The organism is Streptobacillus notomytis (assembly GCF_001902585.1).
GTDB lineage: Bacteria > Fusobacteriota > Fusobacteriia > Fusobacteriales > Leptotrichiaceae > Streptobacillus > Streptobacillus notomytis.
Window position 1 is genome coordinate 1 of record NZ_LKKV01000091.1, and the last position, 49,475, is coordinate 49,475.

General features: G+C 24.2%; 44 protein-coding genes and 2 other RNA genes. 10 read left to right on the top strand and 36 right to left on the bottom strand.

The window, feature by feature from the left end:
• Window positions 1–40 precede the first annotated feature (40 nt).
• From BUE91_RS04745 to smpB, 4 genes are read left to right on the top strand one after another with little or no spacing between them, the layout of a single operon-like run.
• Window positions 41–499: a hypothetical protein gene (locus BUE91_RS04745; RefSeq protein ID WP_073508118.1), complete on the top strand. Its 459-nt coding sequence runs from the start codon at window positions 41–43 to the stop codon at window positions 497–499.
• A gap of 9 nt (window positions 500–508) precedes the next feature.
• Window positions 509–1,078 carry a bis(5'-nucleosyl)-tetraphosphatase (symmetrical) YqeK gene (gene yqeK / locus BUE91_RS04750; protein WP_073508119.1) on the top strand — a complete coding sequence of 190 codons (570 nt, stop codon included), beginning with the start codon at window positions 509–511 and terminating at the stop codon, window positions 1,076–1,078.
• Window positions 1,079–2,938, top strand: a complete 1,860-nt coding sequence (locus tag BUE91_RS04755; RefSeq protein ID WP_073508120.1) for a ribonuclease R family protein — start codon at window positions 1,079–1,081, stop codon at window positions 2,936–2,938.
• Window positions 2,938–3,372, top strand: a complete 435-nt coding sequence (gene smpB, locus BUE91_RS04760; RefSeq protein WP_066900887.1) for an SsrA-binding protein SmpB — start codon at window positions 2,938–2,940, stop codon at window positions 3,370–3,372. The genes BUE91_RS04755 and smpB overlap by 1 nt, the downstream gene beginning before the upstream one ends.
• Window positions 3,373–3,410: 38 nt before the next feature.
• On the opposite strand, the gene BUE91_RS04765 is transcribed toward smpB, so the two are convergent.
• The 27 genes from BUE91_RS04765 to BUE91_RS04895 form a co-directional block, all read right to left on the bottom strand.
• Window positions 3,411–4,355 carry an FAD-dependent oxidoreductase gene (locus BUE91_RS04765; protein ID WP_066900889.1) on the bottom strand — a complete coding sequence of 315 codons (945 nt, stop codon included), beginning with the start codon at window positions 4,353–4,355 and terminating at the stop codon, window positions 3,411–3,413.
• Between the two features lie 10 nt (window positions 4,356–4,365).
• On the bottom strand, window positions 4,366–5,574 hold the full coding sequence (gene tyrS / locus BUE91_RS04770; RefSeq protein ID WP_066900891.1) for a tyrosine--tRNA ligase: 1,209 nt from the start codon (window positions 5,572–5,574) through the stop codon (window positions 4,366–4,368).
• 8 nt (window positions 5,575–5,582) lie between these two features.
• The gene (ppc, locus tag BUE91_RS04775; RefSeq protein ID WP_073508121.1) at window positions 5,583–8,210 is read right to left on the bottom strand and encodes a phosphoenolpyruvate carboxylase; all 2,628 of its coding nucleotides are present in this window, start codon (window positions 8,208–8,210) and stop codon (window positions 5,583–5,585) included.
• Window positions 8,211–8,222: 12 nt separating this feature from the next.
• A complete protein-coding gene (locus BUE91_RS04780; protein ID WP_073508122.1) occupies window positions 8,223–9,854 on the bottom strand; it encodes a DEAD/DEAH box helicase in 1,632 nt (543 codons plus the stop codon).
• Window positions 9,844–10,740, bottom strand: coding sequence for a ribosome biogenesis GTPase YlqF (gene ylqF / locus BUE91_RS04785; RefSeq protein ID WP_073508123.1), 897 nt, complete (start codon window positions 10,738–10,740; stop codon window positions 9,844–9,846). Before ylqF ends, BUE91_RS04780 begins: the two co-directional genes overlap by 11 nt.
• Complete coding sequence (gene rsmI / locus BUE91_RS04790) at window positions 10,724–11,404, bottom strand: 16S rRNA (cytidine(1402)-2'-O)-methyltransferase (protein WP_066900898.1); 681 nt, start codon at window positions 11,402–11,404, stop codon at window positions 10,724–10,726. Before rsmI ends, ylqF begins: the two co-directional genes overlap by 17 nt.
• Before the next feature lie 7 nt (window positions 11,405–11,411).
• On the bottom strand, window positions 11,412–12,791 hold the full coding sequence (locus BUE91_RS04795; protein ID WP_073508124.1) for a S41 family peptidase: 1,380 nt from the start codon (window positions 12,789–12,791) through the stop codon (window positions 11,412–11,414).
• Complete coding sequence (locus tag BUE91_RS04800) at window positions 12,788–13,519, bottom strand: TlyA family RNA methyltransferase (RefSeq protein ID WP_073508125.1); 732 nt, start codon at window positions 13,517–13,519, stop codon at window positions 12,788–12,790. The genes BUE91_RS04795 and BUE91_RS04800 overlap by 4 nt, the downstream gene beginning before the upstream one ends.
• A gap of 2 nt (window positions 13,520–13,521) precedes the next feature.
• Window positions 13,522–13,977: a divergent PAP2 family protein gene (locus BUE91_RS04805; RefSeq protein ID WP_066900963.1), complete on the bottom strand. Its 456-nt coding sequence runs from the start codon at window positions 13,975–13,977 to the stop codon at window positions 13,522–13,524.
• Window positions 13,970–14,308 carry a YhbY family RNA-binding protein gene (locus BUE91_RS04810; protein ID WP_073508126.1) on the bottom strand — a complete coding sequence of 113 codons (339 nt, stop codon included), beginning with the start codon at window positions 14,306–14,308 and terminating at the stop codon, window positions 13,970–13,972. The genes BUE91_RS04805 and BUE91_RS04810 overlap by 8 nt, the downstream gene beginning before the upstream one ends.
• Window positions 14,309–14,432: 124 nt before the next feature.
• Window positions 14,433–16,604 (bottom strand): peptidase U32 family protein, encoded by a 2,172-nt coding sequence (locus BUE91_RS04815; RefSeq protein ID WP_066900904.1) that lies wholly within the window; start codon window positions 16,602–16,604, stop codon window positions 14,433–14,435.
• Window positions 16,605–16,606: 2 nt separating this feature from the next.
• Window positions 16,607–17,827: a GNAT family N-acetyltransferase gene (locus tag BUE91_RS04820; protein ID WP_066900906.1), complete on the bottom strand. Its 1,221-nt coding sequence runs from the start codon at window positions 17,825–17,827 to the stop codon at window positions 16,607–16,609.
• A gap of 45 nt (window positions 17,828–17,872) precedes the next feature.
• An RNA gene (gene ffs, locus BUE91_RS04825) (signal recognition particle sRNA large type) lies at window positions 17,873–18,138 on the bottom strand.
• A gap of 118 nt (window positions 18,139–18,256) precedes the next feature.
• Window positions 18,257–19,459: an ABC transporter permease gene (locus tag BUE91_RS04830; RefSeq protein ID WP_066900908.1), complete on the bottom strand. Its 1,203-nt coding sequence runs from the start codon at window positions 19,457–19,459 to the stop codon at window positions 18,257–18,259.
• Window position 19,460: 1 nt separating this feature from the next.
• On the bottom strand, window positions 19,461–20,150 hold the full coding sequence (locus tag BUE91_RS04835) for an ABC transporter ATP-binding protein (RefSeq protein WP_066900910.1): 690 nt from the start codon (window positions 20,148–20,150) through the stop codon (window positions 19,461–19,463).
• Entirely contained in the window at window positions 20,147–21,208 is a 1,062-nt protein-coding gene (locus BUE91_RS04840; protein WP_073508127.1) for an efflux RND transporter periplasmic adaptor subunit, read from the bottom strand. Before BUE91_RS04840 ends, BUE91_RS04835 begins: the two co-directional genes overlap by 4 nt.
• Window positions 21,208–22,419: a TolC family protein gene (locus BUE91_RS04845; protein ID WP_074436727.1), complete on the bottom strand. Its 1,212-nt coding sequence runs from the start codon at window positions 22,417–22,419 to the stop codon at window positions 21,208–21,210. Before BUE91_RS04845 ends, BUE91_RS04840 begins: the two co-directional genes overlap by 1 nt.
• 13 nt (window positions 22,420–22,432) lie before the next feature.
• Window positions 22,433–22,771 carry an SdpI family protein gene (locus BUE91_RS04850; RefSeq protein ID WP_073508129.1) on the bottom strand — a complete coding sequence of 113 codons (339 nt, stop codon included), beginning with the start codon at window positions 22,769–22,771 and terminating at the stop codon, window positions 22,433–22,435.
• 4 nt (window positions 22,772–22,775) lie between these two features.
• Window positions 22,776–24,587, bottom strand: a complete 1,812-nt coding sequence (gene typA / locus BUE91_RS04855; RefSeq protein WP_073508130.1) for a translational GTPase TypA — start codon at window positions 24,585–24,587, stop codon at window positions 22,776–22,778.
• A gap of 160 nt (window positions 24,588–24,747) precedes the next feature.
• On the bottom strand, window positions 24,748–25,803 hold the full coding sequence (locus BUE91_RS04860) for a DUF481 domain-containing protein (RefSeq protein ID WP_066900919.1): 1,056 nt from the start codon (window positions 25,801–25,803) through the stop codon (window positions 24,748–24,750).
• 11 nt (window positions 25,804–25,814) lie between these two features.
• Window positions 25,815–29,045 carry a PAAR-like protein gene (locus BUE91_RS04865; protein ID WP_073508131.1) on the bottom strand — a complete coding sequence of 1,077 codons (3,231 nt, stop codon included), beginning with the start codon at window positions 29,043–29,045 and terminating at the stop codon, window positions 25,815–25,817.
• 17 nt (window positions 29,046–29,062) lie between these two features.
• Window positions 29,063–29,833 carry a hypothetical protein gene (locus tag BUE91_RS04870; RefSeq protein WP_143605906.1) on the bottom strand — a complete coding sequence of 257 codons (771 nt, stop codon included), beginning with the start codon at window positions 29,831–29,833 and terminating at the stop codon, window positions 29,063–29,065.
• Window positions 29,834–29,864: 31 nt separating this feature from the next.
• Window positions 29,865–30,431: a hypothetical protein gene (locus BUE91_RS04875; RefSeq protein WP_073508133.1), complete on the bottom strand. Its 567-nt coding sequence runs from the start codon at window positions 30,429–30,431 to the stop codon at window positions 29,865–29,867.
• A gap of 1 nt (window position 30,432) precedes the next feature.
• Window positions 30,433–30,654: a hypothetical protein gene (locus tag BUE91_RS04880; protein ID WP_066900929.1), complete on the bottom strand. Its 222-nt coding sequence runs from the start codon at window positions 30,652–30,654 to the stop codon at window positions 30,433–30,435.
• A 213-nt stretch (window positions 30,655–30,867) separates the two neighbouring features.
• Window positions 30,868–31,533 (bottom strand): hypothetical protein, encoded by a 666-nt coding sequence (locus BUE91_RS04885; RefSeq protein WP_066900931.1) that lies wholly within the window; start codon window positions 31,531–31,533, stop codon window positions 30,868–30,870.
• Entirely contained in the window at window positions 31,515–32,642 is a 1,128-nt protein-coding gene (locus BUE91_RS04890) for a hypothetical protein (RefSeq protein ID WP_073508134.1), read from the bottom strand. The genes BUE91_RS04885 and BUE91_RS04890 overlap by 19 nt, the downstream gene beginning before the upstream one ends.
• Window positions 32,643–32,781: 139 nt before the next feature.
• A complete protein-coding gene (locus tag BUE91_RS04895; RefSeq protein WP_073508135.1) occupies window positions 32,782–33,246 on the bottom strand; it encodes a COG2426 family protein in 465 nt (154 codons plus the stop codon).
• Between the two features lie 107 nt (window positions 33,247–33,353).
• On the opposite strand from BUE91_RS04895, the gene BUE91_RS04900 reads away from it, so the two are divergent.
• From BUE91_RS04900 to glmS, 6 genes are all read left to right on the top strand, one after another.
• Window positions 33,354–34,010 carry a hypothetical protein gene (locus tag BUE91_RS04900; protein ID WP_073508136.1) on the top strand — a complete coding sequence of 219 codons (657 nt, stop codon included), beginning with the start codon at window positions 33,354–33,356 and terminating at the stop codon, window positions 34,008–34,010.
• Window positions 33,979–34,212 (top strand): hypothetical protein, encoded by a 234-nt coding sequence (locus BUE91_RS04905; protein WP_073508137.1) that lies wholly within the window; start codon window positions 33,979–33,981, stop codon window positions 34,210–34,212. Before BUE91_RS04900 ends, BUE91_RS04905 begins: the two co-directional genes overlap by 32 nt.
• 42 nt (window positions 34,213–34,254) lie before the next feature.
• Window positions 34,255–34,595: a transfer-messenger RNA gene (ssrA, locus tag BUE91_RS04910) on the top strand.
• 21 nt (window positions 34,596–34,616) lie between these two features.
• Window positions 34,617–36,233, top strand: a complete 1,617-nt coding sequence (locus BUE91_RS04915) for a ClC family H(+)/Cl(-) exchange transporter (RefSeq protein ID WP_073508138.1) — start codon at window positions 34,617–34,619, stop codon at window positions 36,231–36,233.
• A gap of 12 nt (window positions 36,234–36,245) precedes the next feature.
• Complete coding sequence (locus tag BUE91_RS04920) at window positions 36,246–37,673, top strand: nicotinate phosphoribosyltransferase (RefSeq protein ID WP_073508139.1); 1,428 nt, start codon at window positions 36,246–36,248, stop codon at window positions 37,671–37,673.
• 267 nt (window positions 37,674–37,940) lie between these two features.
• Window positions 37,941–39,764, top strand: coding sequence for a glutamine--fructose-6-phosphate transaminase (isomerizing) (gene glmS / locus BUE91_RS04925; RefSeq protein WP_073508140.1), 1,824 nt, complete (start codon window positions 37,941–37,943; stop codon window positions 39,762–39,764).
• A gap of 45 nt (window positions 39,765–39,809) precedes the next feature.
• On the opposite strand, the gene BUE91_RS04930 is transcribed toward glmS, so the two are convergent.
• The 9 genes from BUE91_RS04930 to BUE91_RS04970 form a co-directional block, all read right to left on the bottom strand.
• Window positions 39,810–41,201 (bottom strand): ABC transporter ATP-binding protein, encoded by a 1,392-nt coding sequence (locus tag BUE91_RS04930; protein WP_073508141.1) that lies wholly within the window; start codon window positions 41,199–41,201, stop codon window positions 39,810–39,812.
• A complete protein-coding gene (locus BUE91_RS04935) occupies window positions 41,198–41,881 on the bottom strand; it encodes an energy-coupling factor transporter transmembrane component T family protein (RefSeq protein WP_066900947.1) in 684 nt (227 codons plus the stop codon). Before BUE91_RS04935 ends, BUE91_RS04930 begins: the two co-directional genes overlap by 4 nt.
• Window positions 41,881–42,462, bottom strand: a complete 582-nt coding sequence (locus BUE91_RS04940; protein WP_066900949.1) for an MptD family putative ECF transporter S component — start codon at window positions 42,460–42,462, stop codon at window positions 41,881–41,883. The genes BUE91_RS04935 and BUE91_RS04940 overlap by 1 nt, the downstream gene beginning before the upstream one ends.
• Before the next feature lie 10 nt (window positions 42,463–42,472).
• Window positions 42,473–44,194 carry an ABC transporter ATP-binding protein gene (locus tag BUE91_RS04945; RefSeq protein WP_073508142.1) on the bottom strand — a complete coding sequence of 574 codons (1,722 nt, stop codon included), beginning with the start codon at window positions 44,192–44,194 and terminating at the stop codon, window positions 42,473–42,475.
• On the bottom strand, window positions 44,178–45,932 hold the full coding sequence (locus BUE91_RS04950) for an ABC transporter ATP-binding protein (protein ID WP_073508143.1): 1,755 nt from the start codon (window positions 45,930–45,932) through the stop codon (window positions 44,178–44,180). The genes BUE91_RS04945 and BUE91_RS04950 overlap by 17 nt, the downstream gene beginning before the upstream one ends.
• Before the next feature lies 1 nt (window position 45,933).
• On the bottom strand, window positions 45,934–46,518 hold the full coding sequence (locus tag BUE91_RS04955) for a TetR/AcrR family transcriptional regulator (RefSeq protein ID WP_073508144.1): 585 nt from the start codon (window positions 46,516–46,518) through the stop codon (window positions 45,934–45,936).
• Window positions 46,519–46,680: 162 nt separating this feature from the next.
• Window positions 46,681–48,024 carry a C4-dicarboxylate transporter DcuC gene (gene dcuC, locus BUE91_RS04960; RefSeq protein ID WP_073508145.1) on the bottom strand — a complete coding sequence of 448 codons (1,344 nt, stop codon included), beginning with the start codon at window positions 48,022–48,024 and terminating at the stop codon, window positions 46,681–46,683.
• An 11-nt stretch (window positions 48,025–48,035) separates the two neighbouring features.
• Entirely contained in the window at window positions 48,036–48,956 is a 921-nt protein-coding gene (rihC, locus tag BUE91_RS04965; RefSeq protein ID WP_073508146.1) for a ribonucleoside hydrolase RihC, read from the bottom strand.
• 1 nt (window position 48,957) lies between these two features.
• Complete coding sequence (locus BUE91_RS04970) at window positions 48,958–49,404, bottom strand: PfkB family carbohydrate kinase (RefSeq protein ID WP_066900959.1); 447 nt, start codon at window positions 49,402–49,404, stop codon at window positions 48,958–48,960.
• Window positions 49,405–49,475 lie beyond the last annotated feature (71 nt).

Genomic DNA, 49,475 nt, shown 5'->3' on the forward strand with positions numbered 1-49,475 from the left:
TATAGCTGATGCAATAAGATAAAATTTTGAGGAGTAATGTATGAGAAAAAATAAATTATTAATTATACTATTAAGTTTATCTATTTTTAGTATTATTTCATATGTATATGTAAATTACAAGATTAATAATCCTATTCTTTCAAGTGAAAATAGTATGAATGGTGAAACAAAATATCTAGATATTTACATGTATGATAAAAAAACTAAAGAATACAAACATTTAGAGGTTGAAGCTGATTTTAATGTTGTTGATGAAGGTGATTATGTTAATGCAATAATTAAGAATTCTAGTTTCTATAAATTAAATGATAACTATAAATTTCTAGCTGCATATTCACTTAAATATGAAGGGAAAAGTATATTAATAATAAAAATAAACAATTATTTTAGTAAATTAAATAGCGAATCTATACAAACTTTTATTAATTCAGTCAAATATACTCTTAAGGAAAATTTTAAAAATTACCATGAAATAAATGTGGAAATAGATGCAAATTAAGGAGAGTTTATGTATAACTTAGATGAAATTCATGAAGAATTGAAAAGATTAGTAACTGAAAAAAGATACAATCACATTGTAAGAGTTAGAAATAAAGCTGTAGAACTTGCAAAAAGATATAATGCACCAACTGATATTGTAGAGGTTGGTGCTTTATTGCATGATATAGCTAAATATTTTGATGATGAAAAAGCCTACTCTATTATTGAAGATGAATATAAAAATATTTTTGAAAATGGATTTAAAATTAATCAAATATTACATGGTTTTGCTGCTGCTTCTTATGCTCAAAAAAGATTCAATATTACGGATAAATTAATACTTGATTCTTTAAGATATCATACTATAGGTCGTGAAGATATGACTTTAGTTGATAAAATAGTATATATTGCTGATGCAATTGAAGATGGTAGAAATTATCCTAACGTTGACCTTATTAGAAAAGAGGCACTTAAAGATTTAGATTCTGCTATACTTATGGAGATTAATTTCAAATTACATTATTTAATTAATAAAAACATGATTATACATCCAAATACTATTTTATTAAGAAATAAATTAATAAAAAAAGGTGAATAAATGAATAAAATTTTTGAAAGTAAGTTTATATGTAAAAACAAAAGAATTGCTTTTGCGTATACTGAAAATAATGAAAAAGTTTTAATTAGAGATTTAAATTTTAACAATGCTTTTGATGGTGATACTGTAATGGTTGAGATAATAGATGATGAAAAACTTATAGGTAAGGTTAATGAAATAATAAAAAGACAAGATAAACCATATTTTGGTCACGTTATATTATGTAAAAGAAATAAATATATAATTAGATTAAATAGAAGTGATTTAATCGTAACAGCTTCTACTAATAGTATAAAAATTAAAAATGGCGATATATTAAGCTTTAATATTAATTATAATACATTAAATAAAGACGATATTAAAGTTAACATTATTAATAATTTTGGAAATATTAATAATTCAAATGATATATTAAATTCTCTACTCTACTCTTCTAATATTCCTAGAGGTTTTTCTTCTGATATAAAAAAAGAGGCTATAGAAATTAAAAGACCTAATATAGATGAAGAACTAAAATATAGAATAGATTTACGTACTCAAAATACTATTACGATAGATGATATAACTGCAAAAGATTTAGATGATGCTATTTATCTTGAAAAAGAAGGTAATTACTACACTCTATATGTAAGTATAGCTGATGTTTCATACTTTGTTAAGGAATATTCAAAAATCGATTTAGAGGCAGCAAAAAGAGGTAATAGCATATATTTAGCAGAACAGGTTATACCTATGTTACCAAAAAAATTGTCAAATAATTTATGTTCATTAAATCCTGATGAAGATAAATTGACTTTTACAGTGAAAATTAAATATGATTTAAATGGTAAACTAATTGAAAGCGACTTCTTTAAATCTGTTATTAAATCTCATCATAGGCTAAATTATAATGAAGTAAATGAAATGTTTGAGAATAATAATAAGACTTTTCCTATGTTATGGGATATGTTAGAACTTTCTAAAATATTAAGAAAACAAAAAAATCAAAAAGGAATGATTAACTTCAATATTCCTGAAATAAAATTAATACTTAATGAAAATGGCGAAATAGAAGAAATTTCTAAAAGAATATCAGGTCTATCTCAAGAATTAATAGAAGATTTTATGGTAGCTGCAAATGAAGCTGTTGCTGAATATCTATATTGGCAAAATAGCCCTGCTATTTATAGAATACATGAAGCCCCTGAAATTGATGTTTTAAGAAACTTAAATCAAAAACTTAATATATTAGGATATAATATTAATAATATAACTGATATACATCCTGGTAAAGTATCTAAAATAATAGATAAAAGTTTTAACGATGAAAATTCATATCTAATTCATAAAACTATACTTCAAGCTATGAAAAGAGCCAAATATATGAATGAAAATAAAGGACATTTTGGTTTAGCATTAGATAATTATCTACACTTCACATCACCGATAAGAAGATATTCTGATTTAATAGTACATAGAATGCTACACTTTACATTGACTAATAAAAAATTATCAACTAAATACATTGATATTAAAAAAGAAGAATATAAAATGATAGCTGAGCATATATCTAAAACAGAAAGAATTGCTGAAAAGTTAGAAAAAGATTCTATTAAATTAAAATTATTAGATTATATGAAAAAACATTTAAATGAAGTATTTGAGGCAAGAATATCGGGTATAATTAGAGGTAAGTTATTCTTTCAGTTAGATAATTTAATAGAAACTGTATTTTATGACAATATTAGTGATAAATACATTATAGATAACAATCTTTTAATAGATAATAAAGGTAATAAGTTTAATATTGGTGATAAAATGAAAATTAAAATTATTAAATTAGACTATGAAAGAATAGAAATTATTTCGGAGGTATTATAATGAAAATTTTAGCAAATAATAAAAAAGCTTATTTTGATTACTTTATCGAAAATGAATATGTTGCTGGAATTGAATTAAAAGGAACTGAAGTTAAATCAATTAAACTTGGTAAGGTTAGCATAAAAGAAAGTTTTGTTAGAATAATAAAAAATGAAGTTTGGATACTTGGAATGTTCGTTTCACAATATGCTTTTGGAAATATATATAATGTGAATGAAACTAGAGTAAGAAAGTTATTATTAAATAAAAGAGAAATAAAAAAATTAGCTGAAAAGGTTAAAGAACAAGGATACACTATAGTTCCATTACTTGTATTTAATCATGAAGGTTTAATTAAGGTTAAAATAGCTACTGCTCGTGGTAAAAAGAATTATGACAAACGTGAAAGTATCAAACAACGTGATATATCAAGAGATATAAGGAAAAATTTCTAAATAAAAAGGTATTGTATTAAATACAATACCTTTATTTTTTAATTCTTAATTACATACTCAAATGCACTTAAAGCAGCTTTTGCTCCTTCTCCCATAGCTATTATTATTTGCTTATGTTTTGTATTAGTACAATCACCTGCAGCAAAAATACCTGGAATTGAAGTCATGTTCATTTCATCTATCAATATTTCACCAGCTTTATTAGTTTCAACAATATCTTTTACTAAATCTGAGTTTGCACTCAATCCTATTTCTACAAATAACCCATCAATTTTTAATTCAAATTCATCTGAATTATTTCTATTTCTTAACTTAGCAGCTTCTGCATAATCATTTCCAATAATTTCTGTTACTGCTGTTGATAAATATATTTTTACATTTTCTAAAGTAGATAATCTATCTTGTAAAACTTTATCTGCTTTTAATTCATCCATATACTCTACTAATACAACACTTTTAGCTATATTAGAAATTTCTATAGTAGCCTCTACTCCTGAATTTCCACCACCAACAATAATTACATCTTTATTTCTATAGAATGGTCCATCACAAGTTGAACAATAATGAACTCCTCTACCTGTATATTCTTTTTCTCCAGGTATACCAAGTTGTCTCCATTTAGCTCCTGTTGCTATTATTATAGTCTTAGTTAATACTTCTTTATTGTCATCTGTAATAACCTTTTTTAGATTATTATCATTGATAATTTCTTTTACTCTATGTCCTTTATAGAAATAAACTTCATATTCAGCCATATGTTTTTCTAATTCTGTTGCATAATCAAAACCATTTGTTAAAGGAACCCCGATAATATTTTCTATTTCATTTGTATCTAAAATTTGTCCACCTATATCTTCTCCTATCATAGCAGTTTTTAATCCTTTTCTTACTGCATATATAGCTGCTGAAACTGCGGCTGGACCTGCACCCACAATAATAGTATCGTAAATAATTGTTTCGTCAAATTTTAAAATTTTACTCATTTTTCCTCCATTATTTTATAATTTTAACTATTTTTTTCTTACCACAACGGACTATAGTTTCTTCTTTCAAATTAACTATTTCATTAATATCTTTTATTGTAAAATCATTAACCTTCATAGCTCCTTGCTCTATAAGTCTTCTACCCTCACTATTTGATGAAATGAAATTAATTTTAGATAGTAATTCTAATGCAGATAGTTCGTTTTCAATCAATTTGATTTCTGGCAATTCAACATTTAAGTTTCTATTACTAAATACGTTCTCAAACCAAAGTTTAGATTCATGAGCTATTTGTTCACCATAATATTCTTTTACTAATTCATATCCTAATCTTTTTTTACATTCCATTGGATGTTGTGTTTTAAGCATCTCTTTTATATCATCTAATTCTAAATCTGTAATCATTTCATAATAATTTAACATTAATTCATCAGAAATTGACATAATTTTACCGAACATATCATTAGGACTATCTTGTATAGAGATATAATTACCTAATGATTTAGACATTTTTTCTACTCCATCTAATCCAACTAATATAGGCATTATCATACAAATTTGTTGTTCTTGATTGAAATTTTTTTGTAAGTCTCTACCTCTTAGTAAATTAAATTTTTGTTCTGTTGCACCTAATTCAACATCTGCTTCTAAAGCAACTGAATCATATCCTTGTAATATAGGGTAAGTAAATTCAATTAAAGATACAGGTTGATTATTTGATAATCTCTTAGAAAAATCTTCCCTTTGTATCATTTGTGAAACTGTGAACATTGATAAAAGCTTTAAAACCTCTTCTAATGTTAATTTTTCTAACCATTCATGATTATATACAACCTTTATTTTATCAAGATTTAATATTAATTTAACTTGTTCTAAATATGTTCTAATATTTTCTTTTATAGTTTCAAAACTTAACATTTTTCTAGTTTCAGATTTACCTGTTGGATCTCCTATTCTAGCTGTAAATGTTCCAATTAAGAAATTTACTTCATGTCCTAAATCTTGAAATTGTTTTAATTTTCTAATAGGTATAGCATGACCTATATGTAGTTCTGAACCAGTTGGATCTATTCCAAGTTTAACTTTCAAAGGTTTATTATTTTTAATTGAATTTTCTAATTTCTTCTTAAATTCTTCTTCACTTATTATTTCTTCACAGCCTCTTTTAAGTATTTTGAATTGTCTTTCTACTTCTTTTTTTATTTCTAATTCCGACATAATTACTCCTATCCACTATTTCTAAGTCCTGTTGCAATTCCATTAATGCTGGTATGTATAGCTTTATTTATTTCTTCTGTATTATTCCCAGATCTTCCTTGCTTTATTAATTCGATTTGTAAATAATTTAATGCATTAAAGTAAGGTAATCTATTCTTTAAACTTAGTGTAAGCATTTCATTATCTTCTAATAAATAATTAATTTCAGTAATTTCTTTTAGTAAATTAAAAGTTAAAATCCATTCATCATTGATCATATTAAATATTTTGTTTGCTAACTCTTTATTTTTAACAAGACTTGAATATTCTTTAGCTATGCTCATATCCGTTTTAGAAAGAACCATTTCTAAATTAGAAAGTAAAGCTTTAAAAAACGGCCAATTTTTATACATTGATTTTAAAGTTTTTAACCCATCGTTTTCTTTAATCCAATTACTAAATGATGTACCTACTCCATACCAGCCTGGAAGCATAACTCTTGTTTGTGACCAAGAAAATACCCACGGAATAGCTCTTAATCCCTCAATATCTAAAGTTTTCTTTCTTGAAGAAGGTCTAGAACCAATATTTAATGAAGAAACTTCATTTATTGGAGTAGATTCAAAGAAGTATTCAGAAAATCCTTCAGTTTCATAAACTAAATTTCTATATTTTTTATAACTAATATTTGATATTTGCTCCATGATATTTTCATATTCTTCTATATCTTTAGATTCATCTTTTAATGATTTTTCCAAAGTAGCAGACAATAATGCTTCTAAGTTGAATTTACCTAAATCTAAATTACCGTATTTTGCTCCTATTACTTCTCCTTGCTCAGTAAGTCTTATTTTACCAAGAATAGATCCACTAGGTTGTGAAAGTATAGCTTCATAACTAGGTCCACCTCCACGACCGACTGTTCCTCCACGTCCATGGAAAAAATTAAGTTTAACATTATATTTTTTTGCTAATCGTACTAATTCTTTTTGAGCTTTATATAAATGCCAACTTGATGTTATATATCCCCCATCTTTATTACTATCTGAATAGCCTAACATTATTTCTTGACTACCATTGTTATTTAATATATCAATTTCAAACCAAGTTTCCATTATTTTTTCAGAGTTTTTTAAATCTTCTATGCTCTCAAATAATGGCGAAATATTTACTTTTTTTTCTAAATCAAATTCTTTTAATAAAAGTACAAGCTCTAACATATCTGATATTTCAACTGTATGAGAAATAATATTTTGTTTAATTATATCTTTTCCAAAAATATTTATTAATTTTTTCATAGTGTCAAATATCTTTAATTCTTTTTCTAATATCTCAGATTTTTTACAATTTACAGAACTTAATTTTCTTGGTTCATTTTCTATTTGATTTATCAATATATTACATTTTTCTTCTTCTGTTAAATTTGAATAATTATCAGTTATCTTTGCTATATTTAATAATTCATTTATACAACATTCATATACACTTGAATCTTGTCTTAAATCTATAGATGATAAATGGTATCCAAATACTTTTACTGCCTCAATCAATTCATCAAGTCTACCATATGCAAGTATTTCATCACTATAAACCTCTACTGATTTTCTTATAATTAATAAATCTTTCAATAATTCTTTTGAATTATAATATGAATCATATGGTAATTCCAGCTTTTCTTCTAATAATTTAATTTTTACTTCTTGTAAATTATCTATAATATATGAAATAGCCAACCTATATGGTTCATATATTCTATGCTCTGAACTATCTTTTGAAAGTTTAACAAGTTCTTTTAATTCATCACTATATTCATTTTTTAAACTAGAAATAGAAAATTCTCTATATAGTATTTTTAATTCAGAAATATAGAATTCTAGTGCAGTTTCAACCTGTGAATAAGTTGCATTTAAAAGTGTTTCTTCAGTAACAAATGGATTGCCATCTCTATCTCCACCTATCCATGTTCCCATTAATATAGGGGTATATGAATTAGAAAATATTCCTATTTTTTTAGCAAGTTCCTTAAACTTAATATTAATTTTAGGAATAGCCTTTAAGAATGTTGAATTATAGTAACTTAGTGAATTTGTAATTTCATTACTTACTCTTAATTTAGAACTTCTTAGTATATCTGTTCTCCATAACAAATTAATATTTTTTCTTAATTCATTCATCCATTCATTTTCATCTAATAAATTATGCTCAACTAATTCTCTTTTTTCTAATATATCATATATATTTTGTGTTAAATCTAAAATAGATTTTCTTTGCACTTGAGTTGGATGTGCTGTTAAAACAGGGACAATCCTAATATTTGAAAATACTTCCATTAAATTTTCTTTATTTATATTAACTAAATTCAAATTATCTAACATACCTTCTGTATAATTCTTAGTTATAGTATTGTATTTTAATATTTTGGATTGATACACATCTTCAACTATATTTATTAAAAGTGGTAATAGAGTTAAAAGTCTTACAACATTAGGTTCTATTTTTTCAATATTTTTAAAATGTTTTTCATTATCTAAAATAGAATCTATATCTATATTAGGTTCTATTTCTGATAAAATATTTTTTATAATATTAATCTCTTTGTTTATCCATTCTTTATTTAACTTTATTTCATTATCTGGTTTTAATATAATTGAATCCATTGTAACCTCACATTATTTTCTTTTTTTCTTGCTATCTCCATTCTTTGATCTACTTTTTTTATTTGATCCATTTCCAGATTTATCAGAATTAGCAACTTCAACCATAGGTTTATTATTTTTTGAAGTATTTTTATTAAATATTTTCATTATTATCTCTGCTTCGTCTAATGGTACTGTAATAAATGAGAAATTTGGCATAACTTTTACATCTTTAATCTTTCTACCTGGTACTTTTGTTTTTTCATGTATAAGTTTTAATAATTTATTTACATTTAATCCATCTTTTTCACCAAGGGCTATAAATAATCTTGTATTATCTTTGAGTTGAACTTGTACATTTCTTATTTTACTATAACTTTCAGGTATAAATTCATCATCATATATATGTCTTAATAAAGAAGCTACTGCTGCTTCAGTATTTTTACCTTTTAATAACTTATTAGCTAAATCTAAGTATAATTTATAATCATTTTCTAACATTATTTCTTCTACAGATGCAATTAATAATTCTTCTTTTGCATTAATAATATCTTCAACATTTGGTATATTTTCTTTCTTTATATCAGATTTAGTTTCTCTTTTTATTTGTGCTAATTTTCTTGATTCTTGAGGTGTTACAAATGTAATCGCAATACCTTTATTTCCAGCTCTACCTGTTCTACCTATTCTATGAACATAAGAATCTGATTCTTGTGGTATAGAATAATTAATAACATGTGTTAAGTTACTTACATCTATTCCACGTGCTGCAACATCTGTAGCAACTAAGATATTTAATACTTTATTTTTAAATAAATCTAATGTTTTTTCTCTTAAACCTTGAGTTATATCTCCATGTATTGCTTCTGCATCATAATTTCTTGATTTTAATTTATTAGTAACTTCATCAACTTCTGATTTTGTTCTACAAAATACTATTCCATAAAAATCTGGTTTATAATCTAAAACTCTACATAAAGCTTCAAATTTATCTTCTCTTCTTACTTCGAAATATATTTGTTCAGTTAAATGTGTTGTTAACTCCTTTTTTTGAACTTTTAATATCTTATGTTCAGGCATAAATCTCTTAGCAATAGCAAGTATAGGCTTTGGTATAGTTGCAGAGAAAAATAGCATTTTTTTATCTTCATTTGTTCTTTCTAATATTAATTCTATATCTTCAATAAATCCCATATTTAACATTTCATCTGCTTCATCTAATACAAAATATTCTAATTCATTTAATTTTAAAGCACCTTTATTAATCATATCAATAACACGCCCAGGTGTACCTACAACAATATCAACACCTTTTTTTAAATTTCTAATTTGGTTTTCAATCGAAGCTCCACCGTATACAGCTAATACTTTAACATCTTTTTTACCCTTTAGTGAATATATCTCATCACTAACTTGATTTGCTAATTCTCTTGTAGGTGCAAGTATTAACGCTTTAACCTTTTTTGTTGGTATTATATTCTCCAATATTGGTATTGAAAATGCAGCAGTTTTACCTGTACCTGTTTGAGCTTGACCTATTAAATGAGTCTCCTCCTTTAATAATTCTGGAATAACTAATGCTTGTATTTCACTTGGTGAAACAAACCCCTTTTTTTCTAATGCTTCTAACATTTCATTACTTAAATTGTAATCTTTAAAATTCATTCGTACCTTCTTTCTTAAAATCTTTAGGATATTCTAATAGAAACTTTCCTAACTTACCTATCCTATAATCCTTGAGTAATCTTCTTGAGATTAACTCATAACTAAAGCTTTCACTTTTATATATACCTAACCTTTTTTCTAATAACCCAAATATTTCAACATTTGTTTTATTAAATAAAGTCTTTTCATCTAAATTATATGAATTTACTAAATTGTCAATTATATCTTGTCCTTTCATAATATCCAATAATTTATTTGAAACTTCTTCTAATGGAAGTATATCATCTCTAATAGATCCTGTTATTGCTAAGTTAAAAGATATAATATTATCTTCAAACTTAGGCCATAAAACTCCTGGTGTATCTAATAATTCAAATTTATCATCAACAGTTATCCATTGTTTTCCTCTTGTAAATCCAGGTTTATTTCCAACTTTTGCTTTATTTTTGTTTGAAAATTTATTAATAAACTTAGATTTACCCACATTAGGAATACCGACTATCATTGCTCTAACAACAGTCTTTCTTAATCCTTTTTTCTTCATTTTTTCAAGTTTTTCATCATATATACTATTGACTATTTTTCTAAGTTCATTAAAATTTTTGTTTTTTTCAACACTTATAGCTAAAAAATGATGTGATATTTTATTTTCAATAAAATATTTTTCCCATTCTTTTAATTTAGTTTCATCAACTAAATCCGTTTTATTTAATGCAACTACTCTTAACTTATTTTTAGCTAAATACTCTATATCTGGATTTTTACTTGAGATTGGTATTCTAGCATCTAATATTTCAATAACTAAATCTACGATTTTTAAATTTTCAACTATCATTTCTTTAGTTTTTTTCATATGACCGGGATACCAGTTAATCATCACACTCATTTTCTTCTCCACTTGCTATAAAAAGTACTATTTCACCTTTTATATTTCTTTTTTCTAATTTCTCTATTAACTCGCTAGTTTTACCTCTTAAAATTTCTTCGTAAATTTTTGTTAATTCACGAGTTATTACTACATATCTATCCCCTAAATATGTTTGTATATCCTTTAAAGTCTTAACAATTCTATTTGGAGATTCAAGAATAATAATAGCTCTTTCTTCTTTTTGAAGTTTTAAAAATAAAGTCTGTCTACCTTTCTTTTTAGGCAAAAAACCTTCATATGCCATACGTCTTGTATCTATACCTGCTATTGAAGCACCTGTAGTAATTGATGATGGACCAGGAATTGCAGTTACTTTAATATTTTCTTTTAACGCCGCATCTACCAATTCATATCCAGGATCTGATATACAAGGCATACCAGCATCAGTAACTATTGCTACATTTTTATCATCTTTTAAAAGTTTAATTATATTTTCAATTTGGAATTGCTTATTATGTTCATGATATTGGTAAACCTTAGTATCAATTTCATAGTGATTTAACAATCTTTTTGTTATTCTTGTATCTTCTGCAAAAATATATTCAACTTCTTTTAAAGTTCTAACTGCTCTAAAGGTTATATCTTCTAAATTACCTATAGGTGTTCCTACTATATATAACATAAATCCTCTATTTCTTTTTATTATTTTCTTCTAATATTTGATCTTTTTTTGTTTTTCTATCTGATTTATCATTTTCTTTTTTATCAGACACAACTTTTTCTCCTAATAAAAGTTTTACTGCAGCATTAAATTGTCTATCACCTTCTTTAATTATTTCAGCAGCTTTTTCTTTACCTTCTATTTCCTCTAATAATTTAACAATTTCCTTTTTTCTATTTTCCTTTGCTTCTTTTGTTTCTGTTGTATAACCTTTATCAGCTAATAAAGGATTCATTTTAATATATATATTTGGTTCTATACCATGTTTATTAATATTATTATTTTTAGGAGTAGAATATTCAGCTATTGTTAATTTTAATGCATCATTTTCATTTTTAAATGGATATATTACCTGAACTACACCCTTACCATATGTTGTTTCACCTATTATTGTAGCTCTTTCATAATCTTTTAATGCCCCTGTAACAATCTCAGAAGCAGATGCAGAGCCTTTATTTACAAGTACAACCATTTCTCCTTTAAATATTTGTTCTCCAACTCTTGTATACTGTTTATCTATACCTGATTTATTTTTTAAAGAAACTATTAAATCATTTGGAACAAATAATGAAACTATTTCCACTGCTTCTGAAAGAGATCCTCCAGGATTAGTTCTTAAATCAAAGATTAATTTTTTCATACCTTGCTTATTTAACTCTATCAAAGCTTGTTTTATTTCTTCACCAACAGTACTTCCAAATTGTAATAATGATATATATCCTATTTTATTTTCATTGTCATACATTTTATACTCAACATTATCAAGTTTAATTTTTGCTCTTGTTAATGTAATTTTAAGTGGTTTTTTAAGACCACGTCTATAAACTTCAAGTTTAACTTTAGTGCTTTCAGTCCCTCTTAATTTTTTTGAAGCTTCTATTGATGTAAGATCAATAATATCTTCATCATCTATTTTAGTAATTATATCTCCTATTTGTATCCCAGCTTTAAATGCTGGTCCACCTATAAATGGAGAACTTACTTCTAGATAATCACCTTTTTCTTTTCTTATTGCCATACCAACACCTACATAAACTCCATCTAAATCTTGATTAAGTTCTGTAATTTCTTTTTCACTCAAATATTCAGAATATGGATCTTTTAAACTTTTAACTATTCCACGAATTGCAGCCTCATAAAGTTTGTCTTTATCAACTTCTTCTGAACCTACCCATGCTTCATTAATATAATTTATTGTTTGAATAATTTTATTTATATTTTTTAAATCTACTGTAGCATTTGCTCTTTGTGCAGCTGAAACTTCTTTTTTCTTAACTTCAGAATATGTTATACATCCAAATAAACCTATTAAAAACACTGTTAATAAATGTTTTTTATTTATTTTCATAAATTTCTCCTTTTCGTATAAATTAAAAATTCTTTATTTCCCTTACTTCCAAGTATTGGAGATTCAATTACATCTAATATTTTATAATTAAATTTTTTAAAAGAATCTATTACTTTTTTAATTGCCTCATCATGATACTTTTCATCAACTACTATTCCATTTTTTGATATTTTTTCTCTACCAACCTCAAATTGAGGTTTAATTAAAGAAATTATTTGAGTTCCTTCCTTTGAAAATTTTTCAAAAAAAGGAATGACTTTAGTCAAAGAAATAAATGAAACATCTATTACTATATAATCGACTTTTTCTTGAATTTCAAGATCTTTAATATGGATTTGTTCAAGTGAAACTACTCTATTATCGGTTCTTAATTTATAATCTAATTGATTAGTTCCAACATCATTTGCCAATACTCTAATTGCACCATTTTGTAATGCACAATCTGTGAAACCACCAGTAGATGCCCCTATATCTAAAACAACTTTGTTTTTAAAATCTAAATTCCAATACATTATAGCCTTTTCAAGTTTTAATCCTCCTCGACTAACATACTTTAATTTATTTTTTATTCTGACATCTTTAATATTTTCTTGTTTGAATTGAGTTCCAGGTTTAGTTTCTATTTTATCATTTATAATAACATTTCCTATCATAATTTCTCTTTTTGCTTTTTCTCTAGTATCAAAATATCCAAGTTCTACTAAAAACACATCTAACCTTTTTTTCATAATTATGATAATAAGTATCCTTTCATTAAAAATGATATCACTATACCAAGTATTGCCCCAGCTAATACTTCTAATGGAGTATGTCCTAAGAATTCTTTGAGTTGCTTAATTTCTTCTTTATATAAAAATCTTTTTTCTTCAATAATTGAATTTAATATTTTTGCATGTTTCCCTGCTTCCTGTCTTATTCCAGTAGCATCATACATAGTTACTAACGAAAAAACAAATGCAATTGCAAACTCTAATGTTGAAAATCCTCTCACTATTCCAACAGAAAAACATAATGAAACTGTAGAAGATGAATGTGAACTCGGCATTCCTCCAGTAGAAAATAGTCTTGTAAAATCTACTCTTTTTTTAAAAAATACTGGAGAAAGACATTTATATATTTGTGCAGTAAAAGCTGAAATAAATACAACATCAAGTATTTTATTACCTAAAATAAATCCATTATTCATTGATTTCACGCCGCTTTTTTTTAAACTCAATAAATTCTCTTGTTATTTCCCCAACCTTATTTTTATCTCTTTTTTCTTTAAAAAATATCATTATTTTACCAACTGAACCAACAAAAATACAATTAGCTTTTAATTCAATCTCATTTATTAATTCCATATTAACATCTTCTAAACTATTTTGTAGTAACTTAACTTTCATTAATTCATTTTTTTTAATATATGTTCTAATACTTTCAATAACTGTATAAGTTAAACCTTCTTTACCTACTCTAACAACAGGTTCTAATCCATGTGCCTTTTTTCTTAAAAAATTTCTTTCTTTACTATTCATTTATTCTCTCCAAAACTTATTTCTTTTTCTATTTATTATATCATATTTTATAGTATTCACCAAACACTATATCTCCTTTTTTTTAAATAAAAAATCCCAAAAACTATGCTTTGGACAAATTTTATTAACTAACTCCCATATCAAAAGCATATGGATTATATTTCCCAGTTTTAGTTTTTAAAGATTTAATAATTTTTTCAACTTCTTCTTTACTTTCAAAAGTAAAATCAAGTCTTAATTCATCAAGATTTAATGAATATATTAAATCTAGTTTAGGAATTAAATTCATAGGTTTATATAGGTAAAGTTCAATATTATTTAAATCGTTTTTAACAACTTTATATCTATCGAAATGTTCTCCTTGTATCTCTTTATATCTTTTTTCATAAATAGTATGTTCTATATACATTGTTTTTAAACTACCATAAATAACCAATCCTCTTTTAAGCGAAGTATTAGTTATTAATTTAAGTTGTTTATAGTTTAATTCTGGAGAAAGAAATACGGTGTCTACATTATCAAAATTTGAATAAACATCAATACTAAGATTATTAAAAACATTAAAATTCCAATTTATTGCTTGATTTTTAATTCCATTTTCTTTTCCTTTTATTAATTGATACAAATTTGAAACAAGATTTGTATTTTGATTAAGTAATGAATTTGAAATATTTTTTTGTTTTGCAATATCAAAATTTTCTCTATAAATCTTTGTTATCCCAAGTTTTCTACATACATATTCTTGATCATCTGTTCTACATAAAGCTGAAAAAATTGGATTAATTAATTTATCTATTTTAGGATATTTAAATTCTATATATCCTATGTCATTATTTTTATATGAAGATATTAATTGCTCCGATAATTTTTCAACTAATTCTCTTTTTATTTGTTTAATTTTACTAAAAGGTATAAATACTTTTCCATCATATGATATATCTGTATAATTTATTTCAAAATCAGTGTCTCCTAATTCAGAAAGTTTATTAATTATATCTTCTTCTGTAATTTTTTTATTTGCAATAGAATCTAAGATTTCACCTTTAAATGATACTTTAATTTCTTTATTAAAATTATTTAAAGTTGAAAATTCAATATATATTTCTTCATTTAACCTTGCAACTACTTTTGCATTTATTTTTTTATATCTTCTTTGAACTTTAATGTTATGATTAATCCTATCATTTATTTCTTTTGAATAATTTTTATATATATACCTTGTACCTTTAGGTATATCTTGCAAACGTATTGTGTCACCTTTTTCTGCATTTGTAACTTTAGTCCCATTTTTATATATCTTATTTACATAAACACCATCTATTTTTTCGAAATATTGATTTACATACTGAACTCCATCACCTAAAATTAAATCATCAAGTATTTTAATATCATTATTATCTTCTATTCTACCTAAAAGATATCCAAAATTTGATGAATATTTATGATTCATTAATTTATCATCTAAATAAAAATATCCTTTAGAATAACCCCTATTAAATAATTTATAACTCTCACTTTTTCTACTAATACCATTCAATACATCCCTGTAATATGAAACAGTTTCATATATGTATTCTGGTTGTTTTTTTCTACCTTCTACTTTTATAGCATTTATCCCTATATCTCTTAATTTCTTTATTTCAATTTCTTCTAACAATTGATCATTAGGTGATAAAAAATATGATAATTTTCCTTCCTCATCTTTAAATTTTTTCCTACATGTATATGCACACATACCTCTATTTCCACTTCTACCACCTATAAAACTTGAGACATAACAATTACCTGAATATGAAATACACATAGAACCTGAAACAAAAACTTCAAGCTCAATATCAGTTTTTTCTCTAATTTCCTTTATTTCTTCAAATGATAATTCCCTTGCAAGTACAACTCTTGATAATCCAATCTCCTTTAAATAATTAGCTTCCACATGATTAGCTACTGTCATTTGAGTACTTCCATGTAAAACTAAATTTGGAAAATTAGCTTTTAAAAATTTTATTAACCCAAAATCTTGAACAATTACAGCATCAACTCCATGTTCGTAGATTGGTTTAAAATTTTTGTATACAGATTTAATTTCCATATCTCTCATTATTGTATTAAGTGCAAGTAAAACCTTAACTCCCTTTTTATGGGCATAATCTATTCCATCTAATAATTCTTTCATTGCAAAATTATCATTGTTTCTTCTTGCACCAAAACCTTTTAATCCTAAGAAAACTTCATCTGCTCCTGCTTTTATCGCTGCATCCAATTTTTCAAAATTACCTGCTGGTCCAACTATTTTCATATTTACTCCTCACCATATGTTGGTTCCATATGATATATTACTCTTTTAATATTTGAATATCTAAATTTAATTTTTTTCTCTGCTATAACTGATATTTCATGAGCTTTTTCTAATGTAATATTAGGTTTAACTCTAATATCTGCAATAATATATATCTTTTTACCTACTGTAGTCATATAAATATCATGTATATTTTCAATTTCTTTAACTTCTAATGTTAATAATTTTATATTTAATAACAAATTCTCATCCTGTGAATCCATTAATATCAAAGTATTTTCCTTAACTATCGCATATCCTTGCAATATTAAGTATAACGATATAGCTATTGAAAGCATTGCATCTATATTAGATGAAATATATTTAGATGTTAATAATCCTAATACAACTGAACTTGATAGCATGATATCTACATTATAGTCTAATAACAATGCATTTATTAAAGGATTAGTATATTTTTTTGATACTAAATATACATAAATATATTGTAATATTTTAATTAATACTAATAATAAAGATATTATGAATATAGCATGAAATTTATCGTTAATTTCTGAATACTCTTTTTTTACTAACATTAAAATTCCATCTTTTAACACTCCAAATGATGTAAAAATTATTGTAACACCTATTATTAAACTAAATACAGATTCAACCTTACCATGTCCAAATGGATGATCATCATCATTAGGAGACTTTCCTATATTAGCCCCTACCAATACTAATATATTATTAATTAAGTCTGTAAACGAATTTATACCGTCAGCAATTAATGAATTAATTCTAAAGCTATATCCTAGAAACATTTTAAAAATAACCAGTATTATGTTTATAATAATTGAAATTTTACTTACTTTTATTGTCGAATTTAATTCTTCTACCCCCTCTTTTAAATTCATTTTTATATATACACCATCTATTTTAAAGAAGTCGTTTTTTTCTAAAAAATTATCTATCTTCTTATGTTTTTTAACGACCAATTGGTCATGTTCTAAATTTATACAATCATTTATTACAAATTCCAACAATTTTGAACCATAGCCACTATTTCTAAATTCATTTTTTATATAGATCGCTTCCATAACTAATTTATCTTCTTTTCTTAAAATTAAATATCCAAATATCCTATGTTCAAATGAAATAGCATAATATATATTATTTTCTTCATGTTTAATATCTTTAAACTCATATAAATTTTTAAAATCAACTCTATTTATTCTCATAAAATCTCCTAAAGTAATAAAAAAAGCTAGATAACTAGCTAAATACCATACACCAATCAATCGAATAATTTCAACATTGGTTTCATATTGTATCAACTCAAAAACAGCTACTCTATAAACCTAGAAATCTCAATTTAATGCTGCTTTGTTCCCAACCTGACATGATTCACTGAATTTCTACAATATAGAACTATTTTATCAACATCAAATACCAATATGGCGTGAACACCAAAACTACCCTCAAAATTGGTATCATCCCTGCTAAAGCGGATTTCAGGTACAAGGACCCGCTACATCCCCGACTTGTATGGTAAAGCTATTATATCATTTTTTTTCAATTTTATCAATACAGCTATTAAATTTTTATTACATATCTAATATTAAAAAGAGAATTTCTAAAGTAAAATTAGAAATCCTCTTATTTTTAAATTACTCACTTCTTAATGCTTCCATAGGTGATAATCTAGAAGCTTTTTTAGCTGGATATATTCCAAATATCAATCCTGTTCCCATAGATACTATTAAAGATAAAATAAGTATTTCAGGTTTTAGTATAGGTATGATACTAAATGGAATTCCTATTAAAAATGCTAGTGTAAATCCTGATATTACTCCTATTAATCCTCCTAATAAAGTAAGTATAACAGACTCTATTAAAAATTGTATCAATATATCTCTATTTTTAGCTCCTATAGCTTTTCTAAGACCTATTTCTGATATTCTTTCAGTTACTGATACTAACATTATATTCATAACGCCTATACCTCCAACTGCAAGTGAAATACTTGCAACTAAAGATATGAACAGTGATAATTTATTTAAAATATCAGATACTTTATTAATGTCCTCTGAATATTGTTTTACATCATATATATCTAGATTATCAGATTTAGAATTTAAATATTCTTTTATTTGATTTACTGTATTTTTTATATTTTTTTCATCTTTAACTTTTACAGTTACAGATTCTTTAAATTCAACATTTGAAAAATATTTATCATTTTTAATAACATTAACAGAATTATCATTAAATGTTTTCTTTATTTTTTCATTAGGCTCTATAAAAGTACCAATAACAGTTAAATTTTCATTTGTACCATAGTTAAATGTATCAAATGATATTTTCTTCCCCAAAGCATTTTTTTCACTTCCAAATAAGTTAATTGCACTAGTTCTCCCTATTAAAGCCAAATTACTTTCATAAATAAATTCTTCATCTGTAAAAGATCTTCCTGTTGAAATTTTATGTTCTAACAAATTAAAAGATTTTTTCCCTAAAGCACTTACTAAATAGTAATTTCCATTTTCATCTATTCCGTATAAATTATTTTCAACAAATACTTTATCTATGTTATTTAATTTTTCCATAATTAACATATCATTTTCAGTGAAATAATAGCTTCTATTTTTGGGTAATTTATCTAATTTTTGATGATTTATAGATACACTTATTAATTTAGAATAAGTTTTAGATACATCACTTAATAATCCGTTTTGAAACCCAGAACCTATTGAAGATATCATTACAACTGATCCTATACCAACAATAATTCCCAGAGTTGTTAAAAATGATCTCATTTTGAAACCATATAAACTTTTAAGAGATAATTTTATTAATTCAAACATTTCCATACTATCCCCTTCTTTCTTTTACGATTTCATCAGAATTTATAACACCATCTCTAAGTCTTATTATTCTTTTAGTGTGTTGTGCTACATCTTCTTCATGCGTAACCATTATTATTGTAACCCCACTGTCATTTAATTTCTTAAAAATCTTAAGAATTTCTTCTCCAGATTTACTATCTAAATTTCCTGTAGGCTCATCAGCAAATATTATTTTAGGTTCATTAATCAATGCTCTTGCTATAGCAACTCTTTGTTTTTGACCCCCTGACATTTCAACTGGTCTATGATTCATTCTTTCACCTAAACCAACTATCTCTAAAGCTTCTTTAGCCTTCTTAATTCTAGTTTTTTTATCTGTTCCTTTGTACATAGCAGGTAATTCTACATTTTCTAAAGCTGTTAGTTTAGGCAATAAATTATATGCCTGAAATACAAATCCTATATTTTCATTTCTTATTGTTGAAAGTTCATTCTCATTCATTAAAGATACATCAATACCATTTAAAATATATGTTCCTGTAGTTAGATTATCTAAGCAACCTAAAATATTTAAAAAAGTTGACTTTCCACTACCAGAAGGACCCATTAATGCAACATATTCTCCCTCAGCTACAGATAAGTTTAAGCCTTTAAGTACTTCTAAGGAAAGTTTACCATTTTTATATACTTTAGTAACATCCTTAATTTCTATCATAGTACTTTATCTCCTTCTTTATATTTTCTATCAGTGTTGCTTAATACTCTCTCTCCTTCTTTAATACCAGATTTAATTTCATAAACTATATTATTAGTTTTACCTAAGACTACTTCATTTCTCTTAACTTTACCATTTTCATCTACAGTGTAAACATAAGCTTTCCCACCTTCAAAAGATACATCTAAAAAGTTAACTACTAAAGCATTTTTAATACTTTCAAGTATTATATTTAATTTAACTGAATCCCCAGGTTTTAAATTAGATTTTGAATCAACTTTAGCTACAACATCTGTAACTGCATCATTAAATTGTTTACTTCTCTTTGAAATTTTTGAAATTTCAGTTATTGAAGATTTTATAATTTTACTATCTTCTAAAGATTCTGATGTTATATTAACTTTAGCACCTTCTTTAATACTCTTTAATTTAGAATTTGGCACTTCTGCATGTATTCTTAAATTTTCTACATCTACTATTTTAAATAAATATTTACTTAAATCTATTTTTAAATTTTCGTCTACATAAGATTCAGTAATTACTCCTGAAACAGTTGATACAACTTTATTTGAAAAATCACTACTATTTTTTTCTGCATTATCTAAATCTATCTGTGCTATATTTACTGCATCACTTAATCTATCAACTTCATTTTTAGATATTCCTCCTATTTTATATAGTTCAAGTGCATCATTATATTCTTTTTGTTTTGCAGCTAAATTTATTTTCAATTTATTAATATTAGAATTAATTTCTTGTAAACTTGATGAATCTAATTCAACTAATACATCCCCTTTTTTTACTACATCCCCTTTTCTAAAATTAACTTTTTTAACTTTTCCTTGAATATTTGAGAATATTAGCACTTCTTTTTCACTATTAACTTCACCTGTAACTTCATAATTTAAATCTATATCTTGTTTTTTAACTTCATATACTTGAGCAACACTACTATTTGAATCTACTGATGATCTTGAATATATCTTCAAACCAAAAGCAACTAAAGTTAATAATGCTATTCCAAATATGATTTTCTTAGTTCTACTAATTTTTTTCATTATTTAACACCTCTTTTAAATTTAAAATTTTGTATATTTAAATCAATTTTTGCTTCTTCTAAATCAATTTTAGCTTTTAGTAATTCATTTCTTTTTTCTAAAAGTTTAATATATTTTTCAGACCCAAGTTCAAATTTTCTTTCAATAATTTCTTTTTCTTTTTCTAAATTTTTAACTTTAATTTCATTGCTAATATATTTAAACAATATATTATTATACGAATTTTTTTCTTCTATATATTTTTTATGTTCAAGTATATTTAAATTATCTTTTCTTTTTTGAATTTTTTCTTTTAATTCTCTAGAATCTTCATATTCATTTGTTACAATTTCAAAGTTTTTAGAGACAGTTACACCCGCATTAAAAACTTTGGCCTTTATATCATACCCTACAGTTGGTGTTATTAAAGGTATTCTATTCATAACAAAGTCTTTAGTGTAATCATATTCTTGTTTAGCTATTTGTAATTTTTCTATTTCTATATATTTATTTTTAATATATTGTTTAATTATATCATCACTTACTTTTTCTAAATCATATTTAAATTCCAAATCTTTTAGTTCAATTTTTTGATCTAACATAGATATTTTAATTTCCTCTAATATATTACTGTCTATATTAAATTTTAGTTCAGAAAGCTCTAAATTACTTTTAGCTACTTCATAATCATATTTAGAAATTATTCCAAGTTTATAGCTTTTTTCAATTTTATTTTTATCTTGTTCAATTCTTTCTTTTTCTTTATAATTTAATTCTACTATCTTTTTTTGTAAAGAATATTTTTTTAATAAATCAATTTTATCAAATAATTCTTTTTCTTTTTCTTCGTTTAACTTGTATTTTGCTATATTGTACTTTGTGTTATTTTCACCTATTCTATCATAAAAATATTCATTAATAGTTTTAGTTGCATTAATACTATGACTACTAATTTCTTGATTACTTAATAATTTGTAAGATAGGTTATAGTTAATAAACCCAAGACTAATATTGTTATTTATTATTAAATCATTGTTATTATTTTTCGTATAATTTATTGATGAACTCACATTTAATTTGTTAAAATCAAACAAATTATTTTTAAGTTTTTCTTTCTCTAATTTCTTTTCTTTTGAGATATAAGTTGAATCTATTTTTTTTACTAAATTTTCAACATTATTTGCAATACCAATACTCGAATAAATAATAAGTAACATTGTCATTTTCTTCATACAATCTCTCCTTTTATTTCTTTTTACCTTTATCATCAAAAAATATTCTTAAAATTATTTCTGTTAAAACAATCGGTAAAAATAGTAATATCATCTGAATAAATATTAAAAATGAAAAATTATTTTTATCGCATATAACAGTAAATATCAATGAGATTATTCCAAAAATAAAAAATAATTTTGAAAACATCTTATTTGAAAAAGTCCATGCTTCTTGCGACAACATAGACCATTTGGTCCTATAGCCGTATAGTTTATTTACATTTGCAGGAAATCTCCTTGTCCACAAATATCCTAAAAGTATCATTAAAGCAGGAGTTAAAAATATATTTATTAATAAAAATGATTTCATTTTATCACCTTTCAATGCTATTTCTAGCCTTCTTTCTCTCGTTTTCAGTTAATAATTTTTTTCTAAGCCTTATATGATTTGGGGTAATTTCAACTAATTCATCATCATTAATATATTCAAGAGCCATTTCTAAAGTAAATACTCTTGCAGGAGCTAATTTAACATTATCATCTGAACCTGCAGCTCTCATATTAGTTAATTTTTTACCTTTACATGCATTTACTACTAAATCATTATCTCTTGTATGTTCTCCTACTATCATACCTTCATACACTTCTACTCCAGGTTCAACAAATAATATACCTCTTGGTTGTAAATTATTTAAAGCATATGCAAATGTTGTACCATTTTCCATAGAGATTAATGCACCTTTTCTAAAATTTGGTACATCCCCTTTATATTTTTCATAATCATAGAAAGTGTGATTAAGTATACCTGTTCCTCTTGTATCTGTTAAAAATTCATTTCTAAATCCTATTAAACATCTAGCTGGAACTTTAAACTCAAGTCTTGTATAACCATCTCCACCTTGTACAAGATTAACCATTTCACCTTTTCTAACTCCTATTTTTTCTATAACTGCTCCAACAAATTCATCAGCTACATCTATAGTTGTATACTCAATAGGTTCAAATAATACTCCATCAATATCTTTAAATATTACTTTTGGTTTAGATACTTGAATTTCATACCCTTCTCTTCTCATATTTTCTAATAAAATAGAAAGTTGAAGTTCTCCACGTCCTTTAACTAAAAATACATCCGGAGAATTAGTCTGTTCTAATTTCATACTTACATTATGATTTACTTCTTTTGTTAGTCTTTCTAGTACATTCCTTGATGTAATAAATTTCCCATCTCTTCCAGCAAAAGGAGAATCATTAACTATAAAATTCATTGATAATGTAGGTTCATCTATATCTATTAATGGTAAGGCTCTTACATTATCCTTATCTGAAATAGTTTCTCCTATATCTACTCCTTCAATACCAGCTACAGTTATTATTTCTCCTGCACCAGCACTTTCTAATTCTACTCTTTTTAAACCTTCATATCCATAAATTCTACTTATCTTAGATTTAATTTGAGTTCCATCTCTTTTTATTAATACTATTTCTTGATTTCTTGAAATTTTACCATTATATACTCTTCCAGTTGCAAGTTTACCCACATATTCATCATATTCTATATTAGTAACAAGCATTTGTAATGTTTCATTTAAATCTCCATCTGGTTGTGGAACTTTATCAATAATTAAATCAAATAATACTTTCATATTATCTGTTTCTTCATTTAAATTTAATTTTGCAATTCCTGATTTAGCTGATGTATAAACAACTGAAAAATCAAGTTGTTCATCATTTGCACCAAGCTCAACAAATAGATCAAAAACCATATTTACAACATTTTCTGGATCAGAATTTGGTCTATCTATTTTATTTATTACTACTATGGGATTTAATCCATGTTCTAGTGCTTGTTTTAAAACATATTTAGTTTGAGGCATAACACCTTCAAAAGCATCTACTAAAAGTAAAACTGAATCTACCATTTTTAAGATTCTTTGTACCTCTCCACCAAAATCAGAGTGTCCAGGTGTATCAACTATATTAATTTTATAATCATTATATTTAATAGAAGCATTTTTAGAAAATATTGTAATTCCTCTTTCTTTTTCTATATCATTACTATCCATTACTCTTTCTTGTATTTTTTCATGTTGTGAAAAAGTTCCTGACTGTTTTAACAGAGCATCAACCAATGTTGTTTTTCCGTGATCTACATGTGCTATAATTGCTATATTTTTTATTTTCATTTATATTACCTTTCTCTTTTTTTCACAAACATTATAGCATTTTTTATTGTTTTTGTATATATAATCAATATTTACTATTGTTGTATTTATATAGTACACCATATTTATGTTAATGTCAAGATATTTAAAAAAATACTGACAAAAGTCAGTATTAATATAATTATTTCAATAATTCATAGGACACACCTATTTTATAAACCTTTTCATCTGGTATTAAACCAATGCCTCCTTCTATATGAAATCTATGCTCTTTATTTAATAAAATATCAAATCCTAATCCTAGATCAATATTAATATCATTTTCTAAAGGTGCAATAGAATTCCTTTCTTTATCTTTAAATCCAAAAATCAAATCATTATTTTTGCTTATTTTCTTATCAAAAGAAGTTTCAACATAAAAATTATAAATATTACGTTCAATCTCATTTTCTAAACCTAACTTTAAATTAGTCCCAACATTATACATAAAATTATTTTTTATATACACATTTGTATCACTAAATTTCAAATTAGTATTTATATTGCTTCCATATAGCATAAATAAATTAGGTTCTACATAAAATAAAGAACCAAATTTCTTTTTATAAATAATAGCTAATCCACCTATAATTGAGTTAGATAAATAATTTTCATTATTTATCTTAAAATCCTTATTAAACTCATTCATAGATACGATTTTTACTCCATATTCTGGAAGTTCTCCTTCTAAAACAATACCAATATCTAAACCATGTAAAGATTTATCTGTATATTTTTTATACTTACTATTACTATATCCTCCATATAGTCCAACTCCAAATATATTTCCATCATTATTTATCTTTTTAATGAAAAATACATCTGTATTATTTTTATGTAAATTTTTATTTAATATAGATTTATTAATAATTCCAAAACTAAATTTTTCTTCATTATCTTCAAGACTTTCTAAAAAACTTTCTCCAGCTGTTGTAAAATTACCTAATTTATACCTAGTCTTTATTTTATCTTTTAAAATATCTATTTTTTGCGACATATTTATAGTGTATTCTTCTATTTCTTTCTTTGCGTTATCATCTAATCCATCATATTTTAAATTTTCTGTATAATTTATTTCAATTTCCAAATCTTCTAATTCTTTTTTTATTTTTTTTGTTTCCTCACTCTTAATATGCCCTAAAGTACTACCTGCTAATGCTAATGTTGATGCAATAAAAAATAGTAATATTTTTTTCATTTTTCCCCCCCCTATTTTATCTCCTCAATTCCATCATATGAATAATTATGTGGCCAAAATATACCGTTAAGTTTAAAATATCCTCCTTTAACTCCCATTTTTTTATTCATATAATATTTACTATATTTTATCTCTCTTTCTTGATTACCTCCTAAACAAATATATTGTTTTTTATCACTTGTAATATCCATTAAAAATGTAATATGACCATGTTCTGTAGGACTATTATCTTGATTATATTTTGTAAAAATTAATATAGCTCCATATAAAGGTTTATCAATTTTTTTTAATTTATTCATCATCTGCTGTGATGATGATGTTTTAAAGCTTCCTATACCAGAAATATCTAAGATCCAATTTACAAAAGAAGCACACCAGGGAGTTTGACTATTTGCCTCTATTCCTCCACCTATTTTATGATATAGCACTACTTTTCTTTTAAATTCTTCATTTAATCTTACATTTCTTTTTCTAAATTTATACCTATTATATTCTTTTAATAAATATTTTATCCAAACAGGTTCATTTTTACTTTTATTTATTTCATAATCATATTTTGCTTCAATACTATTTTTTGTTTTTAAATATTCTTCTAAAAATTTATGTCCATTTATATTTTTTCCATACTTTTTAAAAATTTTATAACCCCTACTATTTACACCCTTATTAATAAATGAACTAAAATATTCTTTTAAAACCTCTGTAATATCTGATACATCAATAATTTTTTCGTTATAATAAATAGCTAAATCATATTCAATTTCTTTATCTACATATTTAGGCGTTAAGTATGCCGATAATATTTTTTTGATTCCATTAATATATGTATATAAATTTTTAACGAATTTAACCTGATTTTCTTTCAAATCATATAAATCATATATAGATTTAAAAGAAATAACTCTTATATCTAAAAAATCACTAAGTTCTTCTCTTGTTTTAAAAGGAGTATTTATATTAATATTAATTTTTTCTTTATTCTCAAAAGTTTCTATTTTAGATTTTGAAGTATTTTTCATAGTAGTTGATTCAAAGCTAATAATTCCACCAAAACTACAATTTATTTTAGAACTTAATAATAATGCATTATTAGAACCATATTTTAAATTTGAAACTGGAGACCAATTACTCCCTAAAATATTAATACTGCAAACCTTTGTGGCAGAACAAGTTGCAAATGGACTTATTAGTTTATCACTATCAGTTAATACCATATCACCTTTAACAAAGGTATTTGCAGATCCCATAATAAATTTACTTGGTGTTGGACATTGACTACATTTAACAATTACATTTGTTGTAGCAATTGTTTCAGAATTTAAAACCTTGTTATCCTCTTCAGAATAAAATGATTTATAGAAAAAATAAATTCCCCTTATAGCTTTTAGTTCACAATGTTTTTCTAAACTAATTTTTGTAGGAAAAAGTCTTTTAATATTACTTTTATCTATTTCTTTAGTATTATCTCTCATATATTCATCATATGTTTTACTAATATTAGAATTTATATTATCAAGTATTTTTTTACTATACCTAAATTTATTTTTTAGCAAATAAATAATTAAACTTGTAATATTTAAATCATTTCCAATTTTATCAATCAAATCATATTCTTCTTCTGATAATCCAAAAGTTAATTCATCTAAAAGAATAAGAACATTTCTAGATAGATTTAAATCTTTTAAATCTATACCATCAAAATTATTTTTTTTATACTTTATCCTATTTTTAATATACTGTATTAATATGTTATCAAATAATCTTCTACTCCTTGGGTATATTCTTACACCTTTAGAATCAACAGAAAAACTAGCTTTAACTAAATTATTTAATTTAAGATAATCTAATATTCTTTTATCACCTTTTAAAGGAATTTCATCAATATCCTTTTTTCCATAATTTAAATAATTATACTCAGATAAATCAACTTCATAATTAATTCCAACATTTTTTAAATTCATATTTACCAAATCACTTATTTTCGATAAAAATACATTTTTAGAAAAAGAACCAATTTTACTCATAAAACTTTCTTTAATATATCTACAGCTATAAACTCTCAAACTTTTTTCTAATATATCTAATTCATTTTCCCTATTATTTTTAAGTATTAAATATATCATATCTTCGGTATATAATTTTTCTTTTTTTTTCGATATATTTCTAAAATTATCATATCCTTTTTGTCTTATTGTATCACCAATACCATTTTTATCTTTAGTTTCTTCCTCATACTTATTTAATATATCATTTATATAGTCTTCATCTTCTTTAGAAATTTCCCTATTTGTTGTATCTTCTATATATTTACTTGCATTTTTCTTATACTTGTTAGAATTATACTTTTCTCTAAGTAAATCATTTATCTTATCATTACTTTTAACAATCTTTTTAGAAATATTCTCTTTGGATTTAATGATACCATTATTAATTCCATTATTATTATTTCTTCCAGATTTTGTAATTTCATTAGATTTTTTAGAATTTTTTATAAGCTCAACTACTAATTTGATAATATCCGGATCCTTTAATTTTTCTAATATGGATGCTATATCAGATTTACTATCTTGACCAAAGAAATCTTTTTTATCTTTTTCAGATAACTCTTTAATTATTTTATTATCCTTATCATTTTCTATAGGAATAACTACTTCTATTTCTTCTTTTTTCTTAAAAAGTTTAGAAATATCTATTAATTCAAATTGTTTTAAATATTCTGTAATTGGAACATTATGTTCATCGATATATATATGTTTTCTATTTTTTAAAAAATTAGTCAACCTCTCACTACCAAAAACATGAGCTGTAGATAATATTCCCGCTAAACTAATTTTAATATTTTTAGCTCTATAATCATTTATATTCATTAAATTTATATTTTTAGATTTAATATCCTTAAATTCAACCTCGTTATATTTATTTAAATATTTTGTACCTTTATCAATATATATTTCTTGATTTTCAAATTCATCTATTAAAGCGCTTAATTCCTTCATTAAATCTTTGAAAGTCATTATTATTAATTCGTCTTGCATAATATGACCTTCATGTGTATAAACTAAGTAGTCAAAGTCTGTATTAGGAAACTTTTCTTCAATTTTTAATTTACTTTGTTTATATCTTCCAAAATTAATATCATCAATCTCATTGTATGTTTTTAGCAAAAATACCTCTGAAAATTTATCAAAAAAATTTGAAATTTCTTGAGTAATATCTACATCTTCAAATTTTTTTAATTTCATTAATCCCCCTTTTAATCCTAATCATTGTGAATTTGTTTTCCCTTTAAAAATAAATTGCCTTGACTTATAATACTTAAATTTTTAGATTTACTTCTTAAGTCAATCTCATTACCAAAAATTTGTAAATCATCATTTGCTTCAATTGAAATATCAAGTTGTGAAGCTAAGCCTAATTTTTCTTTAGATGAAAATAACATATCTTTTGAATTTAAAACAAAATTGGTAGCTGATAATTCCATTTTATTTTTAAAATTAATAATGAATCTATCTTTATTAAAGTTAAAGTCTATTTCCTTATTTAAATAATTTCTTTTTTCTCCATCATTAAATCTTGAACTATTTTCATTTTCTAAACACCATGATGCTTTCATATTATTTTCATCTTCATTAATAAATATAACATCTACTATATCATTTATTTCTGGAGTAGGAAAAAGTCCTGTATTTGATTGTGAATAAAAGGTTTTATATGGTATATCTATATAATTTTTTCCAAAAGTTTGAATATTTCCATAATTTTCTTTTAAAAAATCACTAAAATCAACATGCATATATGCCTTTTCATCCTTTGAAAATAATTTAACTACTTTTCCTTTTAAAGAACTACCTGTTATATGTTTATTTTTAAGTGCTTTCAATTTGTATTCTCCAATTTTTGAACACTCAACTGTACAGAAAAATATATTATTTTTAAATTCTACCTTGGATTCATTTACTATAAATAAGCTGTCTTTATACTTAAAAACTTTACCCAATGAATGAATCTTATCATCTTTGAATCTTATCAATTTATTTCCGTTTCTGTTTATAACACTAACTTTACGCAACCTCTTCTTCCTCCGATAATTTTTCTTCCCCAATTAGCATTATTCCTTCTTTATTAATTAAAACTCTCTCATCAAAATCTGATAAAATTCTAACTAAAAATGACCAATCATCTTCATTATATTGATAATACACTCTTCCTATTTCCATATCTAAATTTTTAGATATATGATAATCAATCTCATAATCTTTCAATATATCTTCAACAACTTTCTTTACTGATAATGTTGTATCTTGATAAAGTCTAACTAAATTCTTATTTAATTTAAGCTTAATACTTTCATCTACTCCACTTAATCTTACGATTAAAGTTGATTCATCCAAAGTTTCAACCAATATTTCTTTAACTATTCCTTTAAATTCCTTTGTTTCAAATCCAATAATATTATACTTGATCTCTTTTTTTTCAAGTATATTTAATAAATCCTCTTCATATTTACTCTCACAAGAAAATATTATTATATCTTCTCCATGCTCATTATATTTACTAAGCGATTTAAAATCATGTATAAATATATTTTTTAATGTTAAATTGTCTAATTTTAAAGCTAAAGTTTCCATATTATTTCTCCCTTTTTATCTCAATTTTATTTTTTTCTAATAAGTTTTGCTTTAATAATATTGTATATTCACCTATGTTTTCTACATTATATTTTTTTATCATTTCATCAATATAAATATTATTAAAAATGTAATTAATTTTTTCATCTTCATTTAAAATCTCTTTAATTATTAACTTTCTATAATCATGTTTTTGAGATACCCATTCTAAAATACTTTCCAAAACTTTTTTACTTTTTTCTCTAATTTTACTATCATTTGGATCATTTAAAAACTTTATTCCTAAAGAAATTGATACCCCTTTATCTCCAACAATAAGGCTATCGTTATATGATTTAAAATTGTATTTTAAATCAAATATTTCAGATTTTTCAAGAACTATTTTTTCATTTTCATTTTCTATTAAAACATTAAAATTAAAAATAATATCCCCTCCCTAAAAAAATGTATTTTTATCTATCTTACCAACTTTATTATGATCAAGCACTGTAAAATGCTTTCCCCAATATATTTCAATCTTTTCAGTTTCTTCTAAAAAATACTTCTCTATAGTTAAAATAAATCTTTGTTTTTCCATATTAAACTTATCTGTAACATATATTACATATTTATTATTATCTATGTTTTTATAAAAAATATTTTTATCAAAAACTTCATTTACCATGTTTTTTAATACATATTCTAAATTCTTAGTTATTCTAAATTTCAATATATATTTAGCAATTATTTCTTTATAATCTCCTTCTAAATTCATATCGTTAATTATATAATCATAAATTTGCTCAAATATGGGTTTATTAACTCTTAAATCCATAGATGCAGCTAAGATGAATACTACATTTTTTTCATTTTCTGTTAATTCATTTATATCAACAAAGTCATAAAAATCTGGGTTTAAACTAGCAACGTATTTATCGTAATCATTTAAATATGCTGATACAAATTGCATTGTAGAAAAAAATGTACTACTATCTGTTTTTAATGTTTTAATAAGTTTAACATAACCATCATATAAGCCATATTCTTTTATATAATCATAAAGAACAAACCATGTATAATTATAAAAATAAGGTATTTTTCTTTCTAGTATTGATTTTGACATACATTAATATTTTTTTCAGGAAACAATTCTGTAAGAATTTGCTTTAAATAATTCATTACATCAATTTTAGAAAAACATTCATTACTAAAAATTATCTCCAAAAAAATCTCCTCCTTTCCTAAATTATTATTTTTTAAATTAAAATCATCAATATTTTCTTTAAGAAATGTATTTGAAACAATAATATTTTCAATACAAGCTTTATTGAAAATTTTGAAATAACCATAATTAATATTATTTGAAAACTCTACCTCTCTTTCCATGTTGTTTATTTTAATTAAACTCCATAATTTATATTCAGATCTATTAGTCCAAATTTTTAATGTATCATTAGTATTAATAATGCCATAAACATTTTTCTCAGTATCTGCAAGCAAATATTTTGAATCCTTATCTAAATTAAATATATATTCAAAATATATATTTTTTTCAGTTGGTCTTACTTTTTTAGTTGCAAAATAATTTATTTTTTCTATATTCCAGAAAATTTCATAGCCAATTTTTATTTTTTCATTATACTCTTGAAAATCAAATTCTAGATCTATACTGCTATCATTATGCAAATCATATAAATCAATATTGTCATAAATTGAAATTATTTTTATAAAATACATGCTATCAAAAATATGTAATGGTAAATAATTTATATATAAATTATTTAAATAAGCATAATTTTTAAGTATTTCAATTTCTTTTTTATATCTTGTATCTTTAACAAATTTAACTTTAAGCTCATTTATCAATCCATCCTTTGAATATTTAAGTATAAAAAATCTTTTTTCTATTTCTTCTCTCTCATTTTTATCTAATTTTAAATACGCTGTTGAAAGAATTTCTATATTTTCTTCTAACTCATATTTTTTTATCATTGATTCAAATTTTTTTTCTTTTGTATTTGTTATTAAAAATTTTATATTTATTTCATTATTTGAACTAAAAACCTTGTTATAGTCTTCTATAAATTCTTTTTCAAAAATTTTATTTCTAATATTAAACTCATTCAAAATTCTATTTATAGTGTCTATTCTTATTTCAAAATCTTCTGGAATTTCTTTTTCATCACTGCTTTTAACTGAGATTTTATCATTGCCTTTAAATATCCCCCTCATATTCACCTCTTTTCTTAATACCAATATACCTTCGATTTATAAATATGTCAAGTGTTGGATTAATGATTTCTTAATTTTAAATTCTTTTATTTTAATCAAAAAAATACTCTACTAAATCTATGATTTAATAGAGTATTTACTATATTGCAGCTTTAAAAAAATATGTTATTATTGCCACAATAAAGCCTGCAATAATTATCCCTAAAAAAATTGAAAAAAAACTTTTTTTGAAATCTATATCAAGCAATGAAGCTGCCAACATACCACTATATGCACCTGTACCTGGTAAAGGAATGGCAACAAATAAAAATAATGCTAAAAAAAATCCATTTCCACTCTTAGAAATTATTTTTTCTCCAGCTTTATGCCCTTTATCTAAAATCTTTTTAAAAATTTTACCAATATATTTATATTCTTTCCCAATTTCTAATATTTTTTTTGCAAAAAAATATACAAAAGGAATTGGTAAAATATTACCTATTATAGATACAATTATAGATGAATATAAAGGTAATTTCAATATTTGAGATACAGGGATGGCTCCTCTTAATTCTATAAAAGGAATTGCAGATATAATTAAAATATAAAAATATTTTACTAACATAATTCTCCTTGTTATTATAATTACCAATATTTTATCATAATATTTCTTTTTTTTCTATGTATTGACAATACCAATTCTTCTATGTATACTTTTACTGAGGTGTATATATGAAAAAAGAAATGAAAGAATTTATTACAACTTTAGAACTAATTATTTATGATCAAACTATCGAAAAAGTTTCATTAAATTTAATAGATAAAAGTGTTGAGGTTGAACAAGATGAAATTAAAATATTTATTGTTACAGAATTAATTCGTTTATATGAGAAAAATAATTTATACAATAAAAAAATTAAATTATTAAAATTTTTATCATTCAATAATATTATCAACAATAATTTTACATATATAGTTCAACTCTTCTTTATTTTAAATACTTATAAACCAGAAATGTATAAAGAAGATCTAGATAAGATGTTTAAAATTATTAAATCAAAAAATCAAGAAAATCTATTCTTCATAGAAATTTCAAATGTATATTTTAAAAATAAAATATTTGAACTTTCTGATTTCTACGCTTCTAAAATTCAACCTAAAAAAAATGATAAAATATATTTAAATGCACTATATAACAGAATTTTTTCTAATTATCATTTAAATAAAATAGATATAATGGAATTTTTGCATAAAGAAGTTAATAAATTTTTTGATATGAAAAATGAAAATATATTAAAAAATGAATTTATTTTAAATATTATCATTAAAAATTATTCTGAAGCATTTACAATAATTAATGATTTATCAGAAAAAACAAAAAAAATATAACTATCAAATAGACGCCTATATACTATCAATAATACTAGATAAAAAGAAATATATAAAAAAATATACTTCTCTTTTCATAAATGTAGATAAGACTAAATTTATTGAAGATGTAAATTCTTCAATATCAATTTTAGGTTTTTCTAATGCAGAAATAATCAAGATATTTAATACTATAGATGTAATTCAATTTAATTTTACTTAATAATTGAAAAAAAACAAAAATGTGATATAATTACATTAATGTGGGAGTGTTTTGGTTTTGACAGGATAAAAAGAACATAATTAGCAAGTAGAGATGGTATACTCTTTAAACACCATTAAAATATAATTGGAAAAAACAATTTTGCTTTAGCTGCTTAGTTCAGCTAACGTTATTATTTGAAGTGCCATTATTCAATTAATAACGTCATTTTAAATGGCTTACTAGTTAATATGATTATGTTTAGTTAGGAAATTATATAATCTCGCAAATAAAATTTTGTTCATTTAGTATTTATTTGTTAAAAAAATAAATGAAATAAACTTGTAGAAAATTATGCTTAGCTTTTATTTTGGACACGAGTTCGATTCTCGTCACTTCCACCACTTTTTTTAGAGAGGTATTTTATGAAAAAAGACGGAATATTTGAAACAATTAAATCATTTATTGATTTTCATTCTAGAAAAATAAGATTAAAATTAATATTTTATTCTTTAATAACCGGAATAATTACTGGAGTTATTGTCTCATCATATACTCTTTTACTTAGTAAAATTACAGTATTTAGAAATTATTTAATAGAAAAAAATATTAATTCTGCATTACCTCTAATAATTATTCTATTTATACTAGTCGCAATAATTATTCAATATACATTAAATAAATACCCCCTTATTTCTGGAAGTGGTATTCCTCAGGTTATGGGATTAATACAAAAAAAAGTAAAATTTAATTGGTTACCAGAATTAATTACAAAGTTTTTTTCTGGACTATTAGCTATATTCATAGGATTTTCACTTGGAAGAGAAGGTCCATCAATACATCTTGGTTCTTTAGTTGGTCAAGGTGTAAATGAAGTAAGTAAAAGAACTGAAGTTGAAAGAAAATATTTAGTAACTTGTGGTGCTAGTGCAGGTTTAGCAGCAGCTTTTAACGCTCCACTTTCAGGATCTATTTTTGCAATAGAAGAATTGCATAGATTCTTTTCACCAATATTATTAATATGTGTTTTAATTGCATCGTTATTTGCAAACTTAATTTCAAAATTATTATTAGGTTCTAAACTATCATTTGAATCTTTTAGCTTTATATCACCTGTAAATTTTGAATTAAAAGAAATACTATTACATTTAGTTCTAATTTCAATTTTATGTTTTATAATGGTTTTACTTGCATCTATATTTAACTATTCTATTATTAAATTTAAGGACACATATTCAAAAATTAAACTAAATAAATATACTAAAATATCTATAACTGCTCTATTTTCTTTACTTGTAATATACTTTCTACCCGATATTAGTGGTGGTGGACATCATATAATAGAACATTTATTAGATTATCATTCAACATTTAGGCTTCTTGGCCTTATTTTAGTAGGTAAATTCTTATTTACCATGATTTCATACTCTACTGGATCTCCTGGTGGAATATTTTTACCATTACTAGTAATAGGTGCATTAATTGGTAAGATTTATGGTTTATTTTTAGTAAATACATTTAATTTTTCAGAAGAATACATAACTTTATTTGTATTAATTGCTATGACATCTTACTTCACTGCAGTTGTAAGAACTCCTATAACAGGAATAATATTAATACTTGAAATGACTGGAAATTTTTCTAATCTATTTTCTTTAGTTATAACAGCTACTATTACATACGCTTTTTCTGAATTACTTAAACATAATTCAGTATATGAAGAACTATTTGAAAATATGTTTAAAGAAGATGATGATAAATATAAATTAATTGAAAAAAGTGAAAAAATAGTAACAATAAAGATTCCTGTTATCTCAGATTCTAAATTATCGAATAAAATGATTAGAGATATTGAATGGCCGCCAAACTTATTAATTATTGGAATTGAAAGATCTGGTAGTTCTCAATTCATTCCAAAAGGTGATACTGTAATAAAAGATTCAGATATACTTATTCTACTAACAGATGAAAATACTTCAAAAAGATATATGAATAAACTATCTGAATTATCTACTGAAAATATTGATATTTACAATATTTAAAAGGAGAAAATAATGGAAAATATTATACTAATGACTGATTCATATAAGTCATCACATTTTTTACAATATCCTGAAAACACTACATATATACATGATTATATAGAAAGTCGTGGTGGATTATATGGATATACTAAATTCTTTGGATTGCAATATTATTTAAAAAAATATCTAAGTAAAAAGATTACAATGGATATGGTAAATGAAGCTAATGATATTATGACACTTCATGGATTACCTTTTAATAAAGAAGGCTGGGAATACATTGTAAAGGAATTAGATGGTAAATTACCTCTAAGAATTAGAGCTGTTCCTGAAGGAGCAATAATTAAAAATCACAATGTTTTAGTTACTGTTGAATCTACTGATAGTAAGGTCCCTTGGATAGTAAGTTGGTTTGAAACATTACTTCTTAAAATTTGGTATCCAATTACTGTTGCAACTTACTCATATAAGATTAGGCAAATAATTTCATACTATTTAAATTTAACATCTGATAATCATGATGAAGAAATTGATTTTAAATTACATGATTTTGGATATAGAGGGGTTTCTAGTGAAGAAAGTGCTGGTATTGGTGGGTTAGCTCACCTTACTAATTTCAAAGGTACAGATACACTTAAATCTCTTGTTTTTGCTAGAAAATATTATAGTTGTGAAATGGCTGGTTATTCTGTTCCAGCTTCTGAACACAGTACTATGACATCTTGGACAAGAAATAATGAAACAGAAGCATATAGAAATATGTTGTATAAATTCCCTACTGGAATAGTTTCAATTGTAAGCGATAGCTACAATTACTACAATGCCATAGAAAATATATTTTCTAAAGATTTAAAAGAAGAAATATTAAAAAGAAATGGTATTATAGTAATAAGACCTGATAGTGGTGATCCTATAACAAATATTTTATTCACTTTAAAAATTGTTGAAGAAAATTTTGGTGTTACAATTAATTCAAAAGGTTATAAAGTATTAAATAATATTAGAATACTACAAGGCGATGGAATATATGAAGATAATGTTTGGGACATTTTAAAGTCTGTAAAAGAAAATGGCTACTCTGCTGAAAATATTTCTTTTGGTTGTGGTGGTTCTCTACTTCAAGGTAATAATCAATCAAGCATAAATAGAGATACTCATAAATTTGCAATGAAATGTAGTTGCGTAAAAATTAATAATAAGCTTGTGGATGTATATAAAGATCCTATAACAGATAAAGGAAAAGTAAGTAAAAAAGGTAGATTAGATTTAATAAAAAAAGAAAATGGTGAATTACAAACTATAAAAATTTCATATTTAGACGAAAATAACTACCATCCAAACTCTATTTTAAATATAGTATATGAAAATGGAAAAATAATAAAAGAATATACATTAGAAGAAATTAAGAATAATACTTATTTATTTTACACTCAAGAAAAATTAAATTCAAGATTATAAAAGGTGTGCTTCATAAATTTAATGAGGCATTCCTTTTTATTTTTATAATACTTGATAAATAATCTAAATTATAATATAATCATATCCAGGGAGATTTATATTAAAAAGCGCCAGAACTTTTATAAGTTGACGAGGATTGGAATTATCGAACTTTCGGCGGATATTCCAAAGGTGGTTACAACCATTACTGACAAAAACATAAAGCGATTTGTGTAACAAATAAGTAATAGTAACAATCTCCGATTTTATTATTCATAGGAGGTTTTTATGTGTGGAATTATTGGATATACTGGAAACAAATCAAATGCAGTAGATATCTTATTAGAAGGACTTGAAAAAATCGAATACAGAGGTTATGATTCAACAGGGATTGCTTTTATAACTGAAAATGGTATTCAAATAGAAAAAAAAGAAGGAAAACTTGATAATTTAAAAAATCATATGAAAAATTTCAATGTACTTTCTTCTTTAGGAATTGGTCATACTAGATGGGCAACCCATGGTATTCCAACTGATAATAATGCTCATCCTCATTATAGCGAAAAAAGAGATGCAGCGCTTATTCATAATGGAATTATAGAAAATTATGCTGAATTAAAAAAAGAACTAATAAATGATGGTGTAAAGTTTAGCTCAGATACAGACTCAGAGGTTGTAGTTCAACTATTTTCAAGATTATTTGATGGTGACCTATACTCTACTCTTAAAAAAGTATTGAAAAAAATAAGAGGAACATATGCTTTTGCATTAATTCATAAATATTTTCCAGAAAAAATGATTTGTTGTAGAAATCATAGTCCATTAATAATTGGTATAGGAGAAAATCAAAATTTTGTAGCATCTGATGTTTCTGCTATTTTAAAATATACAAATAATGTTATATATCTTGAAGATAAAGATATAGTAATATTATCTAAAGATAACGTAACTATATATGATAAAGATGAAAATATAGTTGAAAGAGAAATTAAAAAAATAGATTGGTCTTTTGAGCAAGCAACAAAATGTGGTTATGAGCATTTCATGATAAAAGAAATTGAGGAACAACCTGAAATAATAGATAAAATTTTAAATGTTTATGTGGATAAAGAAAAAAATATAAACTTTAATGAACAATTACAAACAATAAACTTTAATAATATAGATAAAATATATATTATAGGTTGTGGAACTGCATATTATGCAGGATTACAAGGACAATATTTTATAAAAGAAATGTTAGGTATAGATGTATTCACTGATATAGCATCTGAATTTAGATATAATAATCCTATAATAACAGATAAAACATTAGCTATATTTATAAGTCAATCAGGAGAAACTATAGATACTTTAATGTCTATGAAGTATGCCAAAGAAAAAGGAGCTAAAACATTAGCAATATCAAATGTTTTAGGTTCAACAATAACAAGAGAATCAGAAAATGTTATCTATACTCTTGCTGGACCTGAAATATCAGTTGCTTCTACTAAAGCATATAGCTCACAAGTTTTAATACTATATCTACTATCTTTATTTATGGGAAAGAAAATAAATAAATTAGATAAAAATAAATATTTACAATATATTTCTGATATTTCATTACTTAAAGAAAATACATTAGAATTAATTAAAAATAGAGAGAAGATTCACAACATTTCTATAAAAATAAAAGACATGAAAAATGGATTCTATATAGGAAGAGGAATAGATGAAAAAATTGCTAGAGAAGGTAGTTTAAAAATGAAAGAAATTAACTACATTCATACAGAAGCTATTCCTTCTGGAGAATTAAAACATGGAAGTATTGCTCTTATTGAACCTGGAGTTTTAGTTGTTTCAATTTCAACAAACTTAGATATGGATGAAAAAATTATTTCTAATATTAAGGAAGTTAAAGCTAGAGGTGCTTATGTAATAGGTGTTTGCAAAAAAGAAAGTCTAGTTTCAGAAGTTGTAGATGATGTTATACAAATAAATTCAACAGGAACATTATTAACACCACTTCTTGCAGCTATAAACTTACAATATTTAGCTTACTACACTTCTTTAGAAAATGGATATGATGTAGATAAACCTAGAAATCTTGCAAAATCAGTTACTGTAGAATAAAAAATAGAGAGATAATTGAACTTATACAGTTCATATCTCTTCTTTTTATTTATTATAAATTTTAAACTCTTCTATACAAATTATTTCATCAGTTGTTTCATTTAAAAATTCTATATCATGTGAAACAATAAATATTATATTATCTTCTGATTTCATTTTCTTAATTAATTTTGAAATTTTTAACATATTATTGTAATCCATTCCACTTGTAGGTTCATCAAAAAAGATAAATTTTGAATTTTTACATAAAACTGAAGCAATTGCAACTCTTTGTTTCTGACCACCAGATAAACTCATAGGATGTCTATCTTTTAGTTCTATAATTCCGAGTTCAGATAGTACTTGATTAATTGTGTTTTTATCTAAATTTTCAATACCTAATTTCATTTCTTCTTCAACAGAATCTGTAAAAAGTTGATTGTTAACATCTTGCATAACAAATGAAGAATTTTTTAATCTATCTTTTTTACTTATATGAATATTTTTAAATAATATCTCACTTTTTTCTTTATCTTTAAGACCTGTTATAACATGTAAAAATGTAGACTTTCCTACCCCATTTTCCCCTACTATTCCATAAATTTTTCCTAAACTAAATGAGATATTTCCCATTTTTAATATACTTTTATCATTAAATTTAAAAAGAAGTTTTTTAATTATTAGGTCTTTACCATTATTATTTTTTGACTTATTTAAAATAGGTCTGGTAATTGATCTAATACCCCACTCTATCAATTCATCATTTGTTAGTGATAAGAATTCATTTTTTGTAAATGTTTTATTTATTTCTCTATTTTTAACAATAAATACTCTATCTACAATATCCATTAAATAATAGATTCTATGCTCTGCAATAATAAGAGTTATACCTTTACTTTTCAATATTTCAAGCATTTCTTTTAATATATCAATATATTTATTATCTAAATTAGAAGAAGGTTCATCAAGAACTATTATCTTACAACCTGAAATATAGCAAGATGCAATACATAGTATCTGTTTTTCCCCACCAGATAATTCAAAAATATCACGACCTAATAAATGTTCTATTGGAAGAATTTTTAACATATTTATCATACGAGCTTCCATTTCTTCTCTATCAAGCCCTATATTTTCAAGATAAAATAATAACTCTAACGTAGTATTAATATTGAAAAAATGTGTTTTAGGATTTTGAAAAATACTTGATATTAATAATGAAATTTCATAAAGCTCCATATTTTTTATTTCTTGTCCATTTACTTTTATACTTCCTTTAATATGAGCATTTTCATATTGAAAGGCTAAACCATTAATAGAATTTATAATAGATGATTTACCACTACCACTCTCTCCTGTTAATAAGACACATTCACCTTCATTTATTTTAATAGAAATATCATTCAATACTTTAGTTTCTTGTGAATATGATAAAGATAAATTTTCTAATTTAATCATAATAAACCTCCTATTACTAAACCTATTATTGTAATTGCATAAATAAAGTCAATTAAATTTATGCTTACAGTAATATACCTTGTTTTTTTAACAGGATTTGCAATGCATCTTGTTTCAGCAGATTTTGCTATATCATCTGCAATATTTGACGAAATAATAAGTAATGGAACTACTACATATTCTAAATATTTGATTGGATTTTTAATTTTTATTCCTCTTATTCTCATAGCCATCTTTATATTATTTCTCTCTTCTTTAAATGATGGAAAAAATCTAAACATTACTGCAACAGGTATAGATATTATATTAGGTATTCTTAAATAATCCATAGAAGAAATAATACTACCTACATCTGATGTTTTAATTAAAAATTTTCCAGCAGAATATGGGATATAAAACATACGAAGTACAAATAATAAAGAAAATATCATTTTTAATATAAATGGTAATTTCTGTAAAATAGTAAAATTGGGAATAAAAAATAGTAAGGAAAAAACAATAATATTTTTTATTCCTTCTTTTTTTAATCCATTAATAAAATACATAAACGAAATAACAAATATAATTGCTATTTCAAAATAACTATTTATTGAATGTATTACTGTAATCCCTAAAAACCCAACAACTAAAAATTTCGTTATTGGGTTTGGATTTAACTTATTTGTTTTAATAAAATTCATTAAATAATACCTGCTTTTTCAAAATGTTTTTTAAGTAATATTTTACCAATATATGCTCCAATTATTCCACCAATAATAGAACCTAAATAAACTAATAACATATTAGGATAAGAAATTAATTTTTCTAAAATATCAACGTATTCTTTCCCCATCATCATAGAAAGTTCTATATATTTTTCTCTTGCTAAAAGCATTTGCATAAGTGAACCACAAATCCATGTATTAAAAATAGCAAATGCAAACATATTATATTTATATGAATTATAATTTCCTACTCTTCTTATCATTTCAGCTATAAACATCACAATAATTGCATGAACTAAAATTACATAAGTATGCCCCATAGAAAACATAATAAATGGTGAAAAAATACCAAATATAAACAATGCCCAAGGCTTTTGTACCTTTGTCATAAATAACATAACTATAGTTCCTGTAAAAATTCCAAGAATAGTTGGAAAAACTAAAAATAAAATTGGAACTATTCCCATCATCCCTATAATAAACATAGAAATAAAATAAATAATTGAAAATACACCTATTGTAACTAAATCTTTAATTTTTAATTTATTATTTTTCATATTAATCCTCCTAGTAAATAAATTCATCTGCTAATTTTGTTTTTTGAATTAAATTTCTATAAACACTTGAACTCACTAAAAGCTCATCGTGTGTTCCTGTTTTTTCAACATATCCATTACTAATTACTACTATTTTATCTACATTTTCAATTGATTTTAATCTATGTGAAATAATTATAACTGTCTTATTTTTAATTAATTTATTCAAACTATCTTGAATTTTCTTTTCATTATCTATATCAAGACTTGATGATATTTCATCTAATATTAATATTGGTGCATTTTTTAAAAATGCTCTAGCAATAGAAATCCTTTGTCTTTCTCCACCTGATAATTCTGATCCATTTTCACCAATTTTAGTGTTAAATCCATCAGGAAGCTTTTCTATAAAATCCATACAATTAGCGAGCTTTGCTGCATTTTTTACTTCTTCATCAGTTGCCATTTCATTACCTAAACGTATATTTTCTAAAATACTTGTATTAAAAAGAACAACTTCTTGAAAAACTATAGAAATATTTTTAAATAATGATTCTGTTGATACATTTTTTATATCTTTGTTATCAATCAAAATGCTTCCACTATCATAATCATAAAGTCTAGATATAAGTTTTAATATAGAAGTTTTACCTGAACCCGAAGTACCAACAAGAGATGTAACTTCTCCTTGTTTAGCTGTAAAACTTATATTTTTTAATACTTGCACTTCATTATCATAAGAAAATGATACATTTTTAAATTCTATATCATAATTATAGAAAATTGTATCTTTCCCTTCTTGAATAACTGCATTTTTAAGATCTTTAATTCTTCTAACAGCAGGTTCAATATGAAACATTTCAAGTAATCCTTCTTTAGAAATATCAAATAATTCTTTTATTTTTATAGAGGCAAGTATATATCCTATTAAATATATAAAGCTTATTTCACCATGAATAAAAAGATATATTCCAACTAATATTATCACAGCTACACTTATATAAGAAAAAAATGTAGATATAGACAAGATCAATACTAATCCTAATTCAACTTTAAAATGAATTTTTTCACTCTCTTCCATTCTTTTATATAAAATTTCTTTCACCTTATCAGATTGATTAAAGCTACTTATTTCTTGCTGTAATTCAATGGTTTCTTGAAATAGTTCTGAATTATCTCTTAATACATTAAAATAATTACTATTAGCTGAAATTCTTTTTTTCTTTGATAAGGGTAAGATTATAAAACTTAAAAGTGTTGGTATAATAACAGCTAACCCTAACTTCCAATTACCTATTAACATTATAAATCCCATAAGTGGAAAAAATAAATATAATCCAAGAACTTTAGGAATAGAATGACTTAAAGCATGTTCAATATCTGCCACATCAGACATAATAGTTTGAGATAAATCAGATAAATTATTTTTTGAAAAATAAGCAATAGGAATATTTGATAAAGATTTCGCAATATCTTTTCTCAAATTTGCAGATTCTTTATAAGTCGTGTTGTATAAATTAATATATTCATTTGATAATAATATATACATTAATATTAAAGTTAATATCGATATAAATATATATTTCCATGTACTAATAACATTTAATAAAACTAAGTGATTTATTAATGTCATTAAAATATACATTGGAAATAAATTAATACAATATGTTAAAAAACAAAAAATTGTTGCTTTTATTAAATTTTTTGCACCTTGCTCAGATAGAGAATAACGTTTTCTAAAATAATTTTTCATTTGATACCCTCCATTCATTTGCAATTTCATATAAATTAAATAATTTAGTATATAAGCCTTCTTTATTTAATAAAGTCTCACTATTTCCTCTTTCCATTAATTTACCATTTTCTAAAACAAGTATCTCATCTACATTTTTTATACTACTCATTCTATGAGCAATCATAATTACCGTCTTATTTTTCATTAAATTTTTAAAAGCTTTTTGTAATTCATATTCATTATCAGCATCAATAGATGCACTAGCTTCATCCATAATAATAATTGATGATTTTTTTAAAATAGCTCTTGCAATAGCTATTCTTTGTTTTTCTCCAAAAGAAAGATAAACACCTTTTGTTCCTATAATTGTATTTTCTCTATCTTTAAATTTATTTATTATTTCATCACAACCAGCAAGAGTAATTGCTTCCATAATATCTTCTCTGCTAGCATTTTCATTAGCTATAGAAATATTATCATATATAGATTTTTTAAATAGCTTGCTATCCTGAAATACAAATGAAATATTATTTATAATGGCCTCTTTTGTATATTCTTCAAGTGGATATCCACCAATTTTAATAGCTCCTCCATCTACTTTATAAAATCCTGATATAAGTTTAGCAACTGTAGATTTCCCTGAACCAGAATGACCTACTAATGCATATATCCTATTTTCTTTTAAACTAAACGATAAATTTTCTAGTACTTTCTTTTCTCCATATGAAAAACTAACATTATCAAATTCAATATTAAAATTATCAAAATTATTTCTTTTACCATATGTTAATTTATCTTTTAACATTTCATTATATAAATTTTCTAAATTATCAATAGCATAATTTGCATCAAAAATATACATATTTACCCACATAATTTTCATAAATGCTATCATCATTGCACCACTTAGTAAAAACATCATGATAAATTCTACTGCAATTAACTTAGGCTCACTTATATTTATCAAGAAAAAACTAAAAGGAATAGTAATAATATCAATTAATCCTAAAAATATTAGTTGATATAAAACATAAGGTTTTTTACAAGAAATAGAATAATTATATGCATATTTTGAATAGTTAATAATTGATTCATGAAGTTCTTTAAAAGATTTCAGTTTTATTCCAAAAATTTTAACTACCTGCATACCTCTAATATATTCAACTGTTTCTGAACTCAATCTATCAAGAGAACTTTGATATAGTTTCATAAATTCTCCATTCCCCATCATATTTTTTAATATACACGCAGTTATAATTGATAAAGTAATAATAACTATTCCTAAACGAAAACTAATAACAAATGATAGCATAAATATCAAAAGAGGAGTTAAAAAGGCCTGAGCATTATCTGGAATCATATGTGCAACAACCATATGAGTTTTAGAAGCATTATTATCTATAGTTTTTCTAATATATCCCGATGAATATAAATCAAAAAATCTAAAACTTGAATCTGTTAATCCATCAATTCCTCTCTTTCTTAAATTTGTTTCTAAAATGTAAGCCAATTTATGAGAAATAAGTAATGAAAAAATATAAATTAAAGCACTCAAAGTTAAATATATTACAATTTTTATTGAATAATAATATGCATTTTCAAAATCATTATTTACAATAATTTCACTAAAAAAATTGTATATATGATAATATCCATATACCATTAAAAATGAAGAAATGCACGATAATATTAAAGAAAAATAAGCTATTACCTTATGATTTGGAATATAACTAAACAATTTCTTATAAACTCCCATTCTAATCTTCCCTTTCTAATATACTAATAAACATTTTTTCTAATAAATGTCTATTTTTCTTAAAATTTTCTCTTGCTTCTAAAACATTAGATGCAACTATTAATGCATTAATAAAATCATTAACAAATAAAAAAATATTAGTTTCAAATAATCTAGAATCATCATCAAAAATAATCTTTAATCTTTCTTTAGTTTTTTCTTGAAGATATTCCATAAGATCATTTAATTCTGGTCTTCTCTTTTTAGAAATTAAGAATTCAACATAAAGTGGCATATATGGATTTTCATCTATAATTTTATCAACAATTTGTTTTGCTATAAACTGATTATTTGATAAATTCTTACGTTCATTTAAATGCTTTTTTATTATCTCATTCCTATATTCAATTCCAAAAAGCATAATATCTTTAAAAATTTCTATAACATTTTTGTAATAATGATACAGTCCTCCCCTAGATAAGGTAATTTCAGAAATAATATCTTCCATAGTAGTATTTTCTAATCCTTTTATTGTAATTATTTTCATAGCTGCTTCCATAATTTCTTTTTTTCTTTCAGCTTCATTCAATCTTTTTGCAGGACACATATTTATCACTCCTTCTTACCGACACAAGTGTCGATAGCTTATTATATATCATTTTATTTACATTAACAAGTACTTTTTAAAATTGTTTTTTACATTAATATTAAAAAATAAAAAACGACAGATAATAAAACTGTCGTCTTAAGAATATTTTATATCATTTATTTAAAATAGTATAAGTGATAAAATAAGCATAAATATTACTCCAGCTATCATAGGAACTGAAGTTCTTTTAACAAGATTAATAGGCTCTTCCTTAACAGCACCAGAAACAATCATAATAACAGCTGAAACTGGTGAAACAGCACGTAATAAATTACCCGATAGACCTAATGGTATAGAAATTGCAATAGGTGAAATTTTTGCTGCCATTGCTAAAGGTACTAAAAGTGGTACTAGAGCAAAGAATAAAGCTGTTCCACTTCCACTTAATAAAACTATTAAACTTGAGAATATCACTAAAATAATAGGTAATAAAATACCAGAAGCACTAGTTTTAGTCATAACTTCTTGTAATATATTTATTAACCCAATACCTTTTAACCCGTTAACGTAAGTAGATGCTGCTACTAATAGTACAACTATTCCCATAGAATTTCCCATACCTTTGAAAAATTGTTCTACTGATATTAAAGAGCTATTAACATTTCTATTTTTAATAATTTCTATTAATATAGTAATTATTACTGAAATAATCGTTACAGATAAAACACTTAAAGGTAATTTTATTTTTGTAATACTTTCTAAAACAAAACTTATAAATAATATTAATATTGGTAATAAAGGTAATAATGAATATACTAAATTAAAAGGTTTTTCTTCTTTTAATTTAGTTTCATTTTCTTCAAAGTTATTATTTAATAATTGCTTTTTATCACAATATTTTTGCCATAACATATGTACAATAGACATAAAAAATAGAGTTGGTATAGATATAAGTGCATGTGAACCAAAAACATAACTTTCAACAGATATTCCTAATTCAGCAGCTACAGCTACATTATCTGAACCTAATGGTGTTGGCATAATTGTTGCAGTAGTTGCTATAACAGCTGCTGCTGTTAAATTACTCATTCCTGATTTTCTTAAAACTGGGAATAATGTAGCAATTAAAATAATTGCTAAATTTGAAGCACTTGGAATAACTAATGATAACAAGTTCCCTAATAGGAAAACTATAGGTACTAGTATATAAACTGATTTAACTTTTTTAAGAGGCTTAGTTAATAATCTAACTGTCATATCATTTGCACCAATTGTACTCATATATGCTGAATATCCACCTAAAATAAATATTACTAATCCTGCTCCACTAAGTGTTATACCAAATTGTTTTATTATTAAATCAATAGGCTTTAATAAAAAATTAGTGTATTCTCCTTTTAATATTTGTTCTATATATAATAGCAATAATCCTATCCCAAACAAAGTTATTTTGATATCATGCTTTTTTAACAACATGTATCCAACAAATAAAACTGATAAAAATCCTATAATAACTACAAACATAATTAAACTCCTTATCTACAATTATAAATTTCATTCATAAACCATTTTTTAAACATATCAGCATCGATGTCAACTGTAACAGTGACATTAGGTTCTTTTCCCAATTTATTTCTAAGATCAACAATAGTTGCTCCAGATGTAAATTCACCTTTTGTTTCTATTCCTACAAATAATTTTTGAGATGTAAACATATTAGGTTCTAATAAATAAGCTATAGCACAACTATCATACATTTTTAATCCTGTATTAAAACTTCCACCTCTATATGTTTTAAATAAAGTATAAAACATATCTCCTATCTTATGTAAATTTTTGATTTTTTCTGAATCTTCTGGATAAACTAAGGCCTTTAATCCAACATCTAATGTAACCATAGTTATAGAAATACCTGATTCAAATACTACTTTAGCTGCTTCTGGATCTACATCTATGTTAAATTCAGAATAAATTCCTGAATTACCACGACCTATAGCTCCACCCATAAGAACAATTTCTTTAATTTTATTTTTAACTTGTGGATAAGTAAGAAGCAACAAAGCAATATTTGTTAAAGGTCCTATAGGAACTAAAGTTATTTTTTCTTCAGATTTCATCAAAACTTCTTTCATAGCTTCTACTGCATTTATTTTCAATAAATTTTTTCCATCAGTTTCTGGAAAAGTATATGCTCCCATACCACTATCTCCGTGAACTCCAGAAGCATCAATAGGATTTCTAAATAAAGGTTTTTCCGCTCCCTTTGCAACAGGAACTGATTTATTATAGAAATCTAATAATTGCAGTACATTTTTTGTAACTTTTTCTATGCTAACATTTCCTGCAACTGTACTTATTAATTTCACATCTAATTTATCTGAATGTAATGCTAAAGCTAATGCAACAGCATCATCAATTCCAGGATCTGTATCAATAATTATAGGTATTTTAGACATTTTAGTCCTCCTTCTTAAAATTTATAATTTCATTTAAATTTTTAACGCCAATTCTAGCTCCTTTTTTTAAACATGTTAATGCGCCTGAAATATTTGAATAATATAGTTTTTTTTCAATAGGTATATCCATAGATAAACTTCTAATAAACATTCCTGTAAAAGCATCTCCTGCTCCTGTACTATCCAAAGCATGAATATTAATTCCTTGTGAAAAAACACTATCTGATTCATTAATTAAAACACTTCCTCTACTCCCAAGTGTAACAACTAAATTTTTTAATCCATACCCACTTAAAATTTTAAAGATCTTCTTACAGTCTTCTAAGTTTTCAGGATATATATTAGATAAAGTTTCAGCTTCTGTTTGATTAACTATTAAATAATCAATTAATTTATACATTTTTTCATCTATTTTCATAGCAGGTGATGGATTAATTATTACTTTCATAAATTAAATTATTAGAGCTTGAAAAAAATATTTAAAATTAATAAAGAAGATAAAATATATTTTATCTTCTT

Excerpts from the sequence above, each read along its gene's own strand:
- BUE91_RS04745 (WP_073508118.1), top strand. The coding sequence starts at position 41 with ATGAGAAAAAATAAATTATTAATTATACTATTAAGTTTATCTATTTTT.
- yqeK (WP_073508119.1), top strand. The coding sequence starts at position 509 with ATGTATAACTTAGATGAAATTCATGAAGAATTGAAAAGATTAGTAACT.
- BUE91_RS04755 (WP_073508120.1), top strand. The coding sequence starts at position 1,079 with ATGAATAAAATTTTTGAAAGTAAGTTTATATGTAAAAACAAAAGAATT.
- smpB (WP_066900887.1), top strand. The coding sequence starts at position 2,938 with ATGAAAATTTTAGCAAATAATAAAAAAGCTTATTTTGATTACTTTATC.
- BUE91_RS04765 (WP_066900889.1), bottom strand. The coding sequence starts at position 4,355 with ATGAGTAAAATTTTAAAATTTGACGAAACAATTATTTACGATACTATT.
- tyrS (WP_066900891.1), bottom strand. The coding sequence starts at position 5,574 with ATGTCGGAATTAGAAATAAAAAAAGAAGTAGAAAGACAATTCAAAATA.
- ppc (WP_073508121.1), bottom strand. The coding sequence starts at position 8,210 with ATGGATTCAATTATATTAAAACCAGATAATGAAATAAAGTTAAATAAA.
- BUE91_RS04780 (WP_073508122.1), bottom strand. The coding sequence starts at position 9,854 with ATGAATTTTAAAGATTACAATTTAAGTAATGAAATGTTAGAAGCATTA.
- ylqF (WP_073508123.1), bottom strand. The coding sequence starts at position 10,740 with ATGAGTGTGATGATTAACTGGTATCCCGGTCATATGAAAAAAACTAAA.
- rsmI (WP_066900898.1), bottom strand. The coding sequence starts at position 11,404 with ATGTTATATATAGTAGGAACACCTATAGGTAATTTAGAAGATATAACC.
- BUE91_RS04795 (WP_073508124.1), bottom strand. The coding sequence starts at position 12,791 with ATGAAAATAAATAAAAAACATTTATTAACAGTGTTTTTAATAGGTTTA.
- BUE91_RS04800 (WP_073508125.1), bottom strand. The coding sequence starts at position 13,519 with ATGAAAAAAAGGTTAGATGTGTTTTTAGTAGAACTTGGATATTTTGAT.
- BUE91_RS04805 (WP_066900963.1), bottom strand. The coding sequence starts at position 13,977 with ATGAATAATGGATTTATTTTAGGTAATAAAATACTTGATGTTGTATTT.
- BUE91_RS04810 (WP_073508126.1), bottom strand. The coding sequence starts at position 14,308 with ATGAATAGTAAAGAAAGAAATTTTTTAAGAAAAAAGGCACATGGATTA.
- BUE91_RS04815 (WP_066900904.1), bottom strand. The coding sequence starts at position 16,604 with ATGAAAATAGTTGGACCAGCAGGTAATTTTGAAAAATTGGATGCAGCG.
- BUE91_RS04820 (WP_066900906.1), bottom strand. The coding sequence starts at position 17,827 with ATGAGAATAAATAGAGTTGATTTTAAAAATTTATATGAGTTTAAAGAT.
- BUE91_RS04830 (WP_066900908.1), bottom strand. The coding sequence starts at position 19,459 with ATGGAAATGTTTGAATTAATAAAATTATCTCTTAAAAGTTTATATGGT.
- BUE91_RS04835 (WP_066900910.1), bottom strand. The coding sequence starts at position 20,150 with ATGATAGAAATTAAGGATGTTACTAAAGTATATAAAAATGGTAAACTT.
- BUE91_RS04840 (WP_073508127.1), bottom strand. The coding sequence starts at position 21,208 with ATGAAAAAAATTAGTAGAACTAAGAAAATCATATTTGGAATAGCATTA.
- BUE91_RS04845 (WP_074436727.1), bottom strand. The coding sequence starts at position 22,419 with ATGAAGAAAATGACAATGTTACTTATTATTTATTCGAGTATTGGTATT.
- BUE91_RS04850 (WP_073508129.1), bottom strand. The coding sequence starts at position 22,771 with ATGAAATCATTTTTATTAATAAATATATTTTTAACTCCTGCTTTAATG.
- typA (WP_073508130.1), bottom strand. The coding sequence starts at position 24,587 with ATGAAAATAAAAAATATAGCAATTATAGCACATGTAGATCACGGAAAA.
- BUE91_RS04860 (WP_066900919.1), bottom strand. The coding sequence starts at position 25,803 with ATGAAAAAAATATTACTATTTTTTATTGCATCAACATTAGCATTAGCA.
- BUE91_RS04865 (WP_073508131.1), bottom strand. The coding sequence starts at position 29,045 with ATGAAATTAAAAAAATTTGAAGATGTAGATATTACTCAAGAAATTTCA.
- BUE91_RS04875 (WP_073508133.1), bottom strand. The coding sequence starts at position 30,431 with ATGGAAACTTTAGCTTTAAAATTAGACAATTTAACATTAAAAAATATA.
- BUE91_RS04885 (WP_066900931.1), bottom strand. The coding sequence starts at position 31,533 with ATGTCAAAATCAATACTAGAAAGAAAAATACCTTATTTTTATAATTAT.
- BUE91_RS04890 (WP_073508134.1), bottom strand. The coding sequence starts at position 32,642 with ATGAGGGGGATATTTAAAGGCAATGATAAAATCTCAGTTAAAAGCAGT.
- BUE91_RS04895 (WP_073508135.1), bottom strand. The coding sequence starts at position 33,246 with ATGTTAGTAAAATATTTTTATATTTTAATTATATCTGCAATTCCTTTT.
- BUE91_RS04900 (WP_073508136.1), top strand. The coding sequence starts at position 33,354 with ATGAAAAAAGAAATGAAAGAATTTATTACAACTTTAGAACTAATTATT.
- BUE91_RS04905 (WP_073508137.1), top strand. The coding sequence starts at position 33,979 with ATGATTTATCAGAAAAAACAAAAAAAATATAACTATCAAATAGACGCC.
- BUE91_RS04915 (WP_073508138.1), top strand. The coding sequence starts at position 34,617 with ATGAAAAAAGACGGAATATTTGAAACAATTAAATCATTTATTGATTTT.
- BUE91_RS04920 (WP_073508139.1), top strand. The coding sequence starts at position 36,246 with ATGGAAAATATTATACTAATGACTGATTCATATAAGTCATCACATTTT.
- glmS (WP_073508140.1), top strand. The coding sequence starts at position 37,941 with ATGTGTGGAATTATTGGATATACTGGAAACAAATCAAATGCAGTAGAT.
- BUE91_RS04930 (WP_073508141.1), bottom strand. The coding sequence starts at position 41,201 with ATGATTAAATTAGAAAATTTATCTTTATCATATTCACAAGAAACTAAA.
- BUE91_RS04935 (WP_066900947.1), bottom strand. The coding sequence starts at position 41,881 with ATGAATTTTATTAAAACAAATAAGTTAAATCCAAACCCAATAACGAAA.
- BUE91_RS04940 (WP_066900949.1), bottom strand. The coding sequence starts at position 42,462 with ATGAAAAATAATAAATTAAAAATTAAAGATTTAGTTACAATAGGTGTA.
- BUE91_RS04945 (WP_073508142.1), bottom strand. The coding sequence starts at position 44,194 with ATGAAAAATTATTTTAGAAAACGTTATTCTCTATCTGAGCAAGGTGCA.
- BUE91_RS04950 (WP_073508143.1), bottom strand. The coding sequence starts at position 45,932 with ATGGGAGTTTATAAGAAATTGTTTAGTTATATTCCAAATCATAAGGTA.
- BUE91_RS04955 (WP_073508144.1), bottom strand. The coding sequence starts at position 46,518 with ATGTGTCCTGCAAAAAGATTGAATGAAGCTGAAAGAAAAAAAGAAATT.
- dcuC (WP_073508145.1), bottom strand. The coding sequence starts at position 48,024 with ATGTTTGTAGTTATTATAGGATTTTTATCAGTTTTATTTGTTGGATAC.
- rihC (WP_073508146.1), bottom strand. The coding sequence starts at position 48,956 with ATGTCTAAAATACCTATAATTATTGATACAGATCCTGGAATTGATGAT.
- BUE91_RS04970 (WP_066900959.1), bottom strand. The coding sequence starts at position 49,404 with ATGAAAGTAATAATTAATCCATCACCTGCTATGAAAATAGATGAAAAA.